This is a genomic window from Ferruginibacter sp. SUN106 (assembly GCF_050611765.1).
GTDB lineage: Bacteria > Bacteroidota > Bacteroidia > Chitinophagales > Chitinophagaceae > Ferruginibacter.
In genome coordinates this window covers 634,386-692,056 of record NZ_JBODJC010000002.1, presented here as the reverse complement: position 1 = coordinate 692,056, position 57,671 = coordinate 634,386, and the positions used below count along the sequence as shown (strand labels likewise).

Below are 57,671 nucleotides of genomic sequence, written 5' to 3'. Positions count from 1 at the left end.
AACAATAAAGGATTACATGAAAATATCTCCCTACGGTTCCTTCTCATATAAATTGTATGCCGGAAAAGTGAATGGCACGTTGCCTTTTACACTTTTAGAAAATCATCCCGGCAATGATATTTATTATTACAATCCCGGAAGTTTTAACCTGATGAACCGTTTTGAATATTTGAGCGATCAATACGCCGGCGCTAATATTGAGCATAATGTAGGCTCGGGTTTATTCCGCTTTATTCCATTTACCCGTAAATTAAAATTGCGCCAGTTCTGGAATGCTAAAGCGGTTTGGGGATCGTTGAACGATGAAAATGCAGCCATTAATAATAAAGCAGGTACGTTTAAAACGTTAAACGGCACTTCTTACCTGGAAGTAGGCACCGGTATCGATAATATCCTTAAGGTACTTCGCCTGGATTTTGTGTGGCGTGTATTACCAAGGCCTTTGCCTGTTAATAAAACCTCCCGTTTTGGTATTTTTGGTAGCTTCCAGTTCCAGTTTTAGGGAGGTTTATAGTTAAAAGTTTATAGTTAAAGGTTGAACTTAATTGCAGCATACTTTTCCGGAATAAGTGGGGCCCCACTCTGAAGTCCTGACTATAAACTATGAACTATCAACCATCAACTATTCTTATCTTTGCACCCAAAATTTTCAACTCTGATGGATAACAATTTCAATCCTGATAAACAACATACGCTTGCTGCATCGGTAAGTATTTCAGGTACGGGCCTGCACACAGGTGTAAATGTGGATATGACGTTAAAGCCCGCCAATCCCGGCTTTGGTTTTCAGTTTCAACGTATCGACTTACCAGGAATGCCGGTAATTAAAGCCGATTGCGACCTGGTAACCGATACTTCAAGAGGAACAACTTTAGAACAAGGTGATACTAAAGTGAGTACTGTAGAACATATTCTGGCTGCTTTAGTGGGTATGGGCGTAGATAATTGCCTGATCGAGATCAATGGCCCGGAAATTCCGATCATTGATGGTAGTAGCGAACCTTTTGTGGAAATTATTGAAGAAACCGGTGTTTTGGAACAGGATGCTGCCAAAGCCTGGTACACTATCGATACCAATATTACCCATTACGATGATGTGAAGAGGGTAGATATGACGGCGCTTCCGGCAACAAATTATCAAATTACAACGCTGATCGATTTTAACAGCCCTGTGTTAGGCACGCAACATGCCAGCTTAAAATCTATAAAAGAATTTAAAGTTGAAATTGCACCTTGCCGCACTTTTTGCTTTTTACATGAATTAGAAATGTTGCTGGATAATAATCTTGTAAAAGGTGGCGACATCAATAATGCTATTGTGGTGGTAGATAAACCTGTTACCGATGAAGAAATGAGCCGCCTTGCAAAAGCGTTTGGCCGTACTAAGGTAGAAGTGAAAAGCGAAGGTTATTTAAATAATTTAGAACTGCGTTTCCCTAACGAACCGGCACGTCATAAACTATTGGATGTAATTGGTGATCTTGCATTGATCGGTTATCCGATTAAAGCGCATATCATTGCCAACAGGCCGGGCCATAGCAGTAATGTGGAGTTTGCCAGAAAAATAAAACAATACATCAAAAAGAATAAACACACCAAGGATATTCCGATCTATAATCCCAATCAGCAGCCGGTGTATACACAGCAGCAGATTGAAAAAACATTGCCACACCGCTTTCCGTTTTTGTTTGTAGATAAGATCATTGAGTTGAGTGATAAACAAATTGTAGGTATCAAAAACGTAACCTTCAACGAGTTTTTCTTCCAGGGCCATTTTCCCGGAAATCCGGTAATGCCAGGCGTATTGCAAATTGAAGCACTGGCACAAACAGGTGGTTTGCTTTGTATCAATGCCATGCCCGAGGGACAGTATGATACTTACTTCTTAAAAATTGAGAATTGTAAGTTCAAACAAAAAGTGGTACCCGGTGATACCATGATACTGAAAATGGAATTGATTGAACCTATACGCCGTGGTATTTGTATTATGAGAGGTAGCGTATACGTAGGTAATAAATTGTGTACCGAAGCAGATTTAACTGCTCAGTTAGTAAAGAGAAGTTAACTGGTTCATTGGTTAACTTCGGAACGTCCCGGTCATTTCGGGAGTTAATTAGTAAATCAGTAAATTCGTTTGCCAATCACAAATCATAAATCATATATCATAAATCAAAAATGATTCACCCACATACATACATACACCCCAGCGCAAAGCTTGCTACTAATGTAAAGATCGATCCCTTTAGTGTGATTCACCCTAATGTGGAAATAGGAGAAGGGACCTGGATAGGCAGTAATGTGACCATTATGGAAGGGGCAAGAATTGGCAAGAACTGCCGCATCTTTCCCGGTGCAGTGATAGCAGCTATTCCGCAGGATTTAAAATATGAAGGCGAACAAACCACTGTTGAAATTGGCGACAATACTACCATACGTGAATTTGTAACGGTTAACCGTGGCAGTAAAGACCGTTGGACAACAAAGGTTGGTAACAACTGCCTCATTATGGCGTACAGCCATATTGCACACGATTGTATTGTGGGTAATAACTGTATCATGAGCAACAATACGCAAATGGCCGGGCACGTGGTGATGGGTGATAACGCTATTCTTGCAGGTATGTGTGCAGTACACCAGTTTGTACAAATTGGCCAGCATGCATTTATAGCCGGAGGAAGTTTAGTAAGCAAAGATGTGCCGCCTTATATAAAAGCAGGACGTACACCATTGAGTTATGCCGGAGTAAATTCCGTAGGATTAAAACGCCGTGGTTTTTCATTGGATCGTATTAACCAGATACTCGATATCTACCGCATTATTTACAACAAGGGCATGAATACTTCCCAGGCATTAAATTATATTGAAGAAGAATTTCCGGCAACAGATGAAAGAGACGAGATAGTAACGTTCATTCGTGAAAGTGGAAGAGGAATTATTAAAAGGTTTACGAAAGGAAGCTCGGACGATGAATAAAATGCATCACCAGGTTAGTTACTTTTTAATAGGGGCAAAATGTTCAATAAACAATGTTCAATGCTCAATATTCAATCAAAAAAAGAGTAAGAACTTTGAGCAGTTGATGGGTTTTCTACAATAGCTCAGACATTTAATGGTATGCATTTCCATTGAAAATTGAGTGTTGAAAATTGAACACTGAATATTTTTTGGCACAAGCTGGCAATAAAATTAAAGCACCTAAAAATTTGAACTCCCCCTTCGAGTTCTCCCGATGCATCGGGAGGTTGGGATGAGGTAATATGAATATCACCCTTAACAACGTTGGCAAAAGATTTAACCGGGAGTGGATATTCCGCCACTGCAGTTACCAGTTTCAGTCAGGAAGAGCATATGCTATTACCGGCTCCAATGGTTCGGGCAAATCAACTTTATTACAGGTAATATCCGGTTCTCTTACACATAACGAAGGCAGTGTTACAGTTAAAAATGATCAACAGCAAACAGTAGCTGCCGAACAATTGTATACTAACATTTCTATCGCTGCACCTTACTTAGAATTGATTGAAGAAATGACGGCTAAAGAAATGCTGGATTTTCATATACAATTCAAGCCATTGATTGATTCTGTTTCAATCAATGAAATATTACAAACCGTAGGTTTACTAAACGCTGCCAACAAACAAATACGCTATTACAGCAGTGGTATGAAGCAAAGGTTAAAACTGGCGCTGGCATTCTTCAGCAATACCCCCATTTTATTATTGGATGAACCTACTACTAATTTAGATGCTGATGGTACCGCCTTGTATCATCATTTGATCAGCAATTATACTAAAGGGAAATTAGTAATTGTAAGCAGTAATGATAAACAGGAGTATGAGTTTTGTGATGAAGTGATAAGGATTGGGGATTATAAATAAAAAAGTAGAGTTAAAACAAATGTTTCAATTAACTTTTTTCCGTTTCTTCAAATCCAATGTTCTCATAAATTACGCTTACCGGTAACACAAACCCCAGTCTTTCAAATTCAATAGTCTCATTTAAGTTTTCAAAAGTCTGGTACTGCCAAATCTGGCTATCATTAATGCGGCTGTACACTTCTACCATAATTTCTTTTTGCGCAACCAATACGTAATAATTAAGGCTTTCTATTCTTTTATAATATTTGAGTTTTACTTCTTTATCATATAACGCTGTTGAGTCGGAAAGTACTTCAAAAATTATAGAGGGATTTTTAACATATAAATCACTTCCCTTTATATTATCATTACAGGTATAAATTAAATCAGGATAAACGTAAAATTCATTCTTCTCAATTTCTAATTTCATTCCATCAATAAAAACATCGCAACCGACTTTTTTGGTTGTTCTTAAAGCAATTGCAATGTTTAAAATAATATTATTATGGCTTTTGCTGCTACCTGCCATTGCAAAAATCTCCCCATGGTAAAAATCATGTTTTTCCACACTGGTTTCTTCCATTGCCATGTATTCGGCAAAAGTATATTTTCTATCACCTTTTGGGATTGCGGAACTCATACTGCTTAAATTTCAAGAATAAAATTACATTTTTTTTGTAAAGCACTACCTCCTGCTTGCTATCAGCAAATTCAGATCCGTATACTTCAAATCAAAACGTTCACTCAGGTAAAAATTAGTAAGACTGCCCTTAAACAAATAAATCCCACTGCGGATATTTATTTTATACCAGATCACATTATCAATACCACCATCTTCGCCGGTTTCTAATAACAAAGGCATTAATACATTACTGATAGCCTGCGATGCTGTACGTGCAAAACCGCTGGGGATATTGGGCACGCAATAATGGATCACATCATATTGCTTAAATACCGGGTGTTCATGCGTTGTTACCCTGCTGGTTTCAAAACAACCACCACGATCGATGCTTACATCAACAATTACACTGCCGGGGCGCATATTGCTTACTGTTTCTTCCATTACAACAATCGGTGTTCTGCCACCGGTGCTGCTTAATGCACCAACGGCTACATCGCAGGTTTTTAATTGTTTGGCTAAAATTTTAGGTTCAATAACGGAAGTCCATAAACGACCACCAATATTATTTTGCAAACGCTTTAAACGATAGATACTGTTATCAAATATTTTTACGCTGGCCCCCATGGCTAATGCCGTTCTTGCAGCATATTCTCCTACAATACCGGCACCAATGATAATTACTTTTGTTGGCGGGATACCACTGATGCCTCCCACCAATACACCTTTACCATTATTGGCATTACTTAAATATTGCCCTGCAATCAGCATTACAGCGCTGCCTGCAATTTCGCTCATGCTGCGTACTATAGGATTGTGGCCGCTGTCATCTTTTAAATTCTCAAAACTTAAGGCGGTGATTTTTTTATCCATCATCTTCTGCAATATTTCTCTTTGCATTACTGCAAGGTGAATAGGAGAGATGATGTATTGCCCGTACTTCAATAGTTCGCATTCACTTTCACTTACCGGCGCACTCTTTACTAAAATATCACACTCATATACTTCTTTTTTATCGTAGGCAATCTTAGCACCTGCTTCACTATAATCTTTATCGGTATAACTGGCTCCGTGGCCGGCTTTTGTTTCCACCACCACTCTGTGACCATTCGCCACCATTACACCAACTGCTTCGGGTGTAAGTGCAATACGGTTTTCGCTAAAGGAAGTTTCCTTGGGTATTCCTATAAACAACTCTGCACCTTTTGGTTTAATGTCCAGGGTCTCTTCTAATGTTTCGTAGGTAAAAGAAGGCGATACAAAGGGTTTTGACGTAGCCACGGTGTTTTAATTGATAATTGTTTAATTAATAATTGATACTGCTAGTGCATCTCAAATTACATTTTTTTTTGCAACCTCTTGCTAAAGAAGGAGTGTTAATTTATAAAACTGCTAATCTCCCATTAGAGGTTAGGCACATTGAGTTTTCGGGTGTTAGTATCCAGCATTGTAATAGTCACATGCAAAGTATTGTCGGGAAAAATACCAGGTGCTTTTTCAGGCCATTCTACCAGGCAGGTATCGCCTGAATAGAGACAGTCTTCCACTCCGGCATTAATGGCTTCGTTCTCATTTCTCAGCCTGTACAGGTCCATATGATAGATTGTATTGCCCGGTGCAGCCGTATATTGATTGATAATTGAAAAAGTAGGACTGGAAATAGTACCCTTTACACCCATGGCTTCGCACAAGGCATGTATAAAGGTGGTTTTGCCGGCACCCATTTCGCCGTGAAAAGCAATTACTTTGTTTGAACCAGTGCCGGCTAAAAAAGTTTTAGCAGCATTCTTTATGTCTTCCAGCTTAAAAATTACCTCCATGTTGCAAAGATATTTTCCTTCATTAGTAATTGGGTAACAATTGCAATAAATAATTTTGCCCTATGGAAAAAGTTGAATGGAAAGTAGATGGGATGGATTGCACTAATTGTGCCTTAACGATCACAAAATATCTTCAAAAGGAAGGTATGAAAGAGGTGAAAGTGAATTTTATCGGCGGCGATGTAAACTTTGAACTGAATGGCAATAAATCTAAAGAAGAGCTTTCTAAAGGAATTGCAGATTTGGGATATACAGTTAAAAGCGAAGAACTAGCAACGAACAACAAAAAACGAACAACTTTTTTTACCAATCATTTACAACGTTTTATTTTCTGCCTGCCTTTTACCCTGGTGCTGATGCTGCACATGTTACCATGGCATATTCATTTTTTAATGAACCCATGGATACAAATGGCTATTTGCTTACCTGTTTTTATTGTGGGCATGAGTTATTTTGGTGTAAGTGCTGTTAAGAGTTTACTCAGGGGAATTCCCAATATGAATGTATTGATTGCAATTGGTGCTTTAGCAGCATTTGTATACAGTTTAATTGGCACCATCGGCAATTACGGAATGGATTATGTTTTTTATGAAACGACAGCTACAATTATCACCCTGGTTTTTTTAGGTGAATGGGTTGAGCATAAAGCCGTTTCCACCACACAAAAAGAATTGAACAAATTAGCCGGCAATCAAAAAGTAATGGCTAATATGATTGCGTTTGACGAAGAACATAAAGAATTAATTTTTCCTGTTGAAAATACACAACTGCATAACGGCGATTTAATCCTCATAAAATCCGGTGAACAGGTCCCAACCGATTGTAAAATTTTATGGGGAGAAGCTTATGTAAGTGAAGCATTGTTAACGGGAGAAAGCAAACCTATTCACAAACAAAAAAAAGATACTTTAATTGGCGGTAGTTTATTTACTGACGGCACTGTAAAAGCACAGGTAACAGCCGTTGGAAAAGATACCGTACTCAGCAATATTTTAAATTTAGTAAAACAGGCACAGGGAGAAAAGCCACCGATACAACAATTGGCCGATAAGATAAGTGCCATATTTGTACCCGTGGTATTGGGCATTGCTGCCCTTACTTTTTTATTAAATTATTTTGCTTTTGATATTTCAGGCACACAATCTTTAATGCGGAGTATTGCGGTGCTGGTGATCAGTTGCCCTTGTGCAATGGGCCTGGCAACACCGGCAGCTATTGCAGTAGGATTAGGCAGGGCTACAAAAAAAGGTATCCTTTTCCGCAATGCCAAAAGCCTGGAATTATTTAAAAATATTACCACCGTTGTTTTTGACAAAACAGGTACGCTTACTAAAGGGCAATTAACCATTTCAAAACTTGAGTGTATCAATGTGAGTGAAGAAGAATTTAAAAGACTGGTTTTCTCCATGGAAAAATTCTCCAATCATCCTATTGCCAAAGCAATAACCAACGAATGGAAAATTAATAATCCCATTAACTGGAAAAAGATTGAAGAAGTAAAAGGCATTGGAATAAAAGCAGAAGATAAAGATGGCAATGTATTTCAATTAGGTAGACTGGATGGTGGACAACAGGTAGCGGGCCATGGAACCACTCACGACCCTCACGCTGCCTATCTCACCAAAAACAACACCCTGCTTGGTTGGTTTGATATGGATGATGAAATAAGAGAAGAAGCCGTTGAAGTGATTCAATACCTGCATTCAAAAAATATAAAAACTATTTTATTAAGTGGAGATAGTATAGAAAGATCTAATAAATTGGCAACTGCTGTTGGCATTGATGAAGTGTATGCAGAAAAAACGCCTGCTGATAAATTGGCAATCATTGAAAAATTAAATGCAGCATCACCTGTAGCCATGATTGGCGATGGTATTAATGATGCACCGGCTTTAGCAAAAGCAACTATTGGTATTTCAATTGCTGATGCATCGCAATTAGCTATGCAAACAGCGCAGGTGGTATTAACCAATAACGGTATCAAATATCTGCCATTAGCATTGGGGCTGGGTAAACATACTTTCTCCACCATTAAGGGCAATCTCTTCTGGGCATTTATTTATAACATAGTGGCTATTCCAGTTGCGGCTATGGGATTTTTACATCCTGGTGTTGCCGCACTGGCAATGGGTTTCAGCGATGTAGTGCTGGCTATAAATTCAATACGCCTCAATTACAGGAAAGTAATTTAATTTCAGGTTAAAATAATTTGATTTGACAGGCCGGGAAATACTCAAACAATATTGGGGTTATGATGCTTTTCGTCCGCTGCAGGAAGATATTATCAACGCAGTACTGCATGGAAAAGATGTATTGGCATTGCTGCCAACAGGAGGTGGTAAATCCATTTGCTTCCAGGTACCTGCATTAGCTAAAGATGGGATATGCCTGGTGGTTAGTCCGCTTATTGCATTGATGAAAGACCAGGTGGAAAATTTAAAACGAAAAGGTATTGATGCATTGGCGGTATATAGTGGCATGAGTTTTTTAGAAGTAAAAAAAACATTGCAGAATGCAGCTTATGGTAATTATAAATTTTTATACGTTTCTCCCGAAAGATTAGAGACCAATTTATTTTTAGAATACCTGCCTGTAATGAATATCAGTCTGCTGGCTGTAGATGAAGCCCATTGCGTATCGCAATGGGGATACGATTTTCGTCCGCCTTACCTGCGTATTGCCAACCTGCGGGAGTTGTTGCCAAATGTGCCTGTATTGGCATTAACAGCATCTGCAACAAAAGTGGTGCAGGATGATATCTGCGAAAAATTATTATTCAGTAAAACGCAGCAACGTTTTCAGCAATCATTTGAAAGGCCTAATCTTTCTTACAGCGTTTTCAATATCGCTTCTAAACAAAATAAATTACTGGAGATAGTAAAGAATGTGCCGGGCACTGCCATTGTATATTGCAAAAGCAGGAAGCAGACCAAAGAAATTGCAGACCTGCTGAGGATGAACAGCATCAATGCAGATTTTTATCATGCCGGGTTGAACAACGAAGAAAGAAATAAAAAACAGGAAAGCTGGATACAAAATAAAACAAGAGTGATTGTTTGCACCAATGCTTTTGGAATGGGCATTGATAAGCCCGACGTAAGAGTGGTAGTGCATTACGATGTGCCCGATTGCCTGGAGAACTACTACCAGGAAGCCGGAAGAGCAGGAAGGGATGGCAGAAGGGCTTACGCAGTATTGCTGTACAGTAACAAAGAACTGGAAAATCTGCAACAACAAAGTGGTATCCGTTTTCCGGGTGCAGAAGAAATAAAGAATACATATACTGCTTTAATGAATCATTTACAGGTAGCAGCAGGCAGCGGCGAAGGAATGAATTACGACCTGGACTTAGGAGCATTTACGGCGGCTTTTAAATTAAATATACTCAACACTACTTACGCCATTAAAGCATTGGAACAGGATGATGTGATAAGTTTTAATGAAATTATTTTTAAACCCTCTGCAGCATTGGTAATTGCTAACAGGAACGACCTCACGGAGTTTGAGAAAATACATCCTGAACTGGAACCAATGATCAAAGGCTTATTACGGTCATACGAAGGTATTTTTGATTTCCCGGCAATAGTTCATGAAATACAGCTGGCAAAGTTTTTACGGAAAGATGCTGATGCTGTAAAAAAAGAATTGAAGCAGTTAAATGATTACGGTATCATCATGTATTCGCCACAAAACGAGAAGCCACAAATTACGTTACTTAAAAACAGGATGTATGCAGACAGTTATGCAGTTAACATCACCGCACACTTGCAGCGAAAGAAAAATTTTGAACAAAGAGTTGCTGCAATGCTCTATTATGTAAATAGCACTACCAGTTGCAGGAGTAAATTAATTGCAGCCTATTTTAATGCAGCCACGACAAAGTCGTGTGGCATTTGTGACAATTGTATCAATGAAAAAGCCCTTACTATATCAAAAGAAGAGTTTGAACAAATAGCCACCAGTGTATTGCAGTTGATAAAAGACACACCATTACCTGTAAAAGACATTCAACAGCATTTAAAAAATGTTAAAAAAGAGAAATTATGGAAAGTGATCAATTATTTGCTGGCAGAAAATAAAATAGCTTCTAATAAAGCGGGGGATGTTTTTATCTAAGATTCTGTTTTAGTGTTAATTACTAATGTTTCAACATTAAACAAACAAACGGGAGGGTAAAAAATAAAAAAAGGGACCAAGATAGAAATCTAGTCCCGCTTTAAAATCCAATATCCTATGAAAAACCGAAACGAAGATAATGCGGAATTTACCATTTGACAACATTTTTATGAAATATTTTTGAAATATTTTATTGTGCAAGCCCTTGCACAATAATGTTTAAAGTACACAGTTACATCTATTTTATTGCTGTAAATCAACTAGTTATAAAGATAAATATAGCTATTTTATCATTTTATAACCACCATTTTTATATAAGTAATTAGCCCCCTGGTACCAGGCAATTGCCTCATTAATAAGTGCCTGATCGGGTGCAATTTTGGCTGCTGCGCCGGAAGTGAAGTTAGGGGTGAAGGTTTCGATTTTCTTTTGAGGAGATAGTATCACCAACTTGCCATCTTTGATATAGCCCATATCCTGGTAAGTGCTTATAAATGCCCTTTCTCTGCCTGCAGGCGTTTTAAAAATGTCATAACCTAAAAAGCGGCTGGTATAGTTCAGGTTCAGCATGCCCAATATTGTTGGGGCCAGGTCGATCTGGCTGGTAAGGCGTTGCTCAAGATTGGGTTTGATAAGATCCGGGGCATAAATGAAGCAGGGGATATGGTAACGGTTAACCGGCAGATCGGTTTTACCGGCACTTTTACTGCAATGGTCGGCAACTATCACAAACACGGTATTTTTAAACCAGGCCTTTTGCTGAGCATCTTTTAAAAACTTGTTTATAGCATAATCGGTATACTTAACGCCTCCGGCAATAGATTGTGAAGCTGAAGGAATGTCAATCCTCCCATCCGGGAAAGTATAAGGCCGGTGGTTACTCACCGTCATAATATGATTAAAGAAGAGTTTGTTTGCAGCAAAACTTTTATCACACTGCGTTAAAGTGTAATCAAACGCACCTTCGTCATCAATACCCCATGCTGTTGTGTAGTGCACCATTTTTTCCGGGATGTCTCTTTTATCTAAAACGGTATAACCATTGCCGCCAAAATATTTGCCCATATTATCAAAGAAGGCATTGCCGCCGTAGATATAATTAACATCGTAGCCTTTTGTTTTTAAAACATTGCCCATTGTAAACATATCGCCATTATCGGGTCGTCTTACAATCGATTGACCTGGTGTTGGTGGAATAGCCAATGATAACGCTTCCAGGCCTCTTACAGTTCTGGTACCACTGGCATAAAAATTTTCGAAGAATAAACTGTGTGGAATAAGCGAATCTAAAAACGGCGTGATATTTTCTTTATTGCCGAAATGTTTTAAATAATCGCCGCTTAAACTTTCTACACTTATCAATACCACATTCCATTTATTTTCGGCACTGTCATTCTTAATTACTCTTTCAATGCTTAAAGGGTTATTAGTAAATGTGGCATTGGGTGCCTGCAACATATCTTTCAAAATTTTAAAATTGGCCGTATCATTTTTTGTAGCATAAAAACGATTGTAATCAATTTCATTATTCCAATATGCGGTACCAAATTCGTAAATCCCATTGCCGCCCAATTCATTTACATAATTATTGTTGGTAATATTTTTAAAACGATTGTTCACAAAAAAATATCCGGCAGCTGTAACTAATAAAAATATTCCGAAGAAGGTACTGCGTTTTGCGAAGCGCATACTTACCTGCTGCGATGCAATAATTTTTTTTCTTACTAAAAACACTACTGCAATAGTAGCTAATACAACACCAACGCCAATAAGTGGTATATTGTAAGATTCCCAGATATTACCGAGAACTTCAGTTGTGTAAATAAGATAATCAACGGCAATAAAATTATACCGCACACTAAACTCATCCCAGAAAGTAATTTCTGCACCGGCATTCAGTAATAAAATAAAACTGATGAGGAAAAATAAAATGAAAAGAAAAATGCGATGCCATTTCTTTTGATAAATTGAATCCTTCATCAACCAGCAATACAATGCCACCGGTATGGCAAAGAAAGAACTCACCACCAGGTCGTAAAAGAAACCAATCAAAAAAATACCAAGAAAGCTAAGCGGATTTAATTCAAGCGAAGGCCAGCTTTTTATTAAGAGTATGATCCTTGTGATAAAACTAATGGCGCAAACTAAAACAGCTACTATTGCCACAGGGCCAAAACGATGTTTAAAAACAGATTGGAATTTTATCATTTTACAAAAATACAACTACCCTGTTGTTTTAAGGTGTCAATTGTATTTTTTATGTTTGGTAATTACCGCTGCCAAAATTTCCACCATGCCTTCCTGGGTATGTTTTGCCGGATTTTATTAAGGTCAATATTTTCAGAATTACTAACGGTTTTTAATTTGTCATTTTCTGACTGAGTAAAATATTGCAGCATGATAATAACATAATGATAAAAATCAGACTCTCTTCCTTCAAGCCTCCTTTTTATCACTCTTTGTCCAGGTTCTACAGACCATCCATTTGCAGCTACCACCTTAAAGTTTACATACCAGCTTTCGTCATTTGGGTCAATCTCAATTTTTGAATTAACTGAGTGTTGTATAAAAACTTCAGATAAATATGCAGCAACTCCGGTCATAATAAAACCATGCCTTTTAGCAAAACTGCTATCCGGGTTTACTAATTCCCCATCTTTAAATTCGTCGTCAAAAAGCCTGTCCAATTCTTTTACACTCTCCACGCTAAAGTCCAGAGAAATATTTATTGAAGCGTATTGCTGGATTATATAAGAACAAGCGTTATTTAACTCCTGTAATTTTTCTTCCATATAGGTAGCAGTGATTAAATATTTATGTTTAAAACCAGCTCTTGCTTTTAGATGACTTGCTTCTGCCTCCCAAACCCAATGCCCCCAGTAATGAACGCACTATTGTATTACCGGCAGTACGTACCATACTTTTTACGATCGTGTTATTAGCCACTTTTTCAAAAGTTGATTCTTCTCCTTTTTTAGATTTAGTATCAGCATCATTACCCTGGTCCTGGTTTTTATCGGCAGCTTCCTGCAGTTTGGCAGTTAATATTTCGTAAGCGCTCTGGCTGTCGATAGCCTGGTTGTATTTGGCTACCAGTTTTGATTTGCCTGTCAATGTATCAATCTCAGCATCAGTTAAAATATCCATACGGCTGCGTGGCGCACAAAGCATCACGTGGGCTAATGGAGTAGGAATACCTTTTTCATTCAGCATAGTTACCAAAGCTTCCCCAATACCTAATTGAGTGATCAGGTCTTCTGTTTTATAAAATTCTGTTTCAGGATAATTTTCTGCTGTTTGTTTAATTACTTTTCTGTCGGCAGCAGTAAATGCCCTTAATGCATGTTGTACTTTTAAACCCAATTGCGCCAATACACTTGCAGGTACGTCCATGGGGTTTTGTGTGCAAAAGAAAATACCAATGCCTTTGGAGCGGATGAGTTTTACAATTGTTTCAATCTGTTGCAATAATGCTTCGCTGGCTTCATTAAAAATTAAATGGGCTTCATCAATAAACATTACCAGCTTGGGTTTATCCAGGTCGCCTTCTTCCGGGCAACTGGCATATAATTCTGCCAGCATCTGCAACATAAAGGTGGAAAATAATTTAGGTTTATCCTGCAGGTCTGTCACACGCAATACGTTGATCATGCCTCTGCCATCGTCGCTCATGCGCATGAGGTCATCTACCTCAAAACTTTTTTCGCCAAAGAAAATGTCAGCACCCTGTTGTTGTAGTTCAATTACTTTACGTAAAATAGTGCCGGTACTGGTAGTTGAAATTTTACCGTAAGTCTTTTCTATTTCAGCCTTTCCTTCATCACCGATGTATTGCAATACTTTAATAAAATCTTTCAGGTCCAGCAAAGGCAATTTAGTGTCATCGCAGTATTTAAATATCATTGCCACCACACCACCTTGTGTATCATTCAGGCCCAAGATCTTTGTCAGCAGCACAGGGCCAAATTCGCTTACGGTTGCCCTTAAGTGAACGCCTTTTTGGCCGGTTAAGGTCATAAGCTCAGTTGCAAACAAAGCAGGCTTATACTCCATATTTAATTTGGCATAACGGTCTTTTACTTTATCATTAGTAGCGCCTTCTGCAGCAATGCCACTCAGGTCACCTTTAATATCCATTAGTAAAACCGGTACACTGTTATCACTTAAAAACTCACTGATCATTTGCAGGGTCTTTGTTTTACCGGTACCTGTAGCGCCGGCAATTAAACCATGGCGGTTCATTGTTTTTAAGGGGAGATTAATAGCTGCTTCTGCCACCACTTCACCGTCTAAAACGGCAGCACCTATTTTTACAGATTCTCCTTTAAAAGTGTAGCCATCTTTTATGGCTTGTATAAAAGCTTCTTTACTGGGCATTGGTTATAATTTTTGGAAAGTTACGACCTGTTATTGAAATCTTTGAAATGATTTTTTAATTGATTCGGGTTAAATTTGTAAGATGAAAAAATCAATTTTTCTAACTGTATCAGGTGTCATAAGCTTAATTATTATTACAAGTTCTTTTGAAGAAAAAAATGCCGAAATAAAAACCAAAGCTGCTTTGGGCAAAAAACTCTTCTCCGAAAAATTATTATCCAAAGATTCTTCTGTAAGCTGTGCCAGTTGCCACAAGCCGGCTTATGCATTTGCAGATACCGTTGCATTTAGTGTTGGCATCAATGGCAAACTAACCAGACGCAATACACCATCTGTTTTGAATATGAAGAACAGGCCTTACTTTTTTTGGGATGGCAGGGCAGTGTCGTTAGAAGAGCAATCGCTGATGCCGATACAAAACCCTGATGAGATGGGTTTGCCTGTTGATGAAGCAATAAAAAGATTAAATCAATCTTTTGAGTACAAAAATTTATTTATGAAAATATTTAAGCAAAAACCTACAGCAAAAAATTTAGCTGCTGCCTTTGCTGCTTACGAACAAACTTTAGAAACAGTAGACAGCAAATTTGACGACTGGAGTAATAACCTGAAAAAATTAACCGCAGCCGAAGAGCGGGGCAGGGAATTATTTGTTGGCGACAGAGCAAAATGTTTTGATTGCCATAGCATGGAAGATTTTACAACAGATGATTTTAAAAACATTGGCCTTTATAATGAAAAAGAGTTGAACGATGCCGGCTTATACAACATCACTAAAAAAGAAACCGACAAAGGAAAATTTAAAACTCCCGGCCTGCGTAATATAGGCGTAACTGCACCATATATGCATAACGGTATGTTTAAAACCCTGGAAGAAGTGGTAGACTATTACAACGATCCCCGAAAAGTAGTTGGTGATCCAATCAATATCGACGACGCATTAAAAAAACCATTAGGACTTACCGATAAAGAGAAAAAGGATTTAGTGGCCTTTCTGAGAACTTTAACTGACAAAAAATTCTTGCAATAAAATAACTGCCTTTTATCCGTGCAAATCTGTGCAATCTGTGGCAAACCTCATTTTGCCGCAGGCAAAATAATCAATTTACCCTGTGTAGCTCTGGTAAACAAAGTCTACCTTTAACAAAAAATTAGGCACTATATTCGCTATACTAAATTTGAATTAATTTTATTTGCTAATAAACTAATAAAACATGGAAGCAGTAAAACCCAAAATATTACTTTGTGAAGATGATACCAATCTTGGCATGGTTTTGAAGAACTATTTAGAATTGAATGATTATGATGTAACACTGGAGAGAGACGGTCGCCTGGGATTAGCTGCCTTTCAGCGTGAAAAATACGATATCTGTCTTTTGGATGTAATGATGCCCAATATGGACGGCTTTACATTGGGTGAAGAGATCAGAGATGTAAATCCTGATGTGCCTTTGTTCTTTTTAAGTGCAAAGACGATGAAGGATGATATCATCCAGGGTTATAAATTAGGTGCGGATGATTATATCACCAAACCTTTCGACAGTGAAGTGTTGCTGCATAAAATAAAAGCTATTTTAAAACGCAATGAAGAAATGCATAAGGAAGAAGTAAATGCTGAATTCGATCTGGGTAGTTACCACTTTAACCCACGCTTGCGTGAACTTACCATCAATGGAAAGGTTCAGGTGCTTTCTCCAAAAGAAAACGAATTACTGAAAATGCTGAGCGAATATAAAAATGATTTGCTGAGCCGTGAAGTAGCGTTGAAGAAGATCTGGGGTAGTGATACTTATTTCAATGGCCGCAGTATGGATGTGTACATTGCAAAACTGCGTAAATATTTAAAAGAAGATTCCTCCATCGAAATAGTAAATATTCATGGTAATGGTTTCAGATTAGTGGTTTCTGAATAACAAATTTCCATTCCTAAAGAGTTAAAATAAGTAAAGAGCCGTTCGTATATCGAACGGCTCTTTTTATGAAAATAAGGTGTTGGGAGAATTCGGCTGTGTTTTTCCTAAATGCTTATAAGCTTTTTCTGTTGCTTCCCTTCCTCTTGCAGTACGTTGCAAAAATCCTTCCTGAATTAAAAATGGCTCATAAACTTCTTCAATGGTACCCGGCTCTTCGCCAACAGCTGTGGCAATTGTGGTAATGCCTACAGGGCCGCCTTTAAATTTTTCTATAATTGTGGACAGGATGCGGTTGTCCATTTCATCCAAACCATAAGCATCTACATTCAATGCTTTTAAAGCATGTTGTGTAATACCAAGGTCAATTACACCATTACCGATTACCTGTGCAAAATCTCTTACCCTTCTTAATAAACCATTGGCAATACGTGGCGTACCACGGCTTCTGCCTGATATCTCTGCAGCCGCATCGCTGGTAATTTTAGTACCTAATATTTTTGAAGACCGAAGAATAATATTTTTTAAAGTTGTCGCATCATAATATTCCAATCTTGATTTAATACCAAAACGGGAAAGCAATGGAGCAGTTAATAAACCACTTCTTGTTGTAGCACCAATTAATGTAAACGGATTTAAATTGAGTTGCACACTTCTTGCATTTGGGCCGCTGTCAATCATAATATCAATGCGGTAATCTTCCATGGCGGCATATAAATATTCTTCCACCACGGTACTCAGGCGATGTATTTCATCTATAAATAAAACATCGTTGGGCTCTAAATTGGTGAGCAAGCCGGCAAGGTCGCCGGGCTTTTCAATAACCGGGCCGCTGGTTTCTTTAATGCTTACACCTAATTCGTTGGCTACAATTCTCGATAAGGTGGTTTTACCCAATCCCGGCGGTCCATGAAATAAAATATGATCCAGCGCTTCGCCACGAAGTTTGGCTGCTTTAATGAAAATGGTAATGTTTTCGATGATCTGCCCCTGTCCACTAAAATCGTTTATTGCCGAAGGCCTTATCGTATTCTCAAATTCCTTATCTGCAAATGCTGCCTCGTTATTTAAATTGGGATTCGCCATATCGTAAAATTAAGAAATTAACAGAAGGGCTGAAAATAAATCCATATTTTATTTGTATGTACAAATAAAAATACTTTATCTTTGTACTGTAAATGAAATCATCTAATAGCCGTTTTAATAAATGCCTTTATTTTTCTACCAATGCATTGGCACGTAAAGTAGAAAAACTTGCAGTGGAAAACTGGAAGAAAGTTGACCTGGCGCCAAGTCATGGTTATTTATTAACGATGGTGCTGGAAAATCCGGGTATGCAACCGGGCTGTATTGCAGATGAAATGCAATTGACACCAAGCACTATAACAAGGCTGATAGAAAAACTGGAAGAAAAGAAACTGGTAATACGCACTACCGAAGGAAAAACCACCAACGTGTACCCCACTCCAAAGGGAAAAGAACTATTGCCCAAGATGAAAATGTGCATGGGGGAGTTTACAAAAACCTATACCGAAATACTGGGTGTAGAGGAAAGTATGCGTATGGTACAAAACATTAATAAACTAACAGATAAACTAGGATAAAATTTTTTTCACCCAATATTTGTATATACAAGTATTATTTATAATCAAAAATCAATTTTTATGAAGTATGTAATTACCGGTGGGGCAGGACACATCTCTACTCCTTTAGCTGAACAATTATTAAGTGCCGGACACGATGTAACAATTGTAGGCCGCAGTGCAGAAAAACTGCAATCATTGGTAAACAAAGGCGCTAAAGCTGCAGTTGGTTCTGTAGAAGACGCCGCCTTTGTAAAAACTACTTTTGCAGGTGCAGATGCGGTGTATGCCATGATACCTCCTAATTTTGTAACGGATAACTTCAGGCATTATCAAAACACAGTTGCAAGAAATTATACTGATGCCATTGTGAGTAACGGTATTAAAAATGTGGTAGTGTTAAGTAGCATTGGCGCACATATGCGCAATGGCGCAGGCCCTGTTGATGGACTGGCTGATTTTGAAGACCTGCTGCAAAAGCATAGTGGTATCAACGTTAAGTTTTTAAGGCCTTCCTATTTTATGTACAACCTTTTTGCAATGATTCCGTTAATAAAAGGAATGAATATTGTGGGTAGTAATTTTGGTGGCGGTGATGAAAAAATTATATTGGTGCATACGAGTGATATTGCAGCAGCGGCGGCAGAAGAATTACTGTCATTAAACTTTTCAGGTTTTTCAGTTCGTTATATCGCCAGCGATGAAAAAACAGGTGCTGAAATTGCAACAGCTTTAGGCAATGCGGTTGATAAACCAGGTATTCCCTGGGTAGTTTTTTCTGATGAGCAATCATTGGATGGCATGAAACAGGCAGGGCTTACAGAAACCATGGCAGAAGGCTACACTACAATGGGCCGTGCATTAAGAGAAGGTAAAATGCAGGAAGATTACTGGAAGAACCACCCGGTATTGGGCAAGGTTAAACTGGAAGATTTTGTAAAGGAGTTTGCCGGAGCATTTAATGCATAATAATAAATATCATTTCTTAACCTAAAATTAAACACATGAAAATCGGAATCATCGGCAGCGGTATTGTTGGCCGTGTTTTAGGCAGTGCATTTTTAAAAGAAGGCCATGAAGTTGTATTAGGAACAAGGGATACTGCAAAAGCAGAAGTAGTACAATGGAAAACTGAAAATGCAAAAGCACAAACAGGCAGTTTTGCAGATGCTGCTGCATTTGCAGAGATCATTGTGCTGGCAACAAGCGGATCTGTAACCGCCAATGCGATTGAGCTGGCAGGTAAAGAAAATTTTGCCGGAAAAATAGTTATCGATGCAACGAATCCTATTGCAGCGGCACCGCCTGTAAATGGAGTACTACAATTTTCTACCAACCAAAATGACTCTTTGCTGCAACAAACCCAAAAGCTATTACCCGAAGCTAAACTGGTAAAGGCATTTAACAGCGTTGGTAATGCAGTAATGTACAAACCTGATTATGGCAGCATTAAACCATCAATGTTTATTTGTGGTAATGACGACGCTGCTAAAAAAACAGTAACGGACATTTTAACCAGTTTTGGTTGGGAAACAGAAGATATGGGTAAAGCAGAAGCTGCCGGAGCCATAGAATCACTTTGTGTATTGTGGTGTATTCCCGGATTTAAAAATAACGAATGGACGCATGCATTTAAATTGCTGAGAAAATAATTAGCACAAAAAAACCTCCGGAAATGATCCGGAGGTTTTTTAATTTTCAACTGGTCAATTATTTTTTATCGCCACCAAACATACCACTGAGTTTGTCTTTTACACTATCAAAAACTTCTTCAGCTTTGTGGGCTGCATTTTTTGCAAACTCTTCTACTTTTTCTCCTGCCTGCCCGGGAATTACATCACTGATCTTATCCATTACACTTTCCGCCGGCTTTTCTTCTGTTTTTGGCGTTGCTGCTGCAGCAACAGTTTCAGGCGTTGCCGCAAACATATTGTCTACTGCTCCACCCAGCATTGGAAATTTTTCTTTTACAAAATCTTTTATAGTTTCAAGACTTTTAGTAGCCTGCTCTGCACTTATGCCTGCTTTTTCAGTCAGGCGATTGATTAACTCTTGCATAATTTTTTATTTTAAATTTTGATGTACAAATATGATGTGTTTTTAAATGCAAAGGTTGTACAGGTAAGTAAAGCTAATGTTAAATAGACGGCTATTCTGTGTCATACCTGTCTACCCGCTCAATTCCGGGTAAAGCAGTCAGCCTTTCCACCAGCTCATCCAGTTCGTCTTTATCGTGTACAAATATTTTGATATTACCACGGAAGATCCCATCGGCTGCTTCAATGGTCATGGCAGAAATATTGAATTTTAATTCACCACTAATAAGATTGGTGATCTTATGTATTACACCTACATCATCCAGCCCGATAATTTTTAAACCGGTGAGGAATGAAATTTCTTTATTCTTTGCCCATTTGGTTTTTACTACACGGTGGCCATAATTGGAGAGTAATCTTGTAGCATTCGGGCAATTGGTACGATGTATCTTTAATCCTTCTCCTGTAGTTACAAAACCAAATACATCATCACCGGGAATGGGTTTGCAACAATTGGCTAAAGTGTATTGTATCTTATCACTGCTTTCACCAAAAATAATCAACTCTGCATCTTTATCTTTTTTACCAGGATGTTTTGCATGCGTATCGGTATCATGTTTTTCTTCATGTTCATGTTTAACCGGTTTAGGTAAAAACAACCGGTCACCGGATGCTGTAAAATCTTTCAGCTCTTTAAGATCAATTTTTTTAATGGCAATTTCATACAACAGATCCAGCGAAGAATTGAGCTTGTAAAACGAAGCCAGTTCTTCCATATTATGCTGCGTCATCATGCCGCCAATAGCTTCCAGTTTTTTTTGCAGAATATGTTTCCCGTCTTCTGCAACTTTTCTTTTCTCTTCTTTTAAAGTGTCTTTTATTTTTGTTTTTGCCTTGGTGGTTACTACCAGGCTCAGCCATTCCTGGCTGGGCTTTTGTTTGGCGCTCGTAATAATTTCAATCTGGTCGCCACTACGCAGCTTGGTACCAATGGGTACTAACTTGTGATTTACTTTGGCGCCAATACAGCGGCTACCAACAGCAGTGTGTACACTAAAAGCAAAATCCAGGGCTGTTGCACCAATGGGCAGCATTCTTATTTCTCCTTTAGGAGTATATACATAAATTTCTTCTGCAAGAAAAGAAGTTTTAAAATCCTGTAAAAAATCCAATGAATTGGTATCCTGGTTACCCAGCGCTTCCCTTATCTGGTGAAACCATTTATCAAAACGGCTTTCATCATCTTTGCCTTCTTTGTATTTCCAGTGAGCAGCCAAACCTTTTTCTGCAATCTCATTCATACGCTTGGTACGTATCTGCACTTCCACCCATTTACCTTGCGGTCCCATCACAGTAGTGTGCAAGGCTTCGTAGCCATTACTCTTGGGGTTACTTAACCAGTCTCTTAATCTTTCCGGCGAAGGGTTGTAAGAATCAGTGATAATGCTATACACTTTCCAGCATTCTTCTTTTTCTTTTTCTAAAGAAGCATTTACTAAAATGCGAATGGCAAACAGGTCATACACTTCTTCAAAACTCACTCCTTTTTTTTTCATTTTTGTCCAGATAGAATGTATGCTCTTCGGACGGCCATAGATCTCAAATTCAAAACCGGCTTTTTCTAATTTTTCTTTCAGCGGCCTGATAAAATCATTGATGTATTTTGTTCGCTCTCTTTTGGTATCACTTAATTTTTGAGCAATGTATTTGTAAGTATCCGGCTCCATGTATTTCATGGCCAGGTCTTCCATTTCAGTCTTGATATTGTACAAACCCATACGGTGCGCCAGGGGGGCATATACATACACCGTTTCGCTGCTGATCTTTAATTGCTTCTCCCGCTTCATACTATCCATCGTGCGCATGTTATGCAGGCGGTCACTCAACTTTATCAGTATCACCCGGGGGTCATCAGTAAGGGTAAGCAGGATCTTTTTAAAATTTTCTGCCTGCTGTGTGGTATTGGTGTCCATCACCGTACTGATCTTGGTGAGGCCATCGACAATTTTGGCAATTTCTATCCCAAATTCCCTTTTAATATCTTCAAGGGTAACATCGGTATCTTCCACCGTATCGTGCAATAAAGCACAGATGGTACTACGTACCCCCAGGCCAATTTCTTCTACACAGATTTTGGCCACCGCCAGCGGATGCAGGATATAAGGTTCGCCGCTTTTGCGCCGCATGGTCTTATGAGCTTCCGCAGCCATTTCAAAAGCTACTCTTACTAATTCCTTATCACCGGGTTTTAATTTGGGCTTTAAAACACGTAGCAAGCCGCGGTACTGCCGCAGTATTTCTTTCTTTTCTTCCTCTTCGCTGAGGTTGTATTTGGGTATGGTTTCCTTAACTTCCATTATTACGAATTTAGTTGAAAATGATTACATTTTAACAGGCTGTTTGAAAGGAAGTAAAGTAACTTAGTAATTAACAACAAATAACTGCAATATGTTCCGGATTTGTTTATTATTAATCGCCATTATGATTGTGCAAATTTCTTTTGCTCAAAACGAAAACCTTGGTGAAATATATTCAATTGGAATTAAATTTCGTTTAGATCAGCTCTCATGGAAAAAGGTATTTGTTGCCGATACTGTTACCGATAATGAATTTTCAATGAGTACAAGGCGATGCACAAAGCTGTTCAAGAAATTTTTGTTTGAAGATAATAGTGTTGTAACTACAGATAATTTAGATAGCATGAATAGTAGTCTCAAGGATATTTTTAACCCGTATAAAAATATCCGGCTTATTAATATGGAAGAAAAAAGTAAAATATTAAGCAATCATTCAAACGAGGGATGGATTCATTTTTATAAAAATTATCCCGGGTATGCAGGGATAATTTACCTATCACCTGTTTACTTTAACCAGCAGCATAGCAAAGCAATTTACCAGCTATCATTAGCGAGACAGGCTTGCGGAAACGGGAGTAATAGCCTTATTTTTCTAGCAAAGGATAAAAATGGCAAATGGTTTAAAACGATGCCCGGAAAATGAAGAAATGGCCGGCTTTCATTTATCCATATTTTCCCTTCCATATTTTACAGAAATCCCTTACTTTTGCACCCCCTAACCGGATGTGGCGAAATTGGCAGACGCACCAGACTTAGGATCTGGCGGAGCAATCCATGTAGGTTCGACCCCTATCATCCGGACTTTTTCAAGTTAATTGGTTAATTAGTTAATTGGTATTCAGGTTTGAATGCTACAACTACTTAACCAATAAACAAATTAACTAATCAACATTAAGAAATGGCTACAGTAGTAAGAGAAAACATTGGTTTGTTACACGACAAATTAACTGTTAAAGTAAGTAAAGACGATTATTTTCCCGCCTTTGATAAAAAGCTGAAAGAATACAGCAAAACTGCCAATATACCCGGTTTCAGAAAGGGGATGGTGCCTGCAGGCATGATCAAAAAAATGTATGGTAGTTCTATTTTTACTGATGAAGTAATTAAGACCGTAGAAAAGGAGTTGTACAATTACCTGAGCACTGAAAAGCCTGAAATTTTTGCCCAGCCTTTGCCATTAACTAATGACGTAGCTCAAATGGATATCAACAATCCATCTGATTACGAATTTGGTTTTGAAATGGGATTGAAACCGGATTATACTTTAGCAGATGTGAGCAAAGCAAAAGTTACCCTGCATAAAGTAGTAGCTACAGATGCTATGGTGGATGAAGAGATCACCCGTATGCAGATAAAAGGTGGTAAAATGACTGAACCTGAAACTGTAGATAACGAAGAGAATGTACTGAATGTTTTATTTACCGAAAGCGATAAAGAAGGTGTTGCGGTTGAAGGTGGTGCTTCAAAGGAAAACTCTGTTATCCTGAAATATTTAACTGCAGCAACGCAAAAAAAATTCATGGGTAAAAAGGTTGGCGATGTGGTTACTGTGCAATTAAGCAAAGCTTTTGATGAAGATAAATTAGCCATGATATTGCAGGATCTTGGATTTGATGCAGCTGATAAGGATGCTGCTAAAAAATATTTCAATTTAGACATTGTAAAAATTGGCCTGGTTGAAAAAAGAGCATTAGATGAAACTTTCTTTAAAGAAATTTATCCTGCAAAAGATATCACCTCTGTAGACGAATTAAAAGCATCTATTAAAGAAGAAATTCAGCAATACTGGGAATCTCAAAGCCGCAATCAACTACAGGATCAGTTGTATCATTACCTGATTGATGAAACTAAAATGGAATTTCCGGAAGAGTTTTTAAAACGCTGGTTGCAAACCGGTGGCGAAAAACCTAAAACTGCTGAAGAAGCTGAAGCAGAATTCCCGGGTTTCAGCAATCAATTAAAATGGACATTGATCAGCGATAAACTGATACAGGATAATAAATTACAGGTTACCAACGAAGAATTAAGAGATAGCATGAAGAACGAGATTATGCGTTACTTTGGTACCATGAATTTAGGCGAAGATACCAGCTGGATCGAAAGCTATATCGACCGTATGATGAAAGATGAAAAACAAGTGGACAGCAGCTACCGCCGTTTGATCACTGATAAATTATTCAGCTTTATCGAAACGCAGGTTAAGCCAAAAGAAAAAGAAGTAACAGGTGAGGAGTTGAATGGTATGATGCATAATCATCAGCACTAATAGTTTAAAATAAAAATAGTTGAAGCGATAGTTGTAAAAGGCTATCGCTTTTTTTATTGGTAAATTTATGGTTGCAGTTACAGATCGCCAATGAGGAAATTATTAGGAGTAGTTTGTATATTTATCCATGTAAACTTAAAATGTAAGTATGACCCTTGAAGACTTTATTGAAAGCAGGAATGAAGTTGACGAAAACCTGATTATTTTTCAGGTAGAGGAACTCAACATAAACTCAGAAATTGCTTTATTTGAGATGCCCGATGAAGAAAGTTTTGAAATTGTTAGAAATGATATTCGGTATGTGTATTTGATAGAAGTATTTATTGCAAAAGAATTTATCTCTGGTTGGCTTAATAACATAGGATATAAGCCAACCCAACAAGAAATGACTCAAACACTTTTTGACTATTCTATAAATGATGCTTAAGGTTAGCTAAATTTATTTTTATGTTTAGTAAGCTATAATATGAATACCAACGATAATTCATCTTCACTATTAAGATTCCACATCGAAAAATTCTGCAAACTAACAGATGCCGATTGGGAATTATTGTTACCTCATCTTGAAATAAAAGCCATTCGGAAGAATGAATTATTTATTGCAGAGGGAAAGCAGGGCCGTGAAGTGGCTTTTGTAATTGAAGGCATGTTTCGCCAATACTATACCAAAGACGGAGAAGAAAAAACCACCTACTTCTTTTTTGAAAATCATTTGATGAGTGCTTACCTGAGTTGTATTACCGGTAAGCCATCACTGGTAAGCATTGAGGCATTGAGCAATGCCAGCTATATTTCTTTTTCGTACAAAGCAATGCAGGAGCTGTTTGAGCAAAACATGGCATGGCAAAAATTTGGCCGGCTGCTGGCCGAATATCTTGCCATTGGCCTTGAAGAAAGAATGGTAAGCCTGCTGCTGCAAAGCCCCGAAGAACGTTACGTGGATCTGCTGAACAGCAACAAAAAGAAGATCATTGAAAGAATACCGCAACATTTTATTGCCAACTATTTAGGTATTACGCCGGTAAGTATGAGCCGTATCCGCAACAGGCTTTTAAAAAATAAATAACTTATTAGTTCTTCTCCAGACTTCCCAGGTGTGTATTTTTAAAACTATCCTCATACTTTAATCCGTAGCCCATTATCCTGTCGAACGAAGCATGTGCAAATAATAAAATTCCAATTGCAGTCAATACATCATTGTGCAAATAAAAACCTGTGGCTGCTAATGCAATAGCAATGCCTTTGTGGTGAAAGAGATTATACACCGCAGCACCAATCTTTGTATTTACCAGGTAGCCCAGCATACCAATATCAGGCGAAAAGAAAAGAATAGCCCATATCCAGAAAGATAAATGCAGGTTGTAAATGGTAAGTAAATAAATGCCCAGTGCAGTCATCGCAGCTTCTTCTAACTTTAATATTGTTTTCATTGTTTTTAATTTTACACAAAGCTATAATTGGTAAAACAGGAACACGTTAACAAAAGATAAGAAATCAGTCAGCAGTCATCTCCACTATTTTTCGTTTAACAAATTCTTAGCACTCCTTACATAAGATAAGTTTTACAGCGGTCGTTGTGTGTAGGTTCCCTCCCCACATCCTTAATAATTTAAACAACTTAACCATGCCAACTCAACGGGCTTATGCCATGCTTGTGCTATGCACAATTATTTTATTTTCCTGCAACACTAAAAAAGAAAAAAACAAGGATAGCGCAATAGCTGCATCTGTTGTTGATACTACATCTTTACAGCCGGAAAGCACAATTAGTGTTGTTGATTATAGCAATGACTTTATCGCCAATGCTACACAAAAATTTACTGTAGCACCACATCAAACTACAGTGTTAAAAGCAAACAAGGGGCTGAAAGTAACAGTGAACCCTGCAGTATTAGAAAAAGCAGATGGCAGTGCTGTTGATGGAAAAATAGAAGTGAGCATAATTGAATTAACCACCAGCGAAGACTTGTTTAAAAGCAATGCTGCTACTGTAAGCAACGGACGTTTATTAGCTTCCGGTGGCAGTTATTTTATTGGTATGGAAAGTGAGGGGCAAAAATTGCAACTTAAAAAAGGTAATAACCTGCAGGTAAATTTCCCCAAACTAAAAGATGCAGAAATGGAATTATTTTATGGTAACAGGGATAGCTCGGGAAATATGAATTGGACAAGAGCAGCACAACCTTTGATCTTTAATACGGAGGAGGTGGATTATAGCAGCTATAAGCCACCTTACCCGGATACAGCAAAGTACCGGCCTTATAAAAGTAAATACACTTTGTATGAATCTACAGATAGCAAAGTGATTTTTGCTAACAGGGAAATGCCAATTAAAGAAATGGTGAGTATTCTTCAAAAAAGAGGGGTAGATAAAAATATAGATTCAATTTACCTCACTTTTGATGAAGGATATTATAATGGTTGCTTTAGAAATTATTACTCCAAAAGATTTGAAAGGTACAAACTGTACCGGGTAATTTCATGCAAAGAGCTTGAAGCAGAAAAAGACTCTTTGGCTAAGGAACAAAAAGTAGCAGAGATGAGAACTGCTGCCAATAATAAATATTACAACGAATGGGAAAAGCAAAACAGAGAAAATTCACTTGCCGGCAGGTTGGAAAAATATTATGCGCCATCATCAGTAACAAAATTAGGCTGGATAAATTGCGATCGGTTTAATGATGAACAGCAAAAAACAGAGGTGCAACTTGATCTGCCTATCACATTTACCAATCCGCAAATAGAATATTTTATTATCTACAAATCATTTAATGGATTGATGAATGGAAAATTAAATAGTAATAGCAAACAGCAATATGTTTTATCCAACTTACCTGTGGGGCAGGCAGTAACAGTGGTTGCATTTACAAAAAATAATGGCCGGCTATATCAATGTAAAGAAGATTTTGTAATTGCTAAAAATCAATCTTTAAAACTTGATTTTAAAAATATTTCGGCAGCAGAAATGAATACGATTTTCGGGAAGAGTGTTAGGATATAAAACTTATAGTTTGATCTCCTCATCGCTATCATCAAAAAAGTGGAACTCGGTAAGGTGGTAATTAGTATTTTCCTTGAGTTTTATTTTTTGTTTGAATTTGCGTTTCCATTTACCCAGTTTGGAACTAAAGATTCCTTTGGTAAGATAAGCGTAGAGAATAGGATGCACTTCTACCGTTAAGCCCTTATGCTTTTGCATGATCAGGTAGTTCAGGTTCTTTTCTATCTCATCTTCCAATATCAATGTAGAAGAAATTTTTCCGGTGCCATCGCAGCTCGGGCAAATTTCTGTGGTGTTAATGGTCATCTCCGGCTTCATGCGCTGGCGGGTGATCTGCATCAAACCAAATTTGCTGATAGGTAAAACAGCATGCTTGGCCCTGTCGGTACGCATTAACTGCTCCATAGCATCGGCCAGCTTTTTCTTGTTTTCCATCAGCTTCATATCAATGAAGTCAACAACAATAATGCCGCCCAAATCTCTCAGGCGCAGTTGCCTTGCGATTTCTTCAGCAGCTTCAAGGTTAGTTTCCAAAGCATTCTGCTCCTGGTTATTGCTTACACTTTTATAACCGCTGTTCACATCAATTACATGTAATGCTTCGGTGTGTTCAACAATTAAATAAGCACCGCTTGGCAGGTTTACCGTTTTACCAAAGGCAGCTTTTACCTGCTTGGTAATACCAAAACTATCGAATATAGGAGAGCCGTTATTATAGTAAGAAACAATATCTGCTTTATCAGGTGCAATACGTTGAATGTAAGTCTTGGTATCGCTGAATATATTTTTATCGTTTACTACGATCTTATTAAAGTCTTCGTTCAGCAAATCCCTCAGGATGCTGGTGGTTTTACCCAGCTCATTTAAGATTCTAGTTGGAGGTGCAGCAGCTTTTAAATTAGTCTGGATAGTTTTCCAGGTAGCGATCAAACTCAACAGATCTTCGTGTAATTCTGCAGTATGTTTGCCTTCGGCAGCAGTACGCACAATTACACCTAAATTCTTAGGCTTAATAGCTTCTATAATTTTCTGTAAACGTTTTCTTTCGTCTGAGGAATGAATTTTACGGGAAACAGCAACAATATCATTAAAAGGAGTAACCACCACAAAACGGCCGGGTAACGATAGTTCGCAACTAAGGCGGGGGCCTTTAGCTGCAATAGGTTCTTTTAATATCTGTACTAAAATATTAGGGCGGCCACTGAGGATCTCGGTGATCTTTCCGGTCTTTACAATTTCAGGTTCTACTTTAAATTTTGCAAAATCAAAACCGCCTTCAGTTTTGTCATTGATGGCTTCGGTAGTAAATTTTAAAATAGAGCGAACGTAAGGGCTAAGGTCGGTATAATGTAAAAAAGCGTCTTTTTCAAAACCCACATCTACAAAGGCAGCATTTAAACCGGGGATAAGTTTTTTAACTTTTCCAAGGTATAAGTCTCCCACGCCAAAGGTTGCATCAGTTTTTTCACTGTGCAGCTCCACCAGCTTTTTATCTTCCAGCAAGGCAATCTCAACCCCCTGCGGTGCAGCATTAATAATCAGTTCCTTGGTCAAGCGTAAATTTTTTTAAGACCATTACATCATGGAAAGGAAACATAACTGCATGCACTGATGCCGCTATATATCTAACGGCTATCCTGTAGTGCATACAGATAAATATGCCGGGAAGAAGATTCCCGGCACCAGTAAGAAAAAAAATTATTTTTTCTTATGGCGGTTCTTTCTTAAACGTTTTTTACGCTTGTGTGTTGCAATTTTATGACGTTTTCTCTTTTTACCACAAGGCATAACTAGTCTTTTTTGTGTTTAAAATAATATGTTTAATTCGTTGTGTTCTCTTTGTTTTATTGCAATTGCTTTATTCGCCTGTCAATCTCCTGGTTAAATTCAGGATCTTTCACCATTCCCTTCATCGACTGGTACCATTTTATTGCCTCAGGCTTATCACCCTTATTGGCATATGAAAGAGCTAAAAATTCTATCGCTTCCACATTACCAGGTTGCGCTTTTATCACTTTTGTTAAACGGTCAATTGCTTTATCATATTGCCCCGATACAAAACCACCCACCCCTAAAACCAATTGCGCTTTCATGTTGGTGGAGTCTTTTCTGATAACAGTTAATAATTGCTGTATACCTTTCATTGTCTCCTCGGGTCCACCTGCTCTGCCTTTGCCATAAATATAGCAACTGCCTAGTCCAATCTTTAAATCGTCGCTTTCGGGATTTAATTTAATAGCCTGCTCAAATAACTCAATGGCTTGTTCGGCCTGCCAGCTTAATTTAGCCGGATCCTGCTCTCCTCTTAAGCCTTCCAAAATTAATTGGGCAGCAAAGGTGAGGTTTTTTTCTGAATTCTCCAACTTAACAGACTGTGACAGGTAATAAATATAGGGTTCAAATACGTGTGCGCTGTCTTTCCAAAACTCAGAAAGCTGTTTATTAGCCTCAATCTGTTGGTTTAGAACATCTCCACGGGTAACACTATTTTCTAATTTACCCAAAGTGAGTATTTGTGAAGGAGTAAGTTTTTGTTTTTCCTGGCTGATATATTGGGTGATATTAAATGCCGGCGCAGCATTTTGGGGCATGGCGGCAACAGGCTTATTGGTTTTTTTTTCAACTGTTCGCCCAAAATAAAAAAGAGAAGCTACCAGTATGAGGCCTGCGGCAGCTAGTAATAATTGTTTCTTCACCTTAAAAATTTAGAACGCAAAGGTACATTAGTCTTCGCTTTCGTCATCATGAGTTTCGTTAGTCTCTTTAATATTTTTAGAAGATTTTATTTCCTGCATGAATTCTTTGGCAGGTTTAAAGGCAGGTATAAAGTGCTCTGGTATTTCCACAGCAATATTCTTTTTAATATTACGGCCAATTTTAGCAGCCCTTTTTTTAGTGATGAAACTACCGAAGCCCCTGATATAAATATTCTCACCTTCTGATAGCGACTTCTTCACTTCTTTAAACATAGTTTCAAGTGTTACCAGAACATCCACTTTAGGAATGCCGGTTTTTTCGGAAATTTGATTGATTAAATCTGCTTTTCTCATAATAGGTGTTTTATGTTTCTATCAGTAAAATACAAAATAAGGTTTAAAAAACCAAATAAGTTGGTGATTATCAAGTACTTTGTTGTAAACAAATATAAGTATCTTTTGTTGAAAAAGGAAATAAACCCTTGATTATTAATGGTATGTGCTTTATTTGATATGTATAAATATATTGTGACAAAACCTTTATAAAAAGAACCTGAAACTATGGATGATACTTACAAATTCTTTACCAAACAGCTTTTGCAGTGGAACAATAAAACTAATGACCGACCTATGCCCTGGAAAGGGGAAAAAGATCCCTATAAAATATGGTTGAGCGAAATTATTTTGCAGCAAACAAGAGTTGAACAGGGTTGGGATTATTACAATCGTTTTATTGTTGCTTTCCCTACTATTGATAAACTGGCCAAAGCACCGGAAACAAAAGTGTTTAAACTTTGGGAAGGCCTTGGCTATTATACCCGTTGTAAAAATTTAATTGCCACAGCAAAACTGATCACAAAAGAATATGGAGGAAAATTTCCTGGTAATTATGAAGCTATTTTAAATTTAAAAGGAGTGGGGCCTTATACTGCTGCAGCCATTGCTTCCTTTGCATATAATTTGCCTTATGCAGTGGTAGATGGTAATGTGTTCAGGGTATTATCACGTTTTTTTGCCAACAGTATTGCTATTGATAGTACCGAAGGAAAAAAGCTGTTTACAACACTGGCCAATGAATTACTTGATAAAAAGCAACCCGGTATTTATAACCAGGCATTGATGGATTTTGGTGCTGTGGTATGTAAGCCCAAACAACCTTTGTGTAAGCAATGCCCGCTGCAAAGCAGCTGCGGTGCGTATTTGAAAGGATTGGTAGAAGTACTTCCGGTAAAAGAAAAAAAGATAACTCAAAAAACAAGGTGGTTATTTTATTTTATTATTGAGCACGAAGGCAAAGTGTTTGTACGTAAACGTGGGGTAAAAGACATATGGGAAAATCTGTATGAATTTGTGTTGATTGAATCTGCGGAGGCAACAGAAGTGGCGCAATTGCAAAAACTACCTGCATTTAAAAAACTGTTGGGAAAGAATGGGTTTACAGTGGCAACCATCTCCCGGCTATATAGCCAAAAGCTTACCCATCAAACCATTCACGGACAGTTTATTACGCTGCAATTAAAAAAGACAGCACAAATAGAAGGCTACGAACCTGTTACCCAAAAAGAACTGTTAACGCTGCCTTTTCCTAAATTCATAACATCCTATTTGAAAGATAAAAATGTATCTTTAAATTTGTTATAGACAGGCAACTACAATACATATTCTTTAAAATGAAATTTTATGAGAGGCGTAAACAGGGTGATGTTAATTGGAAATTTAGGAAAGGATCCCGACATACAATTTTTAGAAGGTAATATCGGAGTGGCAAAATTTTCATTGGCAACAACAGAAACCTTTAAAGACAGAAGCGGTAAATTAATTTCGCAAACAGAATGGCATACAGTGGTGTTATGGCGTGGGCTTGCAGACCTTGCACAAAAATATTTGCATAAAGGCAGTTTGGTATACATAGAAGGTCGCTTAAAAACAAGAAGCTGGGAAGATAAAGACGGCAATAAAAAATTTGCAACAGAAATTGTTGGTGATAACCTGATCATGCTGGAAAAAAGAAGTGATGGCAGCCACCCGGCTACCGGCATAGAAGGCATAGAAGGTTTGGGCGGTCCGGATATTCCGCCGATTGATGATGGCGGTTCAGAAAGATTGCCATTTTAATTATTAACTTTTACCTTTAAAATATGTAAAGTTTAAGTGTAACTGCTTTGCAATTGTTTACCTAAAAATTTTATTTTGGATTATCATTCGGTCATCGGTTTCATTCCACAGTTTTCTTTGATCTTGTTGTCAATTACACTTGCAGCAAACGCTGTGCTTATTTTTTTGGTGTTTATATTACTCATCATTTCCTTTTTACTGGCAGGTTCCGAAGTGGCTTTTTTTTCACTTACATTTAAAGACATTAATATTCTTAAAACAAAGCAGCAGCCTGCTTACCGGCGCATTGTTAATTTACTGGAGCAGCCTAAAACATTACTGGCTTCAATGCTTATCACCAACAGCTTTGTAAACATTGGTATCATTTTAATCTTCAATATTTTAATTGATGGCTGGATCGGCGGATTACATTTTAGTTTTCTTTCTGCGTTCCTGATTAAAGTAGTAGCAGTTACTATTTTACTGGTATTGGTGGCAGAAGTATTACCAAAAGTTTGGGCCACTCATCATAAAATATGGTTTGCAGCTACGGCTTCTTTAATTGTAGAAATTTTCAACAGTGTTTTTTACCGCTTTGCCAAACGCATGGTAAGATGGAGTGATGGTATAGAGAAAAAATTTTCATCAGATAATACAGCGGCAATGGATAGCAGCCACCTGGACTACGCAATTGACCTGTTACCCGAACATGAAGCAACCGTAGAAGAAAAACAGATCTTAAAAGGCATCAGGAAGTTTGGCGACACCACCGTTAAACAAATAATGCGTACAAGGCTCGATGTTAGTGGTATTGATATCAACAGTAATTTTGTGGCGGCAATAAAAAAAGTAGAAGAACTTCATTATTCCCGTTTACCAGTATATAAGAATAATCTGGATGAAGTAGTAGGCATGTTGCATACCAAAGATCTGTTGCCACATTTAAACGAACCCGATAATTATGACTGGCATCAATTAATGCGCCAACCATTTTTTGTACATGAACAAAAATTGATTGAAGACCTGTTACAGGAATTCCGTAACAGGCGTAATCATTTTGCAGTAGTGGTAGATGAATTTGGTGGTACCTCCGGTATTGTAACGCTGGAAGATATTATGGAAGAAATTATCGGCGATATAAAAGACGAGTTTGATGATGAAGAAAGCGGCAATAAAAAAATAGACGACTTTACCTATATTTTTGAAGGCAAGACAATGATAAACGATGTGTGTAAAGCACTAAGCCTCCCTATTGACACTTTTGAAAATGTAAGAGGCGATAGTGATTCACTGGCGGGCCTGGTTTTGGAAATAGCAGGTGAGTTTCCCCAGGTAAATGAAGAAGTGGTAAGCGGTGATTTTACGTTTATACCATTAGAGATCAATAAAAACAGGATTGATAAAGTGAAATTGCTTATCAGACAATCAGAAAAAAATTAATACGGAAATATTCAATGCTCAATATTCAATATTCAATATTCAAGTTGAAAAATACTTTTTACCTGTTACTTGTTACTTGTTACTTGCTACTTCTATCTTGCAACTCTACTTACACCTCAAAGAAAAAAGGGTATTTCAAAGTAGATTTTCCTGAAAGAAAATATGTCACTTTTCAGCAGGAAGGATTTCCTTATACGTTTGAATATCCGGATTATGCTGCCATCATTAAAGACAGTACTTTCTTCGACAGCAATCCCGAAAACCCTTACTGGATCAATATCGATTTTCCGCAATTTGGCGGCAGGGTGTTTTTAAGTTATAAGATAATAGGCGGTAAAGCCGTATACAAACTAAAGCAGGCCAATGGATCATATAAAGATTCAACAGGCATAAACAGGTTCGACAATATGGTAAGCGATGCCTATAACCTTACTAATAAAAACCAGGCCATTACCAATTCCATTAAAGACAGTGTAATGCATACACCTAATGGTGTTACCGGCATATTTTTTAAAGTAGGTGGTAACGCAGCAACTGCCAAACAGTTTTTTCTAAGCGACACTACTAAAAATTTTCTTCGTGGGGCCTTGTATTTTGATGTTACACCAAATGCAGATTCTTTAAGGCCTGTACAGGATTTTCTGCAAAAAGATATTGAACATATGATCAATACTTTCAGATGGACAGATAAAAATAATCCCTCCGAAAAACTACCTTCTCCTGTTTTTAACAGCACCAAACCGGAAATGAAAAAAAGTAACTAAAAACCGTTTGTTTAAACTTCCCAGGCTTTGCCGGATACCGGCTGTTTTATCTATATTTTATTACCCTCTTTGTTTTACCTTTGCCGCCATGATTGCAATAGATAATATATTAGTCAGCGACCAGGTTGTGAAAGAACAATTTGTTTGCGACCTCAGTAAATGTAAAGGCGCTTGCTGCGTTGACGGAGATGCCGGTGCCCCGCTGGAAAAAGCAGAGCTGGAAAAGATCAACGAAGTATTTGATGCGGTACTGCCGTATTTAAATGAAGAAAGCAAAAGCGAAATTGCACGCCAGGGGCGTTATGTGTACGACAGGGAATATGGATGGGTTACGCCTACCATCAACAGCAAAGTATGTGTGTATGGCATTAAGGATAAACAAGGCGTTGTAAAATGTGGTATTGAGCAGGCTTATCTTGATGGTAAAGTACAATGGAAAAAACCTATCAGCTGTCATTTATTTCCTGTAATTACAAAGGAAAGTAAACGCAGCGAAAATATATATGTTAATTACGAACCCAGGGAAGATAATTGTAAAGCTGCCTGCAGCCTTGGTAAAAAATTAAAAGTACCGGTATATGTTTTTTTAAAAGAATCATTGGTACGCAAATTCGGCCAGGAGTTTTATGATGCACTTGATGCTACTGCAAAACATTTAAACAAAACCGCAAATCCTTAAAAGGGCCACCTACATTTTTTTATTATGAAGAGTTTTTTGATGATCAGATCATTCCGTATTTCCAGTGGCCAATTGCCCATTGTCAACTGCTTATTGCCCATTGCCTGTTGCTTATTACTCATTACTTCCTGCTCCGTTAACAAAGCAAAAGTTGATAACAGCCTGAAAAAATATTTTGATGATAATAAAGTAGACGGTTGTTTTACTTTATTGAATAATGTGGACGGAAAAATAACAGTGTATAATATGGCACTGGATACACAACGTTTTACACCAGCTTCTACCTTCAAAATTGTAAACTCATTAATTGGCTTGCAAACCGGTGTAATTACCAATGATACCATGATGATAAAGTGGGATGGTAAGGTGCGGATCTTTCCCGGAGGCGATACGGCAAAGGACTGGAATAAAGATATGGGTATGACGGAAGCTTTTAAGGTAAGCTGCGTACCTTATTACCAGGAAGTGGCAAGAAGAATTGGAAGAGATACCATGCAGGCGTGGATTGATAGCGTTGGTTATGGCAATAAAAACATAAGTGGCCCCATAGACTCTTTCTGGCTGAATAATACGTTGAAAATTTCACCTGATGAACAACTGGGTTTAATGAAGCGTTTATACTTTGAATTATTGCCATTTAGAAAAAGTACCCATGAAATGGTAAAGGAAGTAATGTTACAGGAAGATAATACGGCATACAAATTGAGTTATAAAACCGGTTGGGGATTTGATGAACAAAAAAATAACATTGGTTGGCAGGTGGGTTGGATTGAAGAAAACAGGCATGTGTACTTTTTTGTAACATTTGTAAAAGCAGGCCCGGGTAATGTTGATATGCGGACGATACGAAAAAATATTACTACAGGGATATTGAAGCAATTGGGCTTTTTTGAGGGAAAGAAATAAGTATATTATGCCAATGTGCCGCTTATAATTGATTTTACTTTTTAACAATTTGCATAAACACACATTTGCTAATTTGCATACCTCATGTTTAAATTTCAGCATAACGAATATTTACTGGCATTAGCAGCAATACCCATCCTGGCCTTGTTGTACTTTCTTGTGCTGCGCTGGAAAAAGAAAACCATTAAAAAAATTGGCGACGAACGGTTGGTGAAAGAGATGATCAAAAATTATTCTCCGCAACGCTTTGCTATAAAATTTATTTTAATTACCACTGCCTTTGCATCAGGAGCATTTGCATTGGCTAACCTGCGCTCTCCAAAGGGATCGGAAAAAGTAAGCCGCAATGGCATTGATGTGATGATTGCATTGGATGTAAGTAAAAGCATGCTGGCACAGGACGTAAAACCCACAAGGTTAGACAGGGCAAAACAGGCATTAGGTAAACTGATCGATAAACTGAGCAACGACAGGATCGGTATTGTTGTTTTTGCAGGAAAAGCCTATTTGCAAATGCCACTCACCGGCGATCATGGCGCTGCAAAAATGTACCTGTCATCTGCTACTCCGGATGTTGTACCTACACAAGGTACTGTGATTGCAGATGCATTAAAAATGTGTTACAGTTCTTTTAATACCAAAGAAAAAAAATACAAATCAGTTATTTTGATCAGTGATGGAGAAGATCATGATGAAGAAGCTGCAAAAGTGGCAACACAAATGGCTAATGAAGGAGTAATTATCAATACAATTGGTATTGGCTCGCCTGAAGGAGCACCCATTATTGATGCAGCTACTAATGAAACTAAAAAAGATAATGAAGGAAATACAGTAATTACAAAACTGAATGAAGCGGAATTAAAAACGATAGCCGAAAAAGGCAATGGCATTTATCAGTTGTACAGTAATACAGATGATGTAGTGGCGAAACTGGATGCACAATTAAGTAATATGGATCAACGAACAGTTACTGAAGATTCGTTGGTCAATTACAAAAGTTTTTTTCAATATTTTTTATTGTTGTCTCTGTTGCTATTAGTTATTGAAATGTTGGTATCTGAAAGAGTTAATAGCGAAAAAAGAAAAAAAGTGCCCGTGAAATTGGCCGCTTTATTGCTTATTGCTTTTTTTCAATTACCCGTTGCTGCATCTGCCCAGGATGAAAAGGCAATTATAAAAAAAGGTAATGAAGCGTACAAGAAAAATGAATTTGATAAAGCCACAGAGCAATACCAGAAAGTAACTACAAAAACTCCGGCTAATGCCACAGCACAATATAATTTAGGGAATGCCTTATATAAAAACAGCAAAACTGATGAAGCAGTAAGTGCTTACGATAATGCTGCTACTAATTTATCTGATAAAGCAGAAAAATCAAAAGCATTATATAATAAGGGAGTAGTGTTACAGAACAATAAAAAATTGCCCGAATGTGTTACGGCCTACAAAGAAGCATTAAAATTAAATCCGCAGGATGATGATGCCAGGCAGAACTTACAAAAAGCTTTACAACAAATAAAACAACAACAGCAGAAAGATAATAAAGACCAGAAAAAACCGAAAGACGATCAAAAGAAAAAGGAAGACCAGAAGAAGAAAGAGGATGAAAAAAAACAACAACAGCCTCAGCAGCAGCAACCTAAAATAACAAAGAAGGATGCAGAGGAAAAATTAAAGGCTTTATTGCAGCAGGAAAAAAATCTGCAGGATAAATTACAGAAAGTTAATACCGCTTCGCCCAATAAACCGGAGAAAGACTGGTAGTTACAAGGTCTGACACCCCGTCTGACCTTGTTGCGCAAATCCATGATCAGACGAGGACGTCAGATCATGCAAACAAACCCACCATTTTATTGTTATTTTTGCACCATGCAATTTTATACCGAATCACTCACATCCTACAAGCGACTTAAAACAAGAGAAGTTAAGGTGGGTAATCTTTTGTTGGGTAATAATCACCCTATACGCATTCAAACCATGACCACTACTGACACCATGGATACCATGGCTACGGTGGAACAATCGATACGTTGTATTGAAGCCGGAGCAGAGCTGGTACGCATAACAGCACCTTCTAAAAAAGAAGCAGAGAACTTACAAAATATAAAAGACGAACTAAGAAGGAGAGGATATGATACGCCATTAGTGGCTGATATTCACTTTACACCTAATGCTGCGGAAATTGCTGCTACGATTGTTGAGAAGGTAAGGGTGAACCCGGGTAATTATGTAGATAAGAAAAAATTTGAGCAGATTGAATATACCGATGCAGAATATGCCGAAGAGATTGAAAGGATAAGAGAACGTTTTACGCCACTGGTGTTAATTTGTAAAACACATGGTACTGCTATGCGTATTGGTACCAATCATGGCAGTTTAAGCGACAGGATCATGAGCCGCTATGGTGATACGGCTGTTGGCATGGTGGAAAGTGCGATGGAATTTTTGCGTATTGCAAGAAGCGAAGATTACCACCAGATCATTTTAAGTATGAAGAGCAGTAATCCGCAGGTGATGGTACAGGCATACCGCTTACTGATCACTCATATGATGGAAGAATTTGGTGAATGTTACCCCTTGCACTTAGGCGTTACCGAAGCAGGTGATGGTGAAGATGGAAGAATAAAATCTGCCATTGGTATTGGAACTTTGTTGGAAGATGGTATTGGTGATACAATAAGAGTGTCGTTAACAGAGGATCCGGAATTGGAAATACCGGTTTGTAAAGATATAGTGAGCCGCTACCAGGGTAATGTACAAACCAGTACCAATGAGCCTACCATGAATAAATTACAATACTCTCCGTTTGAATATAAAAGAAGAGAAACGATTGAAGTATCTAATGTTGGTAAAAAACATGTGCCGGTTGTAATTGCTGATTATATGCTTGCTGAAACAATTGTTCACCAGGACTTACAGGCAATTGGTTATACTTATAATGAAGTTACGGATAAATGGAGCATAGGAGATGCTGCGGCTGATCTTATTTATACTTCAAATAAACTCATTGACTTTGCCTTACCGGGAACTTTAAAAGTGTTGTGCGATTATAAAACCTGGTTAACTGTTGCTGATAAACAAACATATTTCCCGGTATTCCAGGAAGAAGAATATGCAGCTGCAACAGAAAAATCAACTATAATAAATTTTATTGCTTTAGATACTGCCAAAGAAAATACAGCCCTGGTAAAAAAAATTAAAACTGATAATACAGCTGTGCTCTGTTTATATTCCTCTGCAAAAAACAGCATGCAATCAGTAAGAGCGTTTGTAAACAGTTTGATGGAACAGCAAATTAAAACACCGGTAATTTTATCAGTGGAAAGTCATCACACCTCTATTGACGAACAACTGATACATTTTGCTACAGAAAGCGGCGCTTTGTTTTTAGATGGGATGGGAGATGGTATCTGGCTGATGAATGACCCTGAAAAACTGGTAAATCAGAAAGTAACCGGCAGAACTTATTTAGAAACAAAGAGCAATCACCAGTTCATTAACAATACTTCTTTTTCTATTCTGCAAGCGGTACGTACAAGAATTTCCAAAACAGAATATATCAGTTGCCCGAGTTGTGGCAGAACATTATTCGATCTGCAGGAAACCACCGCAAAGATCCGTGCAGTAACCAATCATTTAAAAGGGGTAAAGATTGCAATAATGGGCTGTATTGTAAATGGCCCCGGCGAAATGGCCGATGCAGATTTTGGATATGTAGGCAGTGGTGTAGGCAAGATCACTTTGTACAAAGGCAAAGAAGTGGTAAAAAGAAATATCGACAGCGCCATTGCAGTAGATGAGCTGATCAATTTATTAAAAGAGAACGAAGCCTGGGTGGAAACTGTATAGTTACCGTATTGTTTTTAAAACTGATACTGACATCAATGATGCAGCATCCCTGTAATCTACCAGTTGTATGTCTCCCGGTTTTGAAAAACGATAACTTTTCCCACTCACACTCCCTCTTACTGATAAGGCCGTTTTACCTGTGTATTTAAAATTTACTTCAGGCCATATTTTGTCTCCCTCCTTTGCAGTATTTGCTTTGTTACTTAAGTGAAAAGATTGTTGAGAAGCCAATGCTCCTCTTTTGTTTCCGCAGTTGCACATAATTTAAATTTTTTAATCTTCTTTATAATCAGGAATATTTTCTTCCTTATTTTTTTTATTGGTAGTAGCCTGTTCCAGTAGGCAAGCTGCTCCCGAAAATGCCCACCAGTATAATAATTTTTCCCACCAGTCATTTCCTGTTACTATCCCAAACGGAAAAGCAACCCACACGCTTACACAATAAAAGCAATCGAGCAGGCTTCCGAAGAAACCTGCCCCTGCTTTTTTTCTGAGTAAGAATATAATATCAAATGGGCCGTCTTCTTTACTCAATAAATGAGTGATGCGCCAGGTTACAAGTGATATCATTAAGAAACTGAACCAGTGCATATACTTAGTGTTTAAGTGCAAATGCCATTACTTTACCATCGTCATATCCAATACGGCCCCATCCATCGGTTGCAGTACCATACACCGACAGCGATTCTGCAAATGCACCTTCATCGCAAGCCCCCAGTAAAACACTTACATGTTTGTTGGTATCAAAGCGGTCAATAGCTCCCCCTGTATATATATATGGCTCTACTGAAACAGCTCCATTATCAAAAACGCTAACCGGAGGATTGTTGCCAACGGTTCCGTTTACACTATGTACAGTTCCGGAACTTCCTTTAGTAATAGTAAAACTAAAAAATGCATGATCGTTTGGATGACTGGCTGTAAATCCTATATGTGCAACATCAGTTGCTTTATCAAAATAGGTTATCATGCCGCAAGGCCCTGCAAATTGCAAACCTACCTTTGTTTCATCTATTTTAGCAGTAGTAGGATTGTTGTCTACATTTATTACCATTTTAAAACCTAGTAATTTACCTCCGCCATCAAGCAAGCGGTTAATTGCAGGTGCTGCTACAAAATTAATAGTACTGTTTCCAAACGGAGCAGGCTGTAAAGCACTGGGTACCTGCAAGTCTATACCCAGGTCAGTAAGGTTTACCCTTACACCAGCAGCATTAAAAAATTCCATCTTGATATAATACATGCCTGCCAGTACCGGAGCTAGTTTACCGGTATTGAAAAATGCTGTTGCTGTATCATTCCTGGCATCTGATGCCTGGTGATTCCAGGGCTCATTGGTTACCGGCTGCCTTGCAGTTTGAATTTCAAACAGATCATTATTTGCAAAACCGGTTTTAGGGCCAAGATTATATACAGGTGAACTTAAACTAAGATCAGGATTGGTATGTATATAATGCCTGTCTACGCTATCATTCATAACAAACCAGCCGGCATCGGGATTGCTGCTGTCGTAATTATCTACATTAATATACGACCAGCGGTAAAATTTAATACCTGAAGGTATCAGTTGTTCTCCAAAGTAAACATGCGGTTCCACACTTCCGCCAAATGGCCCAAAGTTAGTGTACCCATAACCGAGATCAGGTGCCAGACCCTGGTTGGTACCGGCGCTTTGTTGTACACGGTTTACGTTTACATTATTGCCTAATGTGGAAACGATAACTACTTTACCGGGAACTGTTGGGTCACCGGGGCAATGAATCCTTTCATCATGTAAGTAAATATCTACCTCAGTACCACAAACATAATCCCAGTAGGTATTGCAGTGTATTGGCGGATTGTATATGGTTGTCCATACGCCATTAATATTATATTCCACCCAGAAATACAGATCAGGGCGATCGCCAAAACAATTGTAATAAATATTCCTGTCGAACCATCCCTGTTCATTGGTTAAGATGGTGGTTATTTCGTCGCAGCTATACCACCACCACCAGTAAATTGGAATCCAGTAACACCACCATGGATAAAGCAACTGATAATTGGCTACCAGGTATTCTCTTATTAAGTGTACAGACTCAGTATGCAGAATAGCAATATTCTGTTGTGGTAAAGCCGTAGCTGATGCAGCAGTATCACTTGTCATCCGGCTCTTTAATCCGGCTACCATCATCTCCATATTTTCAGGCATCATCCTGCCTTCCATGTTAAGCTCAACCGGGCCCGGACCAACTGGAATGTGTGGCGGCCTTTCAATAATTTCCGGGTGCAGGATGCTGTCCTTAATACGAAGTATGGCTTCATCAGGTAATCTTCTTAACCAAAGCCATATCGGGTCTACTTCACACACGTGCACTTTGGCATGGTACACCGGTTGGTAAGTACCATGACAGTAATTAAATACCCGGCCTCTTACCCTGCAGGTGCAATAGCACCAGTATTTCCAGATGGCTACCGGTACATCCGGAAGAATAATAGTTTGTGCCGGTTTATCAGGAAGTACCGGCTCATAAGTAACTCTTTTATCCAGCATAGCCGCAGCGGTACTGATGCCGGTTTTTCTTTCTTTACTTAATTGAGGATTTACAGGTGCCAGTACCAGTCTGCTGGCTTTTAATTCTTCGGGAGATACTGCAAAGGAAAATTTTCCTTTCTGTACCGCTACAGATTGAATAATGATGCCGTTTCTTGAAAGTAAATGAGCTTCATAAAAAATATCCACCGGCAGACAATGGATTTTTATGTCGGAAGCTTCAAATGCAATCTCAAAATTTATTACTTTTTCATTTGTTGCCATGATTATATTTTTAAAGTGTTAAAAAAATTTTTTCTGTTTCATGTTTTGCATGGCGCTGCCCTGCGAAATTGAGTTCGCTTTTTTTTGAACAACGGTTTTAATAGCCCGATAAAAAGTTCTTCTAAGATTTTAGATTTGCCGGATTGGAGCGGTTAAGAGGGTATAATTACAAATAATGAAACAGGATGTAAACCTACCCACTAAATTTACTCCCGGCAATACCCTAATGTGGTAAATTTTTAATTTAGGATTGAAGAACTTTATTACTATTTTATCTGTTAATTTTGATGAAGACAATTGAAACAAAATTCACTAACAGAACAAGATAATTTAGCCCGGCGGCACTCTTATATTATGCAAACAGATTTTCTGGTAATTGGCAGTGGCATTGCAGGATTAACCTATGCCCTAAAAGTAGCACAGGATTGCCCGGATAAGAAAGTAACCATTCTTACCAAAACACAAAGTGATGAAACCAATACCAAGTATGCGCAAGGTGGTATTGCAGGCGTAATGGATTTTGATAAAGACAGTTTTGATAAACATATTGAAGATACATTGATTGCAGGCGATGGTTTATGTAACCGGCACATTGTAGAGATTGTAGTTAAAGAAGGTGTTGAAAGAATACAGGAACTGATAGGATGGGGAGCGCAATTTGATAAAGAACCCGATGGCGATTTTAAATTAGGTAAAGAAGGCGGTCATAGTGAATTCAGGATTTTACATCACAAAGATGTAACAGGTAAAGAAATGGAAAGAGCTTTGCTGGAGGCAATAAAAAGAAAACCGAATATCGAACTCATCAGTCATTGTTTTGTACTGGATATTATTACACAACATCATCTTGGTTACCTGATTACAAAATCTACTCCGGATATTGAATGTTATGGTGTGTATGTGTTGAATCTTGCTACAAATAAGATTGAGAAAATTCTCTCTAAAATTACTTTGCTTGCTACAGGTGGCAACGGACAGGTATACAGAACAACAACTAATCCTTCCATTGCAACAGGCGATGGTGTGGCAATGGTGTACAGGGCAAAAGGAAGAATTGAAAATATGGAGTTTATTCAGTTTCATCCTACAGCGTTGTATGAGCCGGGTGTACGTGGGCAAAGTTTTTTAATTACAGAAGCTGTTCGTGGTGATGGCGGCATATTACGCAATCATAACGGCGAAGCATTTATGGAACGCTATGATGAAAGAAAAGACCTGGCGCCCCGTGATATTGTTGCCCGTGCTATTGATAACGAAATGAAAGTAGCAGGTACTGAAAATGTTTTTTTAGATTGCCGTCATTTCTCTAAAGAAAAATTTGTAGAGCACTTTCCTAATATTTATGACAAATGTTTGAGCATTGGAATAGATATTACCAAACATCTAATTCCTGTTGCACCAGCGGCACATTACAGTTGTGGGGGTATTAAAACCGATGAGTGGGGCCGGACATCGATCAATAACTTATATGCTGCCGGGGAATGTGCCAGTACCGGCTTACATGGTGCTAACCGTTTAGCCAGCAATTCGCTTTTAGAAGCTATGGTGTTTGCTCACCGTGCCTACCAGGATGCCGTAAAAAATATTAATGCTGCTCAGTACAATCAAAGCTTGCCCGATTGGAAAGTTGATGGCACTTCATCACCAAAAGAAATGATACTTATAACACAAAGTGTAAAAGAATTAAAATTATTGATGAGTGATTATGTAGGTATTGTTAGAAACAATGAACGTTTGCAGAGAGCCATGAAACGTTTGGATCTTTTATTTGCAGAAACAGAAGACCTCTATAAAAAAACTATCGTATCTCCTCAGCTATGTGAATTGAGAAATATGATCACCGTAGCATTTTTAATTGTAAAAAGTGCTGAGTTCAGGCACGAAAGCAGGGGCTTGCATTTTAACACTGACTACCCCAACAAAACCGAAATGATACAGAACATAGTTTTGTAAAATTTTTGTAACAAACATGGTAGTTCTGCCGAACATCGTTGCGTTACATACGTGTACTGCATAACTTTGCTGAACAATTACATTAGATGTATTATTTAGTTTACCCGTTCATGTATTTGATTTCACTTTTACCTTTCCCCGTTTTATATGGGATAAGTAATTTCTTCGCATACCTGTTAAATCATGTTATTAAATACAGAAAGGACATTGTACTCGATAATCTGAAGATTGCTTTTCCTGGTAAAACAGAAGAGGAAAGGAAAAAGATCGCTGCACAGTTTTATCAATACTTTGCCGATTCATTTATAGAAACCGTAAAGTTTTTATCGATCTCTAAAAAGCAAATGCTGAAACGAACCAGCGGTACTTATGAGGTTATCAATACATTATTGAGTGAAGGAAAAAGTATCAACCTGCTTTGCGGTCACCAGTTTAACTGGGAGTATGCCAATCTTTTATATTCTTCCGAATTAAAAGTGCCATTTGTAACAGTGTACTTACCAGTAAAAAATAAAGTGTTCAATAAGATCATGTTTAAAATACGAACACGGTTTAATGCCATACTGGTTAGCCCGGCTGAATTTGGTAGTAAGCTGCATCATGTATTCAACAGCCAGCATGCATTGGTATTAGCGGCAGACCAGTCTCCGGCAACACCTAAATCAGGCTATTGGATAAATTTCTTCAACAGGCCCACTTCATTTTTAATCGGGCCGGAAAAAAGTGCTGTCAGAAAAAAAGCGGCTGTAGTTTTTGTGGGGTTTAAAAGAGTAAAAAGAGGCTATTACCATTTTGAATCGGTATTACTTACAGCTGATGCTTCGCAAACAGATAAACGTGGACAGCTCACGTGCCTGTACAGGGACGCATTGCAAAAAGCTATTTCTGATGATCCTGCCAATTACCTGTGGAGCCACCGCCGCTTTAAATTTGAATGGCAGCCGGAGTATGGTAATGTATTAGGCTGATTTTTGGAGTGGTTGTTTTATAGGGTAATGCTTTTGTTTACTTAAAACTAAACCCTATCTTCACCATTTTACAACCGCTTGCATCCTAAACACCAACCATGTATTATATTGTTTTCCCTTTATTGTACCTGATTTCTTTATTGCCTTTTTTTGTTTTGTATTTACTCAGCGATTTTGCCTGCTTCTTATTAGCCCATGTATTTAAATATCGCAGGGCAGTAGTATTGAAAAATTTAAAAATTGCCTTCCCCGAAAAAACAGCAGCAGAACGAAATGCCATTGCCAAACAATTTTACAAATACTTTACCGATACCTTTATTGAAAGCCTGAAATTTATTTCCATCTCTAAAAAACAATTATTAAAAAGAAGTACCGGCTCTTTTGAACTGATCAATGAATTGATAGATAAAGGCTATAACATTAATATTATGGCCGGTCACCAGTTTAACTGGGAGTATGCCAATTTACTGTATGCCATTAATTTAAAAATTCCTTTTGTGGGAGTGTACATGCCTATAAAGAATAAAATTTTTGGAAAAATATTTTACGATATCCGTAGCCGCTATGGCACAGTTTTAATAAGCGCCAGCGATTTTAAAAACGAAAGGCATGATGTTTTTAAAAAACAATACATGCTGGCACTGGCTGCAGACCAAAACCCGGGCAACCCAATGGGTGCTTACTGGCTTAATTTTTTTGGCAGGCCTGTACCATTTGTAACCGGTCCCGAAAAAGGAGCAGTGCTGAATAATGCTGCTGTAGTATACGTTGGTTTTAAAAAAGTAAAAAGAGGCTGTTATAATTTTACCACTACTTTATTAACCGAACAAAGTGCCGGCACATCAACCGGTGAACTTACCTGTTTGTACCGTGATGTGTTAGAGAAAACAATACAGGAAGATCCTGCCAATTATTTATGGAGCCACCGAAGGTTTAAATTTGAGTGGAAGGAAGAGTATAAAGATTTGTGGGTGGATGAAAAATCATCTGCACCCATCTCCTAATTCAACACACTGGCATCTTTCTCCACCGTAATACCTTTCTCTTCTTTTATTTTACCCCAGCCACCCATTACATTTCTAAGGTTGTGAACGCCCTGGCGTTTAATTAAAGAAGAAGCGATAACACTTCTGTAACCACCGGCACAATGAATGTATAAATTCTGGTTGTCTTCAAAGTTGGCAATAGTGGCAACGTCTGTCATTTCATTTAAAGGAATGTTTTGTGCACCTTTTACATGGCCATCAGCAAATTCAGTTTCTCTTCGTACATCTACTACAACTAAATGGTCATCATGCGGAATATCCATCGCCAGTTCATCAGCTTCTATGTTGATGATCATGTCCACTTTTTCACCCGCTGCCTGCCAGGCGTCAAAGCTGCCTTTTAAGTAACCCTGCATTTTATCAAAACCTACTCTTGCCAAACGAATTACAGTATCTTCTTCCATACCCGGTTCTGTAACCAGTATCATAGGTTTATCAAAAGGTAATAAGCTGCCTGCCCATTCGGCAAAACGGCCTTCTAGACCAATAAAAATACTGCCGGGTACAAAGCCCTGTGTAAAAATATCAGCGTGGCGGGTATCCAACACCAATACATCTTCACTCATTAATTTTTTAAAAGCTGCAATACTTAAAGGGGTAAGGCCTTTTTCTTTTACTGCATCTAAACTATCGTAACCTTTCATATTTATTTCTGCATTTACGGCAAAGTATTTCGGTGCCTCTGTTAGGCCTTCTGTTACGGCTTTAATAAATGCCTCTTTGGTTTGAGGTTGTAAAGCGTAATTATTTTGTTTTTCTTCGGCAATGGTGCTGAAAGTATTAGGTCCTAAATTTTTTCCGCAGCTGCTGCCTGCACCATGTGCAGGATAAACAATGATATCATCCGCCAATGGTAAAATTTTATTTTGAATAGTATCGTACATAATACCTGCCAGCTCATCACTGCTCATATCGCCACTGCTTAAATCGGGTCGGCCTACATCTCCCACAAATAAAGTATCGCCGGTAAAGATGGCGTGTGGTTTATCATTTTCATCTCTTAATAAATAACAGGTGCTTTCAATAGTATGCCCTGGCGTATGCAAAATTTCAAAACTAATTTTGCCCAGTTTAAATATTTCTCCGTCTTTACTATTGTAGATCTTAAAATTGGTTTTTGCACCAGGGCCATAAATAATTGGTGCGCCGGTTTGTTTACTCAAGTCTAAATGACCACTCACAAAATCAGCATGAAAATGTGTTTCAAAAATATATTTGATGCCGGCGTTCCTTTCTTTAGCTAACAGGATATATTCTTCTGTATCTCTCAACGGATCAATGATAGCCACTTCTCCTTCACTTTCAATATAGTATGCTGCTTCACTAAGGCAGCCGGTATATAATTGCTTAATAAACATAAAATAGAATTTACACAAAGGTAAAAATAAAAAGCGTCCCGTCATTGACGGGACGCTTTATGATACTTAAAAAAAATTAACCAACAAGTTGCTTAACAAAAGTATCTATTTCTTCAATCCGCTTAAAATTTACTGCATAGTAAATAAATTTACCATCACGCTGTGTAGAAACAATACCGGCTTTCCTTAGTATAGCCAGGTGTTGTGATGCTACGGATTGCTCCAGGCGCAAACGAACATAAATTTCGGTAACAGTAATCTTTTTTTCTTCTTCAATCAACTTCAGCAATTGCTGGCGAAGTTTGTGGTTTAATGCTCTTAAAACAAGGGCGGCTTTTTTCAGCGCATGATAATCCACATGAATAGAAGACTCGGACGAGGGTTTGGAAGTCGAAATAGCCGACTCCGCTGATTGGGTTGCAACCATCATAAGACTTAAATTTTAATTATGCTTGAACAATATTTGAACGACCAAATATACAAATAATTGTTTATGCAACTATATTTAAAACATATTTTATCTAAAAAAATGCCTTTTACAGTTAATTATAAACTTTTATATTTTGTCCTGGAACTCCTTAAGATAGAATGGTTCGGTATAAGCAAGATTGGCAAATGCCTGCTTTTGAAAGTAGTTATCTGACAGGTGAGCCATGGCATTGATGACGTTTGAAACAACTGCAAATGAAGCGTTTGAATGCTTGCAGACGGCTTGCCATTTAGCTGCACCTGAGCCGAAGAAAACGATTGGATTTTGCTGCAATTGATCAGTAAAAGAATCTTCATTCAGTACCATTGCACAGGGTTGTAAAGCAGATGTTAATGTTTGTGTATAGAGTGCAGTAAACACCTCCATTCGCCTTGCATCTATCATAGGGCAATATAAAATGCTTGTTGCAACATTGATTTCCTGTATTGCTGCAACAGTTAAAACCTCTAAAGTGTTGAGGGCAATTAATGGTTTGTTTAATGCATAACATAAACCTTTTGCACTGGACATACCTACTCTTAACCCTGTATACGAACCGGGGCCTGCAGTTACGGCAATAGCATCAACATCGTTTAATGACAGGGCAGCAGATTGCAGCAATTGCTGTATGGCAACCTGTACAAATGATGCATGGTCTTTTTGTGATACATTTTGTAATGATTGTAAAACAATACCATCACGGGCAAAATTTACCTGTGCTGTTTCTGTTGCAGTATCAATATTTAGTATAAGGCTCATTAATTATTTTGTGTTGCTGCCAGTAATGCCGGTGCTGGTTTATAGCGACTATCTGACAAACTTAATTTTTGTAAAAGTGTAAAAATATTTTTGATACCCATCTTCTCCGCCCATTCAAATGGTCCGTAAGGATAATTAGTACCCAGCTTCATTGCAATATCAATTTCGTTTGTAGTACTTACATCCTCACCCAATGCAAAATAAGCTTCGTTAATTATCATGGCAATAATTTTTGCAGCCACAAGCCCGGGTTTATCTTTAACTGGTATTATTTTTTTACTGATCTTCTCAGCAATGGTTTTAATATTGTCATCAACTATTCCTGCAATTTCCCAAACGGGCCTTTGCATAAAACCTTGCCATCCATTTATCCGCAATACATTTACAGGTGTATTCAATTCCTGCAAAGTGGTAATAACACTGTTGATGAAAACAGGGGTTGCTGTTATAGTAAAATCATACACTGCATTTTGCTGTAACATAAAAAAAGCAGCGGCATCAGTATAATGATCAAAAGAAAAATTTTCTCCTGCTCTTATCCATTCAACAGCAGTATTACCCGCAATCAATGCGTTCCATTGTTCATCATCTGCCAGGGCTACAATCTTCATCAATTATTTTTTGCAAAAATAGGTGGTTACAAAAAGATATATTTGCATTTCGACTAAATAAAATCAGCAATGGCAAAAGAAATCATTAATACCGACAATGCACCGGCACCAATTGGCCCTTATAACCAGGCCGTATTAACCGGTAATTTACTTTTTATATCAGGACAGGTAGCTTTAAAACCTGGCACCGGCGAACTGGCGATGGCAGATATCATTGAAGAAACCCACCAGGTAATGCAGAATTTAAAAGCAATTTTAACTGAAGCTTCAATGGATTTTGGCAATGTGGTAAAAACCACCATCTTTTTAAGCGATATGAATTTATTTGGCCAGGTAAATGAAATTTATGGCAAATATTTCAGCGGCGATTTTCCTGCAAGAGAAACCGTTGCTGTAAAAACATTGCCTAAAAATGTGAATGTGGAGATCAGTATGATTGCGGCGAGGTAGTTGCTTTATAAAGGGCAAAGTCATTAAGATAGGAAAATGTTCAACACTCAATGTGCAATGGTAAATGAAAATGCATTTCTTTTAGGATCAACTACTCAGCTGAAAAATCAAGGTATTGCTGTATGCGTTTCTATTGAGCATTGAGTGTTGAACATTGATTATTGAGCATTTCTTTTTAGCTCTTTAATTTACCACACTGCTTACAACTCAGGCAAATTATTGATGGTGCATTGTACCACAGGCCTTTCTCCCTTTGGAACCAATACAATAATATTTGTTTTAAGGGTTTCGCCGTTGCGGAAAATATAACCAGCTTTTACTGCTTTGGTAATTTCTTTTCCATTTTCCTGCACTTTTGCATTGAGGTAAAAATCCCTGGCTTTTACAGAGCCGCTCTTTGCAGTTAATCTTTTGCCATTGGCATTGGTGCAATTAAAACCGGCAATAAGACTGGAGTTTTCAGAAGAAAGTATGGAAGTCTTTTCGGCATATATTTTTGTACAGCCACTTTTATTGGTAGCATACAAAGTAATTTCAAAACGTCCGTACTCTTCATCTTTTACACTTTTGGTTTGTTCGTTCTTTATATAATAGCCGTATTCAATGCCATCTACCGTTTCGGGCTTTTTTTCTTCCAGGTCGGCCATTTGGGCAAAGGATTGTATACTGCAGAACAATACGACAATTAAAAAAGAAATTTTAGTAAACATAAATGAGGTTTAATTTTACAGGTAAGATAAAAACTATTTAGCAGAATGGATACTGAAAAACTGGTTATTATAACCGCCAAAGTACATCAATACCTTATAGATACTTTAGAAGCGAAAGCATTTAAAGTGCACTATCTTCCTGAGATAACTTATGAAGAATTAAGCACTCTTATTGGCGGAGCAGAAGGATTAATTGTTACCACAAGATTAGCCATTGATAAAAATATTTTAGATAAAGCCGGTAAATTAAAATGGATCGGCAGATTAGGTAGCGGTATGGAATTAATTGATGTAGCATACGCCAGGGCAAAAGGCATACAATGCGAAAGCAGTCCGGAAGGTAACCGTAATGCAGTTGCTGAACATGCCTTAGGTATGTTACTGGGCTTATTAAATAAGATCAACAGTAGTTTTGAAGAAATTAAAAAAGGCGAGTGGATACGTGATGCTAACCGTGGTACTGAACTAACCGGTAAAACGGTGGGTATTATTGGCTATGGAAATACCGGCAGCAGTTTTGCAAAATTGCTGGCACCATTTGATGTAACGGTGCTGGCTTACGATAAATATAAATTTGGTTTTGCCAAAGGATACATTAAAGAAGCTAACCCCGAGCAGATTGCCCGTTATGCAGATGTGATCAGTTTTCATCTGCCATTAACCGAAGAAACCCATCATATTGCCAACGATGCTTTTTTTAACAGCTTGCAGCAAAAGCCCGTGGTAATCAACACCTGCAGAGGTAAAGTGGTAGATACTAACGCTTTAATAACGGCATTACAACAGCATAAAATTGCAGCAGCAGCATTAGATGTATTGGAGAATGAGAAGCTAAAAACATTATCTGGTACACAAAAGGAACAATTAGATTTCCTTGTGAACCAACCCAATGTAATTATAACACCACATATTGCCGGTTACAGTCACGAGGCGTTTTATAAAATGAGCGCTGTTATACTGGAAAAATTAGGTATTTAAAAATTTCACTACTTTTGCAGTATATGCAACGCCTTAGGCAATCTGGGGCGTTGTATTTTTTTTCTCTTTACTAAAAGAATTTTTATGAGCGCAACGAATTATGTTAAGAAAGATACTTTTGAAAAAATGAAGGAAGAACTTCATTTGATGAAAAGTGTAGACAGGCCTGCTGCCAGTAAAGCTATTGCTGAAGCACGTGAAAAAGGTGACTTAAAAGAAAACGCCGAATATGATGCTGCAAAAGAAGCCCAGGGTATGCTGGAAGCAAAAATAAAATACCTGGAAGGGGTAATTGCCACTGCACGTATACTGGATGAAACCAATATTGATACCAGCAAAGTGAGCATTCTTACCAAAGTAACATTAACCAATTTAGGTACTAAAAAACAGGTTACGTACCAGATCGTTTCAGAAAAAGAAGCTGATTTAAAACTGGGTAAAATTTCTGTTACTTCACCTATTGGTAAAGGCTTGTTAGGAAAAGTAATTGGTGATGTGGTTGATGTGGTGGTACCGGCAGGAACTTTAAAATTTAAAATTGAAGGGATATCGATTTAATTTTTTGATGTAAATTTTTTAACCCATTTGCTGATCAGTGAATGGGTTTTTTCTTTCTGGTTTTACCAGGTCGGTCACCTCTTTAAGGTGGCTCACCTCGTAAAAATCTAAATAAGGTGACCATTCTGCAAACCCCGGTGGAATCTTTTCAATAAATTGTCTCTCTCTGCAAAACACCGGGTGAGCCACCTTATTGAAGTGACCCACCCTAATAATTTTCTATTGTATCTTTAATAAAATAAATTGTATGACCATCTTCTCTAAAATAATTGCCGGACAAATTCCCTGTTATAAAATTGCAGAGAACGAAAAGTTCTTTGCGTTTTTAGATATTGAACCATTGGTTAAAGGACATGTATTGGTGGTGCCAAAAGTAGAAGTAGATAAATTATTTGATATGCCGGATGATTATCTTGCCGGCATGCTGGTGTTTGCCAAACCTATTGCACATGCCATTGAAAAATCATTTGATTGCAACCGTTGTGGTATAAGCGTAGTAGGATTGGAAGTGCCCCATGCACACGTACACCTGCTGCCAATTAATTCTGCCAACGATTTGAATTTTACAAAGGGAAAAACAAAAACTACTCCCGAAGAATTAAAAGCAGTACAAGAAAAAATAGTAAGCAACCTTTAAGGCTTTGCCTTAAAAAACTTTGCCACAGATCTCACAGATTACACAAATTATAGAAAACTAAATTGTATTTTCTGTGTAATTTGTGCAATCTGTGGCAAAAGAAAAGCTGCGTAGCAGCCTTTAATTTATTTGTAACCTGAATCCCACACCATGTATAGTTTCCAGGGCAATGTTTGGATCAGGTTTTAAATATTTACGCAGTTTGGTAATGAACACATCCATACTTCTGCCCAAAAAATAATCATCTTTGCCCCACACATTCAGCAGCAGCTCTTCTCTTTTTAAAATTTTATTAAGGTGCGTAACAAAAAACTTCAGCAGGTCAGCTTCACGTTGCGTGAGAGATGTGATTACTGTATCGCTGTAAATTTTTAATTCGTCATAAGAAAATCGTAGCGTGCCCAATCTATATTCTTCTACTGCGTCAGATTTTAATTTTTTGGTGCGACGTAAAAAAACATCCATTCGCATAATAAGCTCCTGCATGCTGAAGGGCTTGGTGATATAATCATCAGCACCAGTCTGAAAACCTTTTATCTTATCTTCTTCCAGGCTTTTAGCGGTTAAAAATATCACAGGAATCACATCGCTTTGCTGCCTTATTTTTTTTGCTAAAGAAAAACCATCCCTTACCGGCATATTAATATCCAGCAAACAAATATCAAAGGAAGCCTTCTGAAATTTTTGCCAGGCAGCTTCTCCATCTGCACAATGGATCACTTCAAAGCCTGCATCCTGCAAGCCATCTTTAATAACAAAGCTTAAAGAAAGATCATCTTCGGCTAATAAAACTTTTGCTTTGCTCATGATACAAATTTAAGAAGTTGCAATTTTTATGGTGAAAATGCTACCGTTGCCCGGCATACTTTTTACGTCAATTTTTCCGCCGTGTGCATCAATCACTTTCTTAACAAAATTCAGGCCTAATCCAAAACCCTTCGCCGTATGCAGCTCGCCTTCAGTAACCCTGAAGAAGCGGTCGAATATTTTTTTCTGGTGTTCTTCCTTTATGCCAATGCCATTATCTTTTATAGCAATGCAACAATCCTTTCCTTCTGTGTAAGTAGAAATAAGAATTTTAGGATCAGTAGAATATTTGATGGCATTTTCTACCAGGTTGATGAAAGCAAGCAGCATATAATATTTATCTGCAGTAACCATATTGCCGTTGTGTGAAAACGAGGTTTCAATAGTCGCATTTTTTTGTTCTATCAACGGATGGAGATCTGTAATGGCCTGTTGTAATAAAGCAGTGATGTCAAATTTTTCTTTTTCCAACGGTACTTTATTACTGTCGGTATAAGCAATTTCTAAAAGCCTTTGTGTTTGCGCCTGCAGGTGAGTAGTTTGCTCATCAATGATGGCAGCATAGTTTTTTAATTTCTCTGGCTTATCTGCAATATTAGGTTGTTGTAAAACTTCGGCAGCTATTTTAATAACGGCTAAAGGGGTTTTAAATTCATGCGTAAAATTATTGACAAAATCTTTTTGTGTTTCGTTTAAAAATTTTTGCCGGTACAAATAAAAAATACTGGCTCCAAAAGCAATTAATACCAGTAACAACAACCCACCGGATCCCATCCAGAAATACATCTGCTTTAAAATATATTCTCCCCGGTGAGGAAAAAATAATGCCACATAAGAATAATCTCTTTTTAAAACAGGAATAGCAGTACTTTCTTTGGGGGCATGATATGCATCAGGCAAATCAATGTATTGCTCATTGGTAAAAGCATTTTTTTCGTGGCTGTAGATAGCGGCTTCACAATCGGTGTATACATCAAAATCGGTAAGCTCGGCTTTAAGATTCAGCCAAAGGCTATCTAAATAAGGGTTACAATCAATTCTTAATAAATACAGGTCAGGATTTGGATTCTCCACTACTTTCTGCACATTGTCTGAAACATCGTTTACCATTTGCATATCTCTATACAAACCACGAATGCTTTTTGAAACATTGATGTTAAATTGTTTCTCTTCGTATTTATATACTTTTTGCAGCCAGAATAATTGCACTGCAATAATAATAGTAACCAGTACCGTACTGATTAAAATTACAAACCGCAATGTTTTTGAACGGATGACCATGCTTACGAAGTTACGGGTTAAAAAAAGTTACGGGTTAAATATGTTGTAGGTTAACAGATCGTTTGCGAATTTTCAGAAGTATCATTTAAAACAAAACAGTTTGCCGGAGTTACGGGTTTCGGGTTACGTGTTAATTGATTGTTTGCGAATTGTTATAGGCGTAATTCTTCGCTAACAATCAAAAACTAAACAAACCCGTAACTCGTAACCTTTTAAAATAAATCCGTAACAAAAAACCTACAGCTTTTTAACCCTCCCCGGATTCTGCGCTATAAATGCATCCCATCCCTTTACCTTTTTATTTGCTGTTGCTGCTACTGGTAACCTGTTTTGAAAATGATGACAAACGGCTACAGCTAAAGCATCGGTGGCATCAAAATGTTTAGGATCATCTTTAAATTGTAAGATCTGCTGCAGCATTTTCATCACCTGCTCTTTACCTGCATTTCCATTTCCGGTAACGGATTGTTTTACTTTTTTAGGAGAGTATTCTGTTACATCCAGGCCATGGCGCATGGCAGCAGCAATAGCCACACCTTGTGCCCTGCCCAGCTTAAGCATACTCTGTACGTTCTTGCCAAAGAAAGGTGCTTCAATAGCAAAAGTATCGGGCTGGTATTTGGTGATCAATCCACTGACTGTATTAAATATCAGTTGCAGTTTTTTATAGGTGTCTTTTATTTTTCCCGGTTGTAATACACCCATATCCAGCAAGGTGATGGTATTGCCTTCTACTTTAATTAAGCCATAGCCCATAATTATTGTGCCGGGGTCAATTCCTAAAATGATGGAGGGCTTTGTCTTTGGCACACTAAAAATTTTTTGGGTTTGATAATTGAACTAACATTGCGTATTGAACAAAAGTATCAAAATATTAGTCAACTATTTTTTAGGGCCGGTGTTATTAATTGTACTCTGCATCAGCCTGTACAAACAGTTGATGCAACAACACGACCTGGAGCAGCGCTGGCAGCAGGTGCAACAAAGCTGGCAAAGCTGGAAGTTTGGAGCGGTAGTTTTATTGATGCTGGTGAACTGGGGTATTGAAGCCAGGAAATGGCAATTACTGGTATTGCATGTACAGCAATTTTCTTTTGCCAGAGCATTTAAATCAGTGTTATCCGGTTGCAGTATTACCATGCTTACACCCAACCGCATTGGCGAATACGGCGGCAGGATATTGTTTATAAAAGAGGAACATCGTATCAAAGCGATATCGCTGAATATTGTCAGCAGCATCAGCCAGTTACTGGTAACCATGATAATGGGCTGTGCCGGATTGATTTTTTTAAGGTTTTTTTCACATACCAATCGCAACGCTTTAAGTGTTTTACCTGACTTTTGGGGCAACGTACTGATCTATTTTAGTATCACAGGTACGGTATTGCTCTTTTTATTTTATATCAGGTTAGGCTGGCTGGTAAGCTTAATGGAAAAATTAACAGCATTTAATAAAATTGTAAGGCATATTAAAGTGCTGGATGAATTTTCGGCAAGCCAATTGCTTAGGATACTGTCATTGTCGCTATTGCGGTATCTTACTTTTGTGTTGCAGTATATTTTGTTGCTGCAGGTAATGCAGGTGAATATAGATGCAGGATTGAGTTTTTGGCTGATAACAGTTTTTTACCTGGTAATGGCTGTAGCGCCTACCATTGGTTTTTTAGAATTACCGGTAAGGGCAAAAGCCAGTATGGAGCTGATGAAATTATACAGTACCAATACTTTGGGGATAGAAACAGCGGCATTATCGATATGGTTAATTAATTTAGTGATACCTGCAATAATTGGCAGTTTGTTAATTTTAGGCATTAAAATAGTAAAAGAAAAATGATACGTTACGCTAAGTGCAGTTTACTGGTTTTAGGTTTAGTTTGTTTGAGTTTTAAACCTTATGATGAATTTTGTGGCATCAGGAA

General features: G+C 37.9%; 57 protein-coding genes and 1 tRNA gene (2 of these 58 cut by a window edge). 34 read left to right on the top strand and 24 right to left on the bottom strand.

The genetic code is table 11. The features are described from left to right. The 4 genes from ACQ334_RS08925 to ACQ334_RS08910 form a co-directional block, all read left to right on the top strand. A protein-coding gene (locus tag ACQ334_RS08925; RefSeq protein WP_430987847.1) for a DUF5686 family protein crosses the window boundary here: on the top strand, positions 1-502 show its final stretch. Its footprint begins 1,979 nt before the window's first position; only the last 502 of its 2,481 coding nucleotides appear in the window; the start codon falls outside the window, past its left edge; it ends in the stop codon at positions 500-502. A 156-nt stretch (positions 503-658) separates the two neighbouring features. After that, positions 659-2,065, top strand: coding sequence for a bifunctional UDP-3-O-[3-hydroxymyristoyl] N-acetylglucosamine deacetylase/3-hydroxyacyl-ACP dehydratase (locus ACQ334_RS08920; protein ID WP_430987846.1), 1,407 nt, complete (start codon positions 659-661; stop codon positions 2,063-2,065). Between the two features lie 110 nt (positions 2,066-2,175). Beyond that, positions 2,176-2,973, top strand: a complete 798-nt coding sequence (lpxA, locus tag ACQ334_RS08915) for an acyl-ACP--UDP-N-acetylglucosamine O-acyltransferase (protein WP_430987845.1) — start codon at positions 2,176-2,178, stop codon at positions 2,971-2,973. Positions 2,974-3,257: 284 nt separating this feature from the next. Continuing rightward, entirely contained in the window at positions 3,258-3,878 is a 621-nt protein-coding gene (locus tag ACQ334_RS08910) for an ABC transporter ATP-binding protein (protein WP_430987844.1), read from the top strand. A gap of 28 nt (positions 3,879-3,906) precedes the next feature. Here ACQ334_RS08910 and ACQ334_RS08905 read toward each other — a convergent pair whose 3' ends face one another. The 3 genes from ACQ334_RS08905 to tsaE form a co-directional block, all read right to left on the bottom strand. Beyond that, a complete protein-coding gene (locus ACQ334_RS08905) occupies positions 3,907-4,497 on the bottom strand; it encodes a Uma2 family endonuclease (RefSeq protein ID WP_430987843.1) in 591 nt (196 codons plus the stop codon). A 45-nt stretch (positions 4,498-4,542) separates the two neighbouring features. Then, entirely contained in the window at positions 4,543-5,757 is a 1,215-nt protein-coding gene (locus tag ACQ334_RS08900) for an alanine dehydrogenase (RefSeq protein WP_430987842.1), read from the bottom strand. A gap of 122 nt (positions 5,758-5,879) precedes the next feature. Then, complete coding sequence (tsaE, locus tag ACQ334_RS08895; protein WP_430987841.1) at positions 5,880-6,296, bottom strand: tRNA (adenosine(37)-N6)-threonylcarbamoyltransferase complex ATPase subunit type 1 TsaE; 417 nt, start codon at positions 6,294-6,296, stop codon at positions 5,880-5,882. A 62-nt stretch (positions 6,297-6,358) separates the two neighbouring features. On the opposite strand from tsaE, the gene ACQ334_RS08890 reads away from it, so the two are divergent. After that, positions 6,359-8,488: a heavy metal translocating P-type ATPase gene (locus tag ACQ334_RS08890; protein ID WP_430987840.1), complete on the top strand. Its 2,130-nt coding sequence runs from the start codon at positions 6,359-6,361 to the stop codon at positions 8,486-8,488. 22 nt (positions 8,489-8,510) lie between these two features. Beyond that, positions 8,511-10,412 carry a RecQ family ATP-dependent DNA helicase gene (locus ACQ334_RS08885; protein WP_430987839.1) on the top strand — a complete coding sequence of 634 codons (1,902 nt, stop codon included), beginning with the start codon at positions 8,511-8,513 and terminating at the stop codon, positions 10,410-10,412. Between the two features lie 282 nt (positions 10,413-10,694). On the opposite strand, the gene ACQ334_RS08880 is transcribed toward ACQ334_RS08885, so the two are convergent. The 3 genes from ACQ334_RS08880 to ACQ334_RS08870 form a co-directional block, all read right to left on the bottom strand. Beyond that, on the bottom strand, positions 10,695-12,620 hold the full coding sequence (locus ACQ334_RS08880; protein ID WP_430987838.1) for an LTA synthase family protein: 1,926 nt from the start codon (positions 12,618-12,620) through the stop codon (positions 10,695-10,697). A 62-nt stretch (positions 12,621-12,682) separates the two neighbouring features. Continuing rightward, on the bottom strand, positions 12,683-13,204 hold the full coding sequence (locus ACQ334_RS08875) for a hypothetical protein (protein ID WP_430987837.1): 522 nt from the start codon (positions 13,202-13,204) through the stop codon (positions 12,683-12,685). Between the two features lie 28 nt (positions 13,205-13,232). Further along, positions 13,233-14,789, bottom strand: coding sequence for a helicase HerA-like domain-containing protein (locus ACQ334_RS08870; RefSeq protein ID WP_430987836.1), 1,557 nt, complete (start codon positions 14,787-14,789; stop codon positions 13,233-13,235). An 82-nt stretch (positions 14,790-14,871) separates the two neighbouring features. Here ACQ334_RS08870 and ACQ334_RS08865 point away from each other — a divergent pair, with 82 nt between their 5' ends. Then, a complete protein-coding gene (locus tag ACQ334_RS08865) occupies positions 14,872-15,819 on the top strand; it encodes a cytochrome-c peroxidase (protein ID WP_430987835.1) in 948 nt (315 codons plus the stop codon). A 184-nt stretch (positions 15,820-16,003) separates the two neighbouring features. Continuing rightward, complete coding sequence (locus ACQ334_RS08860; protein WP_430987834.1) at positions 16,004-16,702, top strand: response regulator transcription factor; 699 nt, start codon at positions 16,004-16,006, stop codon at positions 16,700-16,702. Positions 16,703-16,765: 63 nt separating this feature from the next. Here the strand turns inward: ACQ334_RS08860 and ruvB are convergent, their stop codons facing one another. Next, complete coding sequence (gene ruvB / locus ACQ334_RS08855) at positions 16,766-17,785, bottom strand: Holliday junction branch migration DNA helicase RuvB (RefSeq protein ID WP_430987833.1); 1,020 nt, start codon at positions 17,783-17,785, stop codon at positions 16,766-16,768. A gap of 92 nt (positions 17,786-17,877) precedes the next feature. Between ruvB and ACQ334_RS08850 the strand changes: the two genes are divergently transcribed. The 3 genes from ACQ334_RS08850 to ACQ334_RS08840 are packed head-to-tail and all read left to right on the top strand — an operon-like array spanning position 17,878 to position 19,934. Continuing rightward, complete coding sequence (locus ACQ334_RS08850; protein ID WP_430987832.1) at positions 17,878-18,303, top strand: MarR family winged helix-turn-helix transcriptional regulator; 426 nt, start codon at positions 17,878-17,880, stop codon at positions 18,301-18,303. Positions 18,304-18,363: 60 nt separating this feature from the next. Continuing rightward, positions 18,364-19,251, top strand: coding sequence for an NAD(P)H-binding protein (locus ACQ334_RS08845; protein ID WP_430987831.1), 888 nt, complete (start codon positions 18,364-18,366; stop codon positions 19,249-19,251). 35 nt (positions 19,252-19,286) lie between these two features. Beyond that, positions 19,287-19,934: an NADPH-dependent F420 reductase gene (locus ACQ334_RS08840; protein WP_430987830.1), complete on the top strand. Its 648-nt coding sequence runs from the start codon at positions 19,287-19,289 to the stop codon at positions 19,932-19,934. Between the two features lie 58 nt (positions 19,935-19,992). Here ACQ334_RS08840 and ACQ334_RS08835 read toward each other — a convergent pair whose 3' ends face one another. Continuing rightward, positions 19,993-20,340, bottom strand: coding sequence for a hypothetical protein (locus ACQ334_RS08835; RefSeq protein ID WP_430987829.1), 348 nt, complete (start codon positions 20,338-20,340; stop codon positions 19,993-19,995). A 91-nt stretch (positions 20,341-20,431) separates the two neighbouring features. Continuing rightward, positions 20,432-22,675, bottom strand: coding sequence for a RelA/SpoT family protein (locus tag ACQ334_RS08830; protein ID WP_430987828.1), 2,244 nt, complete (start codon positions 22,673-22,675; stop codon positions 20,432-20,434). 124 nt (positions 22,676-22,799) lie between these two features. On the opposite strand from ACQ334_RS08830, the gene ACQ334_RS08825 reads away from it, so the two are divergent. The 5 genes from ACQ334_RS08825 to ACQ334_RS08805 all read left to right on the top strand — a co-directional run bounded on the left by ACQ334_RS08825 (position 22,800) and on the right by ACQ334_RS08805 (position 26,007). Next, positions 22,800-23,318, top strand: a complete 519-nt coding sequence (locus ACQ334_RS08825; protein WP_430987827.1) for a hypothetical protein — start codon at positions 22,800-22,802, stop codon at positions 23,316-23,318. A 76-nt stretch (positions 23,319-23,394) separates the two neighbouring features. Continuing rightward, positions 23,395-23,476 (top strand) — tRNA-Leu (locus ACQ334_RS08820). A gap of 97 nt (positions 23,477-23,573) precedes the next feature. Then, entirely contained in the window at positions 23,574-24,941 is a 1,368-nt protein-coding gene (gene tig, locus ACQ334_RS08815; protein ID WP_430987826.1) for a trigger factor, read from the top strand. Between the two features lie 148 nt (positions 24,942-25,089). After that, positions 25,090-25,368 carry a hypothetical protein gene (locus ACQ334_RS08810; protein ID WP_430987825.1) on the top strand — a complete coding sequence of 93 codons (279 nt, stop codon included), beginning with the start codon at positions 25,090-25,092 and terminating at the stop codon, positions 25,366-25,368. Positions 25,369-25,407: 39 nt separating this feature from the next. Continuing rightward, entirely contained in the window at positions 25,408-26,007 is a 600-nt protein-coding gene (locus tag ACQ334_RS08805) for a Crp/Fnr family transcriptional regulator (RefSeq protein ID WP_430987824.1), read from the top strand. Positions 26,008-26,011: 4 nt separating this feature from the next. Here the strand turns inward: ACQ334_RS08805 and ACQ334_RS08800 are convergent, their stop codons facing one another. Then, on the bottom strand, positions 26,012-26,371 hold the full coding sequence (locus tag ACQ334_RS08800) for a DUF4260 domain-containing protein (protein WP_430987823.1): 360 nt from the start codon (positions 26,369-26,371) through the stop codon (positions 26,012-26,014). A 194-nt stretch (positions 26,372-26,565) separates the two neighbouring features. On the opposite strand from ACQ334_RS08800, the gene ACQ334_RS08795 reads away from it, so the two are divergent. After that, on the top strand, positions 26,566-27,942 hold the full coding sequence (locus tag ACQ334_RS08795; protein WP_430987822.1) for a hypothetical protein: 1,377 nt from the start codon (positions 26,566-26,568) through the stop codon (positions 27,940-27,942). 3 nt (positions 27,943-27,945) lie between these two features. Here ACQ334_RS08795 and ACQ334_RS08790 read toward each other — a convergent pair whose 3' ends face one another. From ACQ334_RS08790 to ACQ334_RS08780, 3 genes are all read right to left on the bottom strand, one after another. After that, positions 27,946-29,496 (bottom strand): Rne/Rng family ribonuclease, encoded by a 1,551-nt coding sequence (locus ACQ334_RS08790; RefSeq protein WP_430987821.1) that lies wholly within the window; start codon positions 29,494-29,496, stop codon positions 27,946-27,948. A 290-nt stretch (positions 29,497-29,786) separates the two neighbouring features. Further along, positions 29,787-30,638, bottom strand: coding sequence for a tetratricopeptide repeat protein (locus tag ACQ334_RS08785; RefSeq protein WP_430987820.1), 852 nt, complete (start codon positions 30,636-30,638; stop codon positions 29,787-29,789). A gap of 27 nt (positions 30,639-30,665) precedes the next feature. Beyond that, a complete protein-coding gene (locus tag ACQ334_RS08780) occupies positions 30,666-30,992 on the bottom strand; it encodes an HU family DNA-binding protein (RefSeq protein ID WP_430987819.1) in 327 nt (108 codons plus the stop codon). Between the two features lie 207 nt (positions 30,993-31,199). On the opposite strand from ACQ334_RS08780, the gene mutY reads away from it, so the two are divergent. The 8 genes from mutY to ispG all read left to right on the top strand — a co-directional run bounded on the left by mutY (position 31,200) and on the right by ispG (position 40,370). After that, positions 31,200-32,279: an A/G-specific adenine glycosylase gene (gene mutY / locus ACQ334_RS08775; protein WP_430987818.1), complete on the top strand. Its 1,080-nt coding sequence runs from the start codon at positions 31,200-31,202 to the stop codon at positions 32,277-32,279. 39 nt (positions 32,280-32,318) lie between these two features. After that, a complete protein-coding gene (locus ACQ334_RS08770; RefSeq protein WP_430987817.1) occupies positions 32,319-32,753 on the top strand; it encodes a single-stranded DNA-binding protein in 435 nt (144 codons plus the stop codon). 75 nt (positions 32,754-32,828) lie between these two features. Beyond that, complete coding sequence (gene gldE, locus ACQ334_RS08765) at positions 32,829-34,172, top strand: gliding motility-associated protein GldE (RefSeq protein WP_430987816.1); 1,344 nt, start codon at positions 32,829-32,831, stop codon at positions 34,170-34,172. 83 nt (positions 34,173-34,255) lie between these two features. Continuing rightward, positions 34,256-34,936: a hypothetical protein gene (locus ACQ334_RS08760; RefSeq protein ID WP_430987815.1), complete on the top strand. Its 681-nt coding sequence runs from the start codon at positions 34,256-34,258 to the stop codon at positions 34,934-34,936. An 88-nt stretch (positions 34,937-35,024) separates the two neighbouring features. Then, entirely contained in the window at positions 35,025-35,615 is a 591-nt protein-coding gene (locus ACQ334_RS08755) for a DUF3109 family protein (RefSeq protein ID WP_430987814.1), read from the top strand. A gap of 24 nt (positions 35,616-35,639) precedes the next feature. Beyond that, complete coding sequence (locus ACQ334_RS08750; protein ID WP_430987813.1) at positions 35,640-36,521, top strand: penicillin-binding transpeptidase domain-containing protein; 882 nt, start codon at positions 35,640-35,642, stop codon at positions 36,519-36,521. A gap of 84 nt (positions 36,522-36,605) precedes the next feature. After that, positions 36,606-38,285, top strand: coding sequence for a VWA domain-containing protein (locus tag ACQ334_RS08745; RefSeq protein ID WP_430987812.1), 1,680 nt, complete (start codon positions 36,606-36,608; stop codon positions 38,283-38,285). Positions 38,286-38,390: 105 nt separating this feature from the next. Next, positions 38,391-40,370: a (E)-4-hydroxy-3-methylbut-2-enyl-diphosphate synthase gene (gene ispG / locus ACQ334_RS08740; protein WP_430987811.1), complete on the top strand. Its 1,980-nt coding sequence runs from the start codon at positions 38,391-38,393 to the stop codon at positions 40,368-40,370. Here the strand turns inward: ispG and ACQ334_RS08735 are convergent, their stop codons facing one another. From ACQ334_RS08735 to ACQ334_RS08725, 3 genes are read right to left on the bottom strand one after another with little or no spacing between them, the layout of a single operon-like run. Continuing rightward, positions 40,371-40,631, bottom strand: a complete 261-nt coding sequence (locus ACQ334_RS08735) for a hypothetical protein (protein WP_430987810.1) — start codon at positions 40,629-40,631, stop codon at positions 40,371-40,373. Between the two features lie 12 nt (positions 40,632-40,643). Beyond that, complete coding sequence (locus tag ACQ334_RS08730; RefSeq protein ID WP_430987809.1) at positions 40,644-40,961, bottom strand: DUF1360 domain-containing protein; 318 nt, start codon at positions 40,959-40,961, stop codon at positions 40,644-40,646. 4 nt (positions 40,962-40,965) lie between these two features. After that, entirely contained in the window at positions 40,966-43,167 is a 2,202-nt protein-coding gene (locus tag ACQ334_RS08725) for a hypothetical protein (RefSeq protein ID WP_430987808.1), read from the bottom strand. A gap of 354 nt (positions 43,168-43,521) precedes the next feature. Between ACQ334_RS08725 and nadB the strand changes: the two genes are divergently transcribed. The 3 genes from nadB to ACQ334_RS08710 all read left to right on the top strand — a co-directional run bounded on the left by nadB (position 43,522) and on the right by ACQ334_RS08710 (position 47,092). Beyond that, the gene (nadB, locus tag ACQ334_RS08720; RefSeq protein ID WP_430987807.1) at positions 43,522-45,120 is read left to right on the top strand and encodes an L-aspartate oxidase; all 1,599 of its coding nucleotides are present in this window, start codon (positions 43,522-43,524) and stop codon (positions 45,118-45,120) included. An 86-nt stretch (positions 45,121-45,206) separates the two neighbouring features. Next, the gene (locus tag ACQ334_RS08715; RefSeq protein ID WP_430987806.1) at positions 45,207-46,088 is read left to right on the top strand and encodes a lysophospholipid acyltransferase family protein; all 882 of its coding nucleotides are present in this window, start codon (positions 45,207-45,209) and stop codon (positions 46,086-46,088) included. 98 nt (positions 46,089-46,186) lie between these two features. After that, a complete protein-coding gene (locus ACQ334_RS08710) occupies positions 46,187-47,092 on the top strand; it encodes a lysophospholipid acyltransferase family protein (RefSeq protein WP_430987805.1) in 906 nt (301 codons plus the stop codon). Here ACQ334_RS08710 and ACQ334_RS08705 read toward each other — a convergent pair. The 4 genes from ACQ334_RS08705 to ACQ334_RS08690 all read right to left on the bottom strand — a co-directional run bounded on the left by ACQ334_RS08705 (position 47,089) and on the right by ACQ334_RS08690 (position 50,331). Next, positions 47,089-48,492, bottom strand: coding sequence for an MBL fold metallo-hydrolase (locus ACQ334_RS08705; RefSeq protein WP_430987804.1), 1,404 nt, complete (start codon positions 48,490-48,492; stop codon positions 47,089-47,091). The genes ACQ334_RS08710 and ACQ334_RS08705 overlap by 4 nt on opposite strands. Positions 48,493-48,568: 76 nt before the next feature. Continuing rightward, positions 48,569-48,922 carry an ArsR/SmtB family transcription factor gene (locus tag ACQ334_RS08700; RefSeq protein ID WP_430987803.1) on the bottom strand — a complete coding sequence of 118 codons (354 nt, stop codon included), beginning with the start codon at positions 48,920-48,922 and terminating at the stop codon, positions 48,569-48,571. 126 nt (positions 48,923-49,048) lie between these two features. Beyond that, positions 49,049-49,720: a tRNA (adenosine(37)-N6)-threonylcarbamoyltransferase complex dimerization subunit type 1 TsaB gene (gene tsaB, locus ACQ334_RS08695; protein WP_430987802.1), complete on the bottom strand. Its 672-nt coding sequence runs from the start codon at positions 49,718-49,720 to the stop codon at positions 49,049-49,051. Further along, entirely contained in the window at positions 49,720-50,331 is a 612-nt protein-coding gene (locus tag ACQ334_RS08690) for a 3-hydroxyacyl-CoA dehydrogenase family protein (RefSeq protein WP_430987801.1), read from the bottom strand. Before ACQ334_RS08690 ends, tsaB begins: the two co-directional genes overlap by 1 nt. Before the next feature lie 69 nt (positions 50,332-50,400). Between ACQ334_RS08690 and ACQ334_RS08685 the strand changes: the two genes are divergently transcribed. Then, a complete protein-coding gene (locus ACQ334_RS08685) occupies positions 50,401-50,781 on the top strand; it encodes a RidA family protein (RefSeq protein ID WP_430987800.1) in 381 nt (126 codons plus the stop codon). 200 nt (positions 50,782-50,981) lie between these two features. On the opposite strand, the gene ACQ334_RS08680 is transcribed toward ACQ334_RS08685, so the two are convergent. Continuing rightward, positions 50,982-51,491, bottom strand: a complete 510-nt coding sequence (locus ACQ334_RS08680; RefSeq protein WP_430987799.1) for a hypothetical protein — start codon at positions 51,489-51,491, stop codon at positions 50,982-50,984. Positions 51,492-51,536: 45 nt separating this feature from the next. Here ACQ334_RS08680 and ACQ334_RS08675 point away from each other — a divergent pair, with 45 nt between their 5' ends. From ACQ334_RS08675 to ACQ334_RS08665, 3 genes are all read left to right on the top strand, one after another. Further along, entirely contained in the window at positions 51,537-52,469 is a 933-nt protein-coding gene (locus ACQ334_RS08675; RefSeq protein WP_430987798.1) for an NAD(P)-dependent oxidoreductase, read from the top strand. An 84-nt stretch (positions 52,470-52,553) separates the two neighbouring features. Further along, positions 52,554-53,027, top strand: coding sequence for a transcription elongation factor GreA (gene greA / locus ACQ334_RS08670; protein WP_430987797.1), 474 nt, complete (start codon positions 52,554-52,556; stop codon positions 53,025-53,027). Positions 53,028-53,274: 247 nt separating this feature from the next. After that, complete coding sequence (locus tag ACQ334_RS08665) at positions 53,275-53,664, top strand: HIT family protein (protein WP_430987796.1); 390 nt, start codon at positions 53,275-53,277, stop codon at positions 53,662-53,664. A 120-nt stretch (positions 53,665-53,784) separates the two neighbouring features. Here ACQ334_RS08665 and ACQ334_RS08660 read toward each other — a convergent pair whose 3' ends face one another. The 3 genes from ACQ334_RS08660 to ruvC all read right to left on the bottom strand — a co-directional run bounded on the left by ACQ334_RS08660 (position 53,785) and on the right by ruvC (position 56,562). Then, positions 53,785-54,471, bottom strand: a complete 687-nt coding sequence (locus tag ACQ334_RS08660) for a response regulator transcription factor (RefSeq protein ID WP_430987795.1) — start codon at positions 54,469-54,471, stop codon at positions 53,785-53,787. 9 nt (positions 54,472-54,480) lie between these two features. Then, positions 54,481-55,752, bottom strand: coding sequence for a sensor histidine kinase (locus ACQ334_RS08655; protein WP_430987794.1), 1,272 nt, complete (start codon positions 55,750-55,752; stop codon positions 54,481-54,483). A 237-nt stretch (positions 55,753-55,989) separates the two neighbouring features. Then, positions 55,990-56,562 (bottom strand): crossover junction endodeoxyribonuclease RuvC, encoded by a 573-nt coding sequence (ruvC, locus tag ACQ334_RS08650; protein ID WP_430987793.1) that lies wholly within the window; start codon positions 56,560-56,562, stop codon positions 55,990-55,992. A gap of 43 nt (positions 56,563-56,605) precedes the next feature. Here ruvC and ACQ334_RS08645 point away from each other — a divergent pair, with 43 nt between their 5' ends. Together ACQ334_RS08645 and ACQ334_RS08640 are read left to right on the top strand one after the other, a co-directional pair. Next, positions 56,606-57,586 (top strand): lysylphosphatidylglycerol synthase domain-containing protein, encoded by a 981-nt coding sequence (locus ACQ334_RS08645; RefSeq protein WP_430987792.1) that lies wholly within the window; start codon positions 56,606-56,608, stop codon positions 57,584-57,586. Beyond that, positions 57,583-57,671, top strand: partial view of a DUF3108 domain-containing protein gene (locus ACQ334_RS08640; protein ID WP_430987791.1) — the 5' end (the start) only. It continues 709 nt past the right edge of the window; the window shows 89 of its 798 coding nt (coding positions 1-89); it begins with the start codon at positions 57,583-57,585; the stop codon falls past the right edge of the window. Before ACQ334_RS08645 ends, ACQ334_RS08640 begins: the two co-directional genes overlap by 4 nt.

What these genes read in the sequence shown, in the direction of transcription:
- ACQ334_RS08920 (WP_430987846.1), top strand. Translation starts at nt 659, where the DNA reads ATGGATAACAATTTCAATCCTGATAAACAACATACGCTTGCTGCATCG.
- lpxA (WP_430987845.1), top strand. Translation starts at nt 2,176, where the DNA reads ATGATTCACCCACATACATACATACACCCCAGCGCAAAGCTTGCTACT.
- ACQ334_RS08910 (WP_430987844.1), top strand. Translation starts at nt 3,258, where the DNA reads ATGAATATCACCCTTAACAACGTTGGCAAAAGATTTAACCGGGAGTGG.
- ACQ334_RS08905 (WP_430987843.1), bottom strand. Translation starts at nt 4,497, where the DNA reads ATGAGTTCCGCAATCCCAAAAGGTGATAGAAAATATACTTTTGCCGAA.
- tsaE (WP_430987841.1), bottom strand. Translation starts at nt 6,296, where the DNA reads ATGGAGGTAATTTTTAAGCTGGAAGACATAAAGAATGCTGCTAAAACT.
- ACQ334_RS08890 (WP_430987840.1), top strand. Translation starts at nt 6,359, where the DNA reads ATGGAAAAAGTTGAATGGAAAGTAGATGGGATGGATTGCACTAATTGT.
- ACQ334_RS08880 (WP_430987838.1), bottom strand. Translation starts at nt 12,620, where the DNA reads ATGATAAAATTCCAATCTGTTTTTAAACATCGTTTTGGCCCTGTGGCA.
- ACQ334_RS08875 (WP_430987837.1), bottom strand. Translation starts at nt 13,204, where the DNA reads ATGGAAGAAAAATTACAGGAGTTAAATAACGCTTGTTCTTATATAATC.
- ACQ334_RS08870 (WP_430987836.1), bottom strand. Translation starts at nt 14,789, where the DNA reads ATGCCCAGTAAAGAAGCTTTTATACAAGCCATAAAAGATGGCTACACT.
- ACQ334_RS08865 (WP_430987835.1), top strand. Translation starts at nt 14,872, where the DNA reads ATGAAAAAATCAATTTTTCTAACTGTATCAGGTGTCATAAGCTTAATT.
- ACQ334_RS08860 (WP_430987834.1), top strand. Translation starts at nt 16,004, where the DNA reads ATGGAAGCAGTAAAACCCAAAATATTACTTTGTGAAGATGATACCAAT.
- ruvB (WP_430987833.1), bottom strand. Translation starts at nt 17,785, where the DNA reads ATGGCGAATCCCAATTTAAATAACGAGGCAGCATTTGCAGATAAGGAA.
- ACQ334_RS08850 (WP_430987832.1), top strand. Translation starts at nt 17,878, where the DNA reads ATGAAATCATCTAATAGCCGTTTTAATAAATGCCTTTATTTTTCTACC.
- ACQ334_RS08845 (WP_430987831.1), top strand. Translation starts at nt 18,364, where the DNA reads ATGAAGTATGTAATTACCGGTGGGGCAGGACACATCTCTACTCCTTTA.
- ACQ334_RS08840 (WP_430987830.1), top strand. Translation starts at nt 19,287, where the DNA reads ATGAAAATCGGAATCATCGGCAGCGGTATTGTTGGCCGTGTTTTAGGC.
- ACQ334_RS08835 (WP_430987829.1), bottom strand. Translation starts at nt 20,340, where the DNA reads ATGCAAGAGTTAATCAATCGCCTGACTGAAAAAGCAGGCATAAGTGCA.
- ACQ334_RS08830 (WP_430987828.1), bottom strand. Translation starts at nt 22,675, where the DNA reads ATGGAAGTTAAGGAAACCATACCCAAATACAACCTCAGCGAAGAGGAA.
- ACQ334_RS08825 (WP_430987827.1), top strand. Translation starts at nt 22,800, where the DNA reads ATGATTGTGCAAATTTCTTTTGCTCAAAACGAAAACCTTGGTGAAATA.
- tig (WP_430987826.1), top strand. Translation starts at nt 23,574, where the DNA reads ATGGCTACAGTAGTAAGAGAAAACATTGGTTTGTTACACGACAAATTA.
- ACQ334_RS08810 (WP_430987825.1), top strand. Translation starts at nt 25,090, where the DNA reads ATGACCCTTGAAGACTTTATTGAAAGCAGGAATGAAGTTGACGAAAAC.
- ACQ334_RS08805 (WP_430987824.1), top strand. Translation starts at nt 25,408, where the DNA reads ATGAATACCAACGATAATTCATCTTCACTATTAAGATTCCACATCGAA.
- ACQ334_RS08800 (WP_430987823.1), bottom strand. Translation starts at nt 26,371, where the DNA reads ATGAAAACAATATTAAAGTTAGAAGAAGCTGCGATGACTGCACTGGGC.
- ACQ334_RS08795 (WP_430987822.1), top strand. Translation starts at nt 26,566, where the DNA reads ATGCCAACTCAACGGGCTTATGCCATGCTTGTGCTATGCACAATTATT.
- ACQ334_RS08780 (WP_430987819.1), bottom strand. Translation starts at nt 30,992, where the DNA reads ATGAGAAAAGCAGATTTAATCAATCAAATTTCCGAAAAAACCGGCATT.
- mutY (WP_430987818.1), top strand. Translation starts at nt 31,200, where the DNA reads ATGGATGATACTTACAAATTCTTTACCAAACAGCTTTTGCAGTGGAAC.
- ACQ334_RS08770 (WP_430987817.1), top strand. Translation starts at nt 32,319, where the DNA reads ATGAGAGGCGTAAACAGGGTGATGTTAATTGGAAATTTAGGAAAGGAT.
- ACQ334_RS08755 (WP_430987814.1), top strand. Translation starts at nt 35,025, where the DNA reads ATGATTGCAATAGATAATATATTAGTCAGCGACCAGGTTGTGAAAGAA.
- ACQ334_RS08750 (WP_430987813.1), top strand. Translation starts at nt 35,640, where the DNA reads ATGAAGAGTTTTTTGATGATCAGATCATTCCGTATTTCCAGTGGCCAA.
- ACQ334_RS08745 (WP_430987812.1), top strand. Translation starts at nt 36,606, where the DNA reads ATGTTTAAATTTCAGCATAACGAATATTTACTGGCATTAGCAGCAATA.
- ispG (WP_430987811.1), top strand. Translation starts at nt 38,391, where the DNA reads ATGCAATTTTATACCGAATCACTCACATCCTACAAGCGACTTAAAACA.
- ACQ334_RS08735 (WP_430987810.1), bottom strand. Translation starts at nt 40,631, where the DNA reads ATGTGCAACTGCGGAAACAAAAGAGGAGCATTGGCTTCTCAACAATCT.
- ACQ334_RS08730 (WP_430987809.1), bottom strand. Translation starts at nt 40,961, where the DNA reads ATGCACTGGTTCAGTTTCTTAATGATATCACTTGTAACCTGGCGCATC.
- ACQ334_RS08725 (WP_430987808.1), bottom strand. Translation starts at nt 43,167, where the DNA reads ATGGCAACAAATGAAAAAGTAATAAATTTTGAGATTGCATTTGAAGCT.
- nadB (WP_430987807.1), top strand. Translation starts at nt 43,522, where the DNA reads ATGCAAACAGATTTTCTGGTAATTGGCAGTGGCATTGCAGGATTAACC.
- ACQ334_RS08715 (WP_430987806.1), top strand. Translation starts at nt 45,207, where the DNA reads ATGTATTATTTAGTTTACCCGTTCATGTATTTGATTTCACTTTTACCT.
- ACQ334_RS08710 (WP_430987805.1), top strand. Translation starts at nt 46,187, where the DNA reads ATGTATTATATTGTTTTCCCTTTATTGTACCTGATTTCTTTATTGCCT.
- ACQ334_RS08705 (WP_430987804.1), bottom strand. Translation starts at nt 48,492, where the DNA reads ATGTTTATTAAGCAATTATATACCGGCTGCCTTAGTGAAGCAGCATAC.
- ACQ334_RS08700 (WP_430987803.1), bottom strand. Translation starts at nt 48,922, where the DNA reads ATGATGGTTGCAACCCAATCAGCGGAGTCGGCTATTTCGACTTCCAAA.
- tsaB (WP_430987802.1), bottom strand. Translation starts at nt 49,720, where the DNA reads ATGAGCCTTATACTAAATATTGATACTGCAACAGAAACAGCACAGGTA.
- ACQ334_RS08690 (WP_430987801.1), bottom strand. Translation starts at nt 50,331, where the DNA reads ATGAAGATTGTAGCCCTGGCAGATGATGAACAATGGAACGCATTGATT.
- ACQ334_RS08685 (WP_430987800.1), top strand. Translation starts at nt 50,401, where the DNA reads ATGGCAAAAGAAATCATTAATACCGACAATGCACCGGCACCAATTGGC.
- ACQ334_RS08680 (WP_430987799.1), bottom strand. Translation starts at nt 51,491, where the DNA reads ATGTTTACTAAAATTTCTTTTTTAATTGTCGTATTGTTCTGCAGTATA.
- ACQ334_RS08675 (WP_430987798.1), top strand. Translation starts at nt 51,537, where the DNA reads ATGGATACTGAAAAACTGGTTATTATAACCGCCAAAGTACATCAATAC.
- greA (WP_430987797.1), top strand. Translation starts at nt 52,554, where the DNA reads ATGAGCGCAACGAATTATGTTAAGAAAGATACTTTTGAAAAAATGAAG.
- ACQ334_RS08665 (WP_430987796.1), top strand. Translation starts at nt 53,275, where the DNA reads ATGACCATCTTCTCTAAAATAATTGCCGGACAAATTCCCTGTTATAAA.
- ACQ334_RS08660 (WP_430987795.1), bottom strand. Translation starts at nt 54,471, where the DNA reads ATGAGCAAAGCAAAAGTTTTATTAGCCGAAGATGATCTTTCTTTAAGC.
- ACQ334_RS08655 (WP_430987794.1), bottom strand. Translation starts at nt 55,752, where the DNA reads ATGGTCATCCGTTCAAAAACATTGCGGTTTGTAATTTTAATCAGTACG.